Source organism: Streptomyces sp. NPDC087844, from assembly GCF_044742785.1.
GTDB lineage: Bacteria > Actinomycetota > Actinomycetes > Streptomycetales > Streptomycetaceae > Streptomyces.
In genome coordinates, this window is record NZ_JBIUVD010000029.1 from 54219 (window position 1) to 107734 (window position 53516).

Here is a 53516-nt window from a genome sequence, read left to right on the forward strand (position 1 = left end):
TTCTGATCGTCCACGGCGACCGGGACGGCTATTTCCCCGTGGACCATCCGCGGATGCTGGCCGCCGCGTCCGGCGACCACGCGGACCTGTGGCTTGAGCACGGCATGGGCCACGCAGAGAACGCGGCGGACGACGCACTCCTGTCCCGCATCGGGGAATGGGCCGCCGCGCACGCGGGCTAGTTGTTCTGTCCACGGAGGCAGGAACTAGCCTGACGGGGTCCGTCACCCGTTTTCCTTCACTGTTGACCGAAGATCGAGGAACCAGATGGCACAGGGCACAGTGCGTTACTGGGCCGCCGCCAAGGCCGCGGCAGGCGTCGCCGAGGAGCCGTACGAGGCGGAGACCCTCGCGCAGGCGCTGGACGCGGTACGCGAGCGACACTCCGGCGAACTCGCCCGCGTCCTGCTGCGATGCTCGTTCCTCATCGACGGCGATCCCGTGGGTACCCGCGGACATGAGACGGTACGGCTGGCCGAGGGCGGCACGGTCGAGGTGCTCCCGCCGTTCGCAGGAGGGTGACGGGACGATGAGAGATCAGCCGTACGAGGGGCCCTACGAGGGCCCGTACCAGGGGCAGGGTCAAGGCCAGGGCCAGGGGCAGGGCCAGGTCCCGTACGAGGGATACGACCCGTACCAGCAGCAGGCACCGCAGGCCGGGTGGCCCGGTCAGCAGCAGTACGACGAGGCCGCCGCGCAGCAGCAGTACACCCAGCAGTGGGAGGGCCGGACCTGGGAGACCCAGGTCCAGCCACCGGTCAGGCCGGCGGCGGACACGGCGTATCTGCCGCAGCAGGGTCCGGCGGAGGCGTCGTACGGGGCCCAGCAGCAGCCGTACGGGGCTCACACCGGGGCTCACACCGGGGCTCAGTACGGGGTGGTCGGGCAGCCGATGCCGAGTCAGCAGGATCCGGTCGGCGGGAACCCCGCGCCCGCCGAAGGCGAGGCCGGCTACGGTCCGCCCACCGTCACCGGCAACACCCGGGTCACCGACGCCCAGCGCGCCCGTGCCGAGGGACGTTCGCCGATCATCGAGCCCGGCGGACAGCCGGCCGTGCTGACGGGGGTCCTCGGACTGCTGCTCGCCGGCGCGGCGGCGGTCGGGCAGTACGCGCTGGTCGTGCCGCTGGTGATCCTCCAGGCGGTGACCGCGGCGGGCTGGTTCCGGCTCAACGGGATGTGGCCCGCACGGCAGGGCATCGCGCTCGCCTTCGCGGGTGCGCTCACCGCGGACGTGGCCCTCCTCGCGGCCGGGCGCGAGAACGCCCCCGCCGCGATCCTCGGCACGCTCGGCGTCTGGGTCCTGCTGACCCTGGTCCTCCAGCTGCGCAGCCACGCCGGGGCCGACGAGCGGATGCTCGGTCTGATGGCCACGGTCGTCTCGGCGGCGCTGGCGATCATCGCTACGGGGTACCTGGCGGCGGAACCGGACGCGGTGACCGTGGGCGGGGCGGCGGTCGCCGCGGCGCTGCTGGCGCGGGCGCTGCCGTTGCCGACGGCCGTGTCGGTGGTGGTGGCGTTGCTCGCGGCGGCGGGGGCGGGGGTTGCCGTGGGCGGGCTGACGGATCTGGGCTCGGGTGGGGCGGTTCTCGGGGCGGGGGCCGGTGTCTGCGCCCTTGTCGGGCACCGCGTCGCCAGTTACGACTATCCGTCGAAGTTCGTGCACTTCACGGCGGGGGTTGCGCTGCCGCTCGCTGCGGCGGCCCCAGCGGTGTACCTGCTCGGCCGCGCGCTGATCTGACTCGGGGGCGCCGCCCCCGAACCCCCGGTCCTCAAACGCCGGACGGGCTGAAACGCTTTCAGCCCGTCCGGCGTTTGAGGACGAGCGCGAAGCGCGATAGGGGGGCGAGCAAACGCCTCAGCGCCGCCCAACCCCTGTCACAGGTGATCGACAACAAATCGGTCCCCCCGGCCGCAGGCCACCCCACGGGGTTACCCTCGCGCACAGAAGACCGCCAAGGTGGGGGAACACGGAGACCATGCGAGCACTGCGAATACTTCTGATCGTGACCATCGTCCTGGGCGGCCTCTTCGTCATCGCCGACCGCGTAGCCGTCGGCTTCGCCGAGGACGAGGCGGCGGACCGCCTGAAGACCAACGAGGGCCTGTCCAGCACCCCGGACGTCTCGATCAAGGGCTTCCCCTTCCTCACCCAGGTGGTCGGCGGCGAACTGGACGAGGTGCAGGTCGGCATCAAGGACTACGAGGCCGACACGAGCGGCGCGACGAACGGCACGGACGCCGACATACCCGCCAAGATCCGCATCGACAACCTCACCGCCCAGATGCGGGGCGTCGCGTTCTCCGGCGACTACAGCTCCGCGAAGGCGGCCACCGCCACCGGCACGGCCACGATCTCGTACGCCGAACTCCTCAAGGCGGCCAAGGCCGAGCCCGTGGACGTGGCGACCGGGGTCACCGCCCAGGTGGTCGGCCTCTCCGACGGCGGCAACGGCAAGATCAAGGTCGAGGTGGAGGCCACCGTGCTCGGCACGAAGCTGCCCAAGCCGGTCTCCGTGCTCAGCTCGGTCAGCGTCAAGGGCGACAACGTCGTGGTGAACGCGGACTCCCTCCCCAACCTGGGCGTGCAGCTCGCCGAGGACAAGGTCCGCCTGATCACCGACTTCCAGCAGAAGATCGACGGTCTGCCGGGCGGCATCAAGCTCGACAAGGTCGAGGCCGCCGCCAAGGGCGTCGACATCGACGTCAAGGGTTCGGACGTCAGCCTCGTCGGGTAGTAGGCAGGTCGGCCGCCGTACCGATGGCGTACGGGGCACGGCCGACCGTCCGAAAGGCGAGACGGACCCGTCCGCACAGTAGATCCGCGGGCGGCGGGACACGGTTCCCGTGGGCCGTCAAGGCCCGGAGGGCGTGCGGGGGCAGACCGCGCGCCCCGGCATCCCACATCGCGGACGATCGCGTCTCAGCATGCGACACGCCGGTGACATGTCCGGCTTTCCGTCCCTACGATCGACGGCATGACGCAACAGGCGGACCTCACGAAGCGGCGGGCAGTGGACCTGTGCCGCGTCGCCGCCATGCTCTGTCGCACCTTCTGAGCGGAAGCTCCGTCCTTCCGCGAGCCGGGCCCTCCGACCTTTTCTGTCGGGGCCGCCCCCGCGCCGCGTACGCCCGCCCGAGCGGCCATGACCGCCGGGGCGCGTACCGCGGTCGCACCCCTCACCGACGCACAGCCCCGCCGTAACTGCCCCGGAGGAGAACGAGCATGAGCCGCAGTGACGTCCTGGTAGACGCCGACTGGGTCCAGGAGCACCTGGACGACCCGAACGTGGCCGTCGTCGAGGTCGACGAGGACACGTCCGCGTACGAGAAGAACCACATCAGGAACGCCATCCGGATCGACTGGACCAAGGACCTCCAGGACCCGGTCCGCCGTGACTTCATCGACCAGGAGGGCTTCGAGAAGCTCCTCTCAGGCAAGGGCATCGCGAACGACACCCTGGTCGTCCTCTACGGCGGCAACAACAACTGGTTCGCGTCCTACGCCTACTGGTACTTCAAGCTCTACGGCCACGACAACGTGAAGCTCCTCGACGGCGGCCGCAAGAAGTGGGAGCTCGACTCCCGCGACCTGGTCGACGGCTCGCAGGTCCCCGAGCGCGCCACGACCGAGTACAAGGCCAAGCCGCAGAACAAGGCGATCCGCGCCTTCCGTGACGACGTCGTCGCCGCGATCGGCTCACAGAACATCGTCGACGTCCGCTCGCCCGACGAGTTCTCCGGCAAGCTGCTCGCCCCCGCGCACCTGCCGCAGGAGCAGTCGCAGCGCCCCGGCCACGTGCCGTCCTCGCGCAACATCCCGTGGTCGAAGAACGCCAACGACGACGGCACCTTCAAGTCGGACGACGAGCTCAAGGCCCTCTACGAGGACGAGCAGGTCGACCTGTCGAAGGACACCATCGCCCTGTGCCGCATCGGTGAGCGTTCCGCGCTCACCTGGTTCGTGCTGCACGAGCTGCTCGGCGTCGAGAACGTCAAGAACTACGACGGCTCGTGGACCGAGTACGGCTCCCTCGTCGGTGTGCCGATCGAGCTCGGCGCCAACAAGTAACCCTCACGGCCACTCACGGTTACAAGGACTCAAGGACGGAAACGAAACATGTGTGGAGCGAAGGCCGGCGGCCCCGACGCCTCGACGATCAAGCCCGGTGAGACCACCATCCAGGGTCACGTGACCAAGGACGGCGAGCCGGTGGTGGGCTATGTCCGCCTGCTGGACTCGACGGGCGAGTTCACCGCCGAGGTCCCGACCTCGGCGACCGGACAGTTCCGGTTCTACGCGGCCGAGGGCACCTGGACCGTTCGCGCCCTCGTTCCGGGCGGCACGGCCGACCGTACGGTCGTCGCCCGGACGGGCGGCCTGGCCGAAGTGGCCATCGCCGTCTGAACCACCTGAACCGTCCGACGGTTCGCACCGTATGAACGGCCGAAGGGCCGCACCCCCGGGGGTTGGACGCTTTCCGGTACGGGGTGCGGCCCTTCGGCTTGTCCCGCTTGCCCGGAACCGGCTTACCCTGGACCTATGTATGCGCGAAGGCGGCACGTCTACTTCGCCATGATGGGGACGTGCGTCGGGCTGTTCGTACTGGCCTGGGGAGTCGTGCGGCTCTGGTCGGTCCCCGTGGCCGTCGGCATGTGCGTCGTGGCGATGGTGATCCCGCCGCTCGCGGCGATGACGGCCAACCGGCGGGGCCCCGACGACCGCTGGTGGGACGACCCCTCGGGCGACGACAAGTCCGACGAGTGGTGGGACGAGCTGGACGGCAGAAAGCGTCGGCGGTAGCGACTCCGGGAGTCCGTGGTTCTCGGTTTCAGTAGACGAGCGCCTGGGTGTCGTCCGCCAGGGCCTCCTGCACGAAGACCTGCGCGCCCGCGATCCGTACGCCGTCGACGACGTCCTTCTCGGAGATGTCCCGGCGGGCCGCGCACTGCGTGCAGAGCGTGAGACGGCCGCCGGCCAGGATCGAGTCGAGCAGGTCGGGCAGCGGGGCCGCGTGCGGGAGCTCGAACTCGGCGGCGCGGCCGGGCAGCGCGAACCACGCGGACTCCCCGGTGAGCCAGAGCGATACGTCCACCCCGCTGGCCACGGCGACCGCCGCCACCGTGAAGGCCTGCGAGCAGCGTTCGGGGGCGTCGGCCCCTGCCGTCACCTTGATCACGAGCTTCTTCGCCATGACCGAATCGTAATCAACTCCTCTGCAACCCAGAGCATTGGCCATGGGTCTCCTGTGCGCGCGGATACGGAATCCGCCTTTCGCGTTCTGTGGGGGACGACGTCTTGGAAGTACCCGAAGTACCCGAAGTACCCGAAGTACCCGTGGCAGCTGACATACCTGAAGCAGCTGACGCATCTGAAGCAGCTGACGCATCTGAAGCAGCTGACGCATCTGAAGCACCTGACGTATCTGAAGCACCTGACGTATCTGAAGTGACGGAGCCGGTTCCTGTGGCGGCCCGTGTGCGCCGGCGCGGACGTACGACGCTCCTGATCGCCACGGCCGCCGTGCTCGGGACGGTCGCCGGCACCTGTGTCGGATACCTGGTCCAGGCCGACCGCGAGCCCACCAGGCTGCCGTCGCTCTCGCAGCCGGTCCTCGCGCAGGCGAAGGGCAAGGGCCCCGAGCCGCTGTCGGCCGCGCAGGACCGCAGGGTGAAGGCCGAGGGAGACCTGCGCAAGCTGCTGGTCGAGCGGCCGAAGGGGGCCGGGGACGGCGCCTACGCGACCGACGACGACGGCGCATGGATGACGCTCGCCGAGTACGCGGACCGGTACACCGAGCCCGACACCGTCTTCCGCGAGCTCGTCAGCGACGAGTTCCGGCGGGCGGCCGTCGCCAACTGGAGCGAGAGCGGCACACGCGACGTCGAGGTCCGGTTGCTGCAGTACCGCCAGGAGGAGAAGCCCGCCGCGGCCGGTTACGCCGAGAGCCAGCGCTACTGGGCCGAGGAGCTGGGCGCCAACCACAGCTGGTCCATTCCCGGTACGGGGGACGGCATGGCGTACGTCCATGACGAGCCGCAGCAGAAGGCGGGCTACCAGCCGGTGTACTCGGCTCAGGCACACGCCTGGCGCGGCGACATCGCCATGGAGATCTGGATCTACGACACGAAGCCGGTCCCCAAGAAGACGATCATGGATCTGGCCGAGCAGCAGATGGAGCGGCTGTGAACGAGAACCCCGACAGACCCGACGACGCCGTGACGCCCGACCCAGCGCCCGAGCCTGGGCCCGACCCAGCGCCCGCGCCTGGGCCTGCGCATGAGGCCGAGCGTGCGACTGCAGCCGAGGTCACCCTTGAGGCCGCGTCCGAGCCTTCGCGGCCCGAGCCCGAGCCCGAGCCCGAGCTCGCGGAGAAGCCCGTGCGGCGGCGTGTCCGGCGTGGGCGTGTCGTCGCCGGCGTCGCCTGCGGGGCGCTCCTCGTCGCCGTCGTCGGCGGCACCGGCTTCACCGTGGTGGCCGTCGACGGCGCCGACCGTGACGCGGGCGCCCCGGTGTGGCGATTTCCGAAGCAGTCGGCGGACGACGAGAAGCCGAAGGAGGAGGTGGACGGCAAGAAGACCGGCCTCGCGAGCTTGCTGGTGCCCTACGGGACCGACCCGGACGCCGACGGCTTCAGCAGGGGTCCCGACATCGACGAGTTCGGCTCCGACTCCCAGTTCAGCGGCCGTCAGGCCACCGACCTGCGCAAACAGTCGATCCGCGACCTGCCCCGCTCCCAGCGGCTGCGCCTGGAGAAGCAGATCGACAAGCAGCACATCCAGGGCATGGCGATGCGCAGCTACGTCAGCCCGTCCGACAGCCTCGACTACGGCGGCGACGGCAAGGTCTTCACGGTCGACGTCGTGCTGTCCCGGATGGACAAGAAGACCGTGCGTGACCTCGCCACGTTCCAGAGCGAGTTCCTCAACGCCCTGGAGATCTTCCGCAAGGGCCCGAAGATCGAGGGCCACAAGAACGCCCAGTGCTTCCTGCCGCCGAAGGACGCCGTCGACAAGCTCGACCTGATGGTCTGCTCCGCCTACAGGGGCGACGTGATGGTCAGCGCCACCGCGTACGGGGTCAAGCCACTGAACACCAAGGGGGTCGCGGTGTTCCTGCGCGAGCAGCTCGACCGCATCGCCGAGCCGGGGGAGGCGGTATGACCGAGCAGATCGAACACCAGGTGCCCTCGCGGCCCGCGCCGGAAGCGCCGCCCGCGCCCGAGGCGCCGCCCGCGCCCGAGGTGCCACCCTTGCCCGAGGTGCCACCCTTGCCTGAAGCGCCGCCTGCCCCCGAGGCACCGCCCACTCCCCCTCCCCTCCCCCTTCAGCCGCCTCCCTCGCCTCCGCCCGAGGCCAAGGCGAAGAAGGACCGTCGCGTGCTGCGCGCGGCCCTGCGCTGGACCGCCGCCGTCGTGGTCTTCGCGGCGGTCGGGACGGCATCCGCGTACGGCGTCACGCAGCTGGACCGCACCGACGTACCCGGCCTGGCGACCGCGTCGGACGGGCGCTGGGACTACCCGGAGATCAGCAGGCCGCCGCTGCCCGCCGGCAGCCCGGGCCCCACCGACGAGTCGAACAGGGCCGGCGCCCACTACGCCGACCTGCGCGAACTCGTACTCCCCGCCCCGAAGGGCGCGAAGGCCGACGCGGCGCTGCGCGGCGAGGACGGCTGGCTCCCGACGAAGACCTTCCTGGCGGAGTACGTCAAGGACGACCGGGAGCCCTTCGGACAGCTGCTCACCGACAACGGCCTGCGGCACATCGCGGCACGCGGCTGGACCACGCCGGACGGCACACGCACCCGGATCTACCTGCTGCGGTTCTCCACGGCCGTCGTCGTGGACGAACTGTTCGTCGGCAAGCTCACCTCGTACGACACCCTGCGGTACGAGCTGCGCGGGAGCCCGGAGATGTCCGACGGCGACGACGGGTTCCCGATGGCTTCCGAGGTCGACGGCGTCGAACGGGTCATCGGTGACGAGGCGAAGCCCTACGGCACCGAGCACGTACGGCAGGCGTACCTCGGGGCGAACGACACCGTCGCCGTGATCGTGCAGTCCCGGAAGGGCACCGCGAAGAAGGTCCCGTTCCAGCAGACCGTGGTCCTGCAGAGCCAGCTTCTGGGCTGACCGGCGGACCTCGGAGAGAGAGCCGGTCCCCGCCCGTCTAGAGTGGGGACCGGCTCTGTACTGCCCACCACCGCGTCACCCGAGGAGCACCCCGTGCTTGAGTACTTCTTCGAAGCTCTGCTGATCCTGGTCTGTGTCGGCGTTCTCGCCTTCACCGGGCTCGCCGTGAAGAAGCTGTACCAGGGCCAGCGCTGACCCCCATCAAGGAACTGCCGACCTCATGATCGAGATCCCGTCCGACCTGCACAAGGACCTCGTCCCCCTCGTCTTCCTGCTCGGTGAGTGGACCGGCGCGGGCGTACACGACTTCCCAGGCGCCGAGAAGTGCAACTTCGGCCAGGAGGTCAGCTTCACCCACGACGGCCGGGACTTCCTCGAATACCACTCGCACACCTGGGTCCTCGACTCCGAGGGCAACAAGGTGCGCCCGCTGGAGTCCGAGTCCGGCTTCTGGCGCATCGACAAGGACCGCAAGGTCGAGGTCGTGATGGTCCGCGACGACGGTGTGGTGGAGATCTGGTACGGCGACCTGGCCGCCAAGAAGCCGCAGATCGACCTGGTCACGGACGCGGTGGCGCGGACGGCCGCCTCCGGCCCGTACAACGGCGGCAAGCGTCTGTACGGCTACGTGAAGAGCGACCTCATGTGGGTCGGCGAGAAGCAGACCCCCGAGGTCCCGCTCCGCCCGTACATGTCGGCGCAGCTCAAGAAGGTCGTCAGCCCCGACGACGTGGAGCGCTGGGCGAAGGCCCTCCCGGACGACATGCCGGACGACGGCATCGCTTTCTTCAAGTAGTCCTAGACTTCCGGTGTGGTGAGCACTGGAAGCAGCACCGAAGGCACAGGCACAGGTACAGGCGCGGACACGACAGGCACCGGCGCCGACTGGAAGAGCGATCTGCGGCAGCGTGGCTATCGGCTCACGCCTCAGCGGCAGCTCGTGCTCGAAGCGGTGGACACCCTGGAGCACGCGACTCCCGACGACATCCTCGTGGAAGTGCGGAAGACGGCGTCGGGGGTCAACATCTCCACGGTGTACCGGACCCTGGAGCTCCTGGAGGAGCTCAAGCTGGTCTCGCACGCGCATCTGGGGCACGGCGCGCCCACGTACCACCTCGCGGACCGGCACCATCACATCCACCTGGTCTGCCGCGACTGCACGAACGTCATCGAGGCGGACATCGAGGTCGCCGCCGACTTCACGGCCAAGCTGCGCGAGACCTTCGGCTTCGTCACCGACATGAAGCACTTCGCGATCTTCGGCCGCTGCGAGGAGTGCGCGGCGAAGCCCGGCACGGACTCCGGCTCCGGCTCCGGCTCCGGCACGGGCTCCGGCACCGCCGGGAAATAAAATCGGCCGCCACTCGGTCGTAGGCTGTGTGGATATGAAGAGCCCTCTGCTGTCCCTGCCCGGTGCCGTTCCCGCCGAGGGAGTGGACGAAGGCGTAGCCGCCCATTACGGTGACCTGTTCCGCGAGCAGCGTGCCCTCGCCGACGGCACCGGTTTCGTGGATCTCTCGCACCGCGGGGTGGTCGCCGTCACCGGGTCGGACCGCCTCAGCTGGCTGCACCTGCTGCTCACCCAGCACGTCAGCGATCTGCCGGCCGGCCAGGCCACCGAGGCGCTGATCCTCACCGCCAACGGCCATGTCGAGCACGCGCTGTATCTCGTCGACGACGGGACGACGACCTGGGCGCACGTCGAGCCCGGCACACAGGAGGCGCTGATCGCGTACCTGGAGTCGATGAAGTTCTTCTACCGGGTCGAAGTCGCCGACCGCACCGGCGATCTCGCGGTCGTGCACCTGCCCGCCGGTTCCATCGCCGAGGTCCCCGAGGGTGGCGTCGTCCGCGAGACGTCGTACGGGCGGGATGTCTTCCTCCCGCGCGCGAATCTGGAGTCGTTCGCCGAGGACGCGGGCGAGGACGGCGTCAAGCACGGGCCCGCCGTCGGGCTGCTCGCCTACGAGGCCCTGCGCGTCGAGCAGCACCGGCCGCGGCTCGGCTTCGAGACCGACCACCGCACCATCCCGCACGAACTGGGCTGGATCGGCAGCGCGGTGCATCTGCAGAAGGGCTGCTACCGCGGCCAGGAGACCGTCGCGCGCGTCCAGAACCTGGGCAAGCCGCCGCGCAGGCTCGTCTTCCTGCACCTGGACGGCAGCGAGGTCCATCTGCCGCCGCACGGCACGGAACTGCGTCTCGCGGACGAGGGCGCGGAGGGCCGCAAGATCGGTTCCATCACGACGTCCGTACGCCATCACGAGCTGGGCCCGATCGCCCTGGCCCTCGTCAAGCGGAACGTGCCCCTGGACGCCCGGCTGACGGCCGACGGGACGGCCGCCGCCCAGGAGGTCGTGGTCGAGCCGTAAGCCCCGTGGCAGTCTCTTCACTTGCCCTGGACGAGCCCTGGACGAGCCCTGGACAGTACTTGTACGAGCTCTCGGGGCCCGGGGCCCGGGGCCCGGGGCCCGGGGCTCACATGTCGATCAGTACCGTGAACGGGCCGTCGTTCGTCAGGGAGACGCGCATCTTCGCGCCGAACCTGCCCGTGGCCACCGTCGCGCCCAGCGACCGGAGTTGAGCCACGACCTCGTCCACGAGGGGCTCGGCCGCATCGCCGGGGGCCGCCGCGTTCCAGGTGGGGCGCCGGCCCTTGCGGGCGTCCCCGTAGAGGGTGAACTGGCTGATGACGAGCAGCGGTGCGTCGATGTCGGAGCACGACTTCTCGTCGGCCAGCATCCGTACGGACCAGAGTTTGCGGGCCAGTTGGGCCGCTTTCTCCTTCGTGTCCTCGTGGGTCACCCCGACGAGGACGCACAGTCCCTCGCCGTCGATCTCCCCGACCGTCTCGCCGTCCACGACGACGCTCGCGCCGTCCACCCTCTGCACCACCGCACGCATGTGGTCCATCATGCCGTGCGCCCGGTCGACGTCGGCACGCGCACCGAACGGCCCCCGACGGCAGCGCCACGACCTCCGTACGGGGTGTTTCTTATTGATCCTTAACCGGCCATCTGGGGCTGATCGGGGGCACTCGGTCACATAGCGGCCACTTGGGGTGGCACGATGCTCACACGCGCCGGTCGAGGGGACGGTTGAGGCACATGAGCACACCTAGTACGGGGCAGTCACCCAGGTTGGTTTCGTTGATCCGGGGGGAGTCGCCGTCGTCGATCCCGGCGGTGCGTCCGCCCACCCAGCGAACGGACAGTCCGATGCCGGAGCCCGCGCCCGAACTGGGCGTCCTGCTCCTGCCCGAACTGCGCGGCCTGCGCAGGGACGCGCAGCGGGACGAGGCCGATCTGAGTTACGTACGGCGACTGCTGCAGGGGCGGATCGACATCCTGCGGGCCGAGGTGGAACGGCGTACGGAACTCCCCCGGGAGGGCCGGGGCGACGGCCGCGGGGCTCCTGCCGTCGGGGAGGCGTCGGTCGTCGCACGGCTGTCGGAGATCCTGACGGACGGGCCCGCCAGACACCGCTCGTCGGCACGGCACGTGACCGTGGGGACGCCGTACAGCGAGGAGTACCGGCTGCTGGCCGCCGAGATGCTCTCCGAGGTCGAGCTGTCCGACCTGGAGGCCCGTACGGATCTGGAGCTGAACACCGCGATGGGGCGGCTCGTGCGCTACGAGCAGCAGGTCTCGCGGCGGCGGCAGCAGTTGCAGCGGACGGCCGACGACTGCAGCGCGGAGATCGCCCGCAGATACCGCGAGGGCGAGGCCCAGGTCGACGACCTGCTCATGTAGCCGGTTCCGGTCGGCCTCGCGTGCGGCCTCGCGTGCGGCGTGGGCGTGCGGCGTGGGCGTGTGTACGGGAGCCGGCCGCACCCGGCTCCTGAGCCCAGGAGCGGCTCGTGGCGCTGGACCGGGGCCGGGAAGAACGAGCGGGCGCCGCCCTGGTGGCCGACGCCCCGCTGCGTACGTCCAGGCGACCGTGGTGCCCGGACATCTTCTGATTGCTTCCCTGTTCTCCCTTCCTTTCCGGCTTCCGGCTCTCTGGCCTCTGGCCTCTGGCCTCTGTTCCGTTCGTTCTGCTCATCCGTAGCAATTCAGTTGTTCTGCCGTGCTTCCGCGGACGGCGTACGTGTCCGCGGTGGTGCGGGCCGACCGGGCTCCCGGCTCCCCTCCGGAAGGGAACCCGGTCGGCCGGACCGGCCGGGCGGTGAGGCCCGGTCAGCCGGACTGGGCGAGCAGCATCACGAGGATCACGGCCCCGATGCCGCCGATCATTGAGTTCTTGGCCTTGATACCGATGGCGAGGGCGACGAAGGCGACGACGCCCATCCCTCCGTACTTCACCTGGAGCAACTGCTCCAGGCCGATGGCGAGGGCGGCGACGACGATGGCGATGAGTGGCATACGGTCCCTCCTTCGGGACGGGGAGACGGACCCCCGCTGGGACCGATCCGCCCTGGTCGTCTGGTGCGACTCTGGCGGCCAACCCCCTGGAAGCCTGACCATGTTGCTCAAGTTGGTGACCAACTTCAATGAAGTTATCTCCACTTGGATGCGTCTCATAACCACCTTCTCGGTAACTGCCCAAAGATGGCGCGAAGTTGTAGTGTTTGGCCGTGGACCCGGAACACGTCGCCGTCAATGGGCGGAAGAGGGCACAACGGCCACAGATGTCACACCGAGAGGTGGCCGACGAGCTGCGCAGCCGGATCTTGTCGGGTGAGCTGCGAGCGGGCGCACGCATGCCCACCCAGGCCAGGCTGGCGGACGAGTTCGCAGTCGAGCGCGGGACCGTACGGCAGGCGCTGCGCATCCTGCAGTCGGAGAGCCTGCTGTCCAACGTGTCCAAGGGGAGTCCCGCGACCGTCGCCGAGAGCGTGGAGAAGGCTCTGACCGGGCCGGCGGCTCCACCGCGGACCACCATGGTGGCGCTGGCCTCACGGATCACGGCCGCCTTCTCGGCGCCCCACGTGGAGATAGACGCCCTGTGCCTGACGGCTGTCTCCCTGACGCTCGCGATGGGCGAACCACTGCGTCTCATCCACGAGGGCCGATTAGAACCGGCCAGGATCGACGTCCGCGTACTCCTGCCGTCCCGCGACATCGATCTCGCCTTCCCGGCGGCGGTGGACGCGACGGAGGACGGCGAGCGGGTGCAGCGGCGGTGGCTGGCCCAGCGCAACGCCCAGGGCCAGGTCCTGAAGCACAACCTGCTGGCGTTGCGGGCGACGCACGGCATCGACGTACACATCACGTTCAGGGCCCTGCCGTTCACTCCGCCGGTGAAGTTGTACCTGCTCAACGAGGCGGAGGCGCTCTTCGCGTACTACACGCTGTCGCGGCGGGGGGCGGAGATCGACAGTGAGTACCTGGAGACGTACGACGCCGAGGGGACCCAGTCGATGCTGTTCGCCTTCGAGCAGGGGGAGGGGCTGCGGGCCACGACGTTCGTGGAGCAGTCGCATCTGTGGTTCAACGCGCTGTGGGAGACCATCAGCTCGGAGCTGGTGCTCACGCGCTGAGATCTCCCAGTGGTGCGGGTCGTGCGGGCCGTGCGGGCAGTGCGTGCGCGCGGATTTCCCAGGTCACAGAGCCGGGCCCGAGAACAGCAGCGCAAGGACGACGGCTCCGATCGAGCTGCAGGCGGGGCTCTTCACCTTGAGGCCCACGGTGAGCAGCAGCAGTCCGACGGCGCCGCTGGGACCGTACTGCCACTCGACGAACTGCTCGAATCCGACGACGAGGAGGGCGGAGAAAAGGGCTATGGCGGGCATGGTGGATCCTCCTTCGGGCCTTGCGGGGGCGGGCGAGAGGCGTGCGATGGTGCTGTGGTGCGATGGAGGGCGGTGGTGCGAGAGTCGTGCTCCGGTATCGGGGAGGCGCGGGGCCTTCCCATCTGCCAACTACTTGCGAGAGGAAGGAGAACTTCCGCCATCTTCATCAAGTTGGCAACCAACTATGCTTAACTTATCCCCAGTTGGTACCTACTTACAAACAAGTTTCAAACAACTCACCGAAGATGGGCCAAAGTTGTAGCGTTTGGTCGTGACCCAGGAGAACGTGGCAGTGAACGGCAGCAGAAGGCTCTCGCCGCAGGAGATCGCCAACACCCTGCGGGACCGCATCCGCGCGGGCGATCTGCGCGCCGGCGACCGCCTGCCCACCCAGGCCGAGCTCGCCGAGGAGTTCGGCGTGGAGCGCGGCACGGTCCGCCAGGCCCTGCGCGCGCTCCAGGACGACGGCCTGCTCAGCAATGTCAGCAAGGGCAGCCCGCCCCGGATCGCCGAGGTCACCCACACCCGGGACGAACCGCAGCCGACGATGGTGGGTCTCGCACCGCGGCTGGTGGAGGCGTTCGCCGCGCAGCACGTGCGGATAGACGTCGTCTGCCACACGGCGGAGACCCTGATGCTGGCCATCGGCGACCCGGTCCGCCGGATCCACGAGGGCACCCTGCGTCCCGAGTCGATCGACGTCCGCATCCTGGTGCCGTCCCGGGAGATCACCCTCGCCTTCCCCGTCTCCGTCGACAGCGACGCCGACGACGACCCGGTCCACCAGCGCTGGCTGGACATGCGCAACGCCCAGGGGCATGTCCTGCGGCACAACCTCCGCTCCCTGCGCTCCTCGCACGGCATCGACGTGCGGGTCACGTTCCGCGCGCTGCCGTTCACCCCGCCGGTGAAGCTCTACCTGCTCAACGGGCAGGAGGCGCTGATCGGTTACTACGTCCTTTCCCGACGGGAAGGGAGGTACGAAAGTCAGACCCTGGAGATGTACGACGCGCTCGGCTCCGAGACTCTCCTCTTCTCCTTCCGGACGCCGTCGGGGCAGCGCGACGCCGCGTTCGTCGAGGAGTCCCAGAAGTGGTTCGACGGCCTGTGGGACACCATCGCCACTGATCTCACGCTCTTCTGAGAGCCCGAAAGCGGTGAACGCCCCCTGGGAAACGATCGTCGCGAAGCCGACACTCTCTGAGTGACATTCGAAATTGAGCAGTTCGAGCTGGTGGCGGGCGAGGCCGAGAAGTTCCATGAGCTGGTGGGACGGGCCAGGTGTGTCCTCTTCGACTTCGACGGGCCGATCTGCCGGCTGTTCGCGGGCCACTCCGCGAAGTCCATCGCCACCGACCAGGAGGAATGGCTGGCCGCGCGCGGGCTGGCCGGGGTGCTGACCGAGGGGGAGCGCAGCAGTCGTGACCCGCACTGGGTGCTCAGCGAGGTCGCCGGGCGCCACCGCGGCAGTGATCTGGTGGTCGAACTGGAGGAGTGGCTCACCCAGCAGGAGCTGAAGGCGGTGGCACGGGCGATGCCGACGGCGTACGCCGATCCGCTCATCCGCACCTGGCGTTCCGTGGGAGCGCGGCTCGCCATCGTGACCAACAACTCGGACCGCGCAGTACGGGCCTATCTGGAGAGCCGTCACCTGGTGGGGTACTTCGTGCCCAACATCTACGGCCGCACCCGGGACCTGAGCCTGCTCAAGCCCCACCCGTACACGCTGAACCGTGCGCTGTGCGCGCTCAGGGCCGCGCCGGACACCACCCTGATGATCGGCGACACCCCGTCGGACCACGCCGCGGCCCTCAGCGCCGGCGTGCACTTCCTCGGCTACGCGCGCAATGAGGAGAAGGCACAGATGCTGCTGGACGCGGGCGTGGCGCGCTGGGGCATCGTGCGGTCGCTGGAGACGGTTCTGCGGGCTGTGCGGGGTGGTGCCGTGCGAGGCACGTCGTAAGTCCACCGTCCATCTCCTTGCCCTCGTCGGCTTCCGCCGCCGAACCGACCGGCCCACCAATTGGGCTGGTCGAAGTTGAATTGGTTGTCCCCGGCCTGGCTGATCGCTAATCACCAGGCCAATAGGAGTGCCTTATTGGTGAGAAGTGGTGTGTTGTCGGCGGCCGGGCGGTAGGTTCGATGCGTGGATACCTCACGAACGGCGGGCGGCGAGGGCTCGGAGTCCACGCAGGCGCGCGTGGAGAGAGTGCTCCGGGAGCAGTTGGAGAACGGGACCTATCCGCTGCACGCCACGGTGCCCCCGCAGCGCAAGCTCGCCGAGTACTTCGGGGTGAGCCGGCACACCGTCCAGCGGGCGGTGGACCAGTTGATCGAGGAGGGGCTGATCGAAACCCGGCAGGGCAGCGGCACCCGGGTGATCAGGGTGCCCAACTCCGTGCCCGTACCGCCGCAGTCGCAGCGGCCCGGGGCGGCATCGCTCAAGCCCTTGATCGAGCAGGCCTTCCGGCAGGCCGAAGTGACGCTGGACATAGCCACTCTCACCGCCGAGACGCTGCTGCGGCACCTCAGGAACCAGCACGAACTGATCGCCTTCGAGGGCGCGAGCGCACCGGAGAAGCTACGGATCCGCATGCTCCTGCCCTGGACGACGGAACCGCTCGCCTACCCTCGCGCCGAGAAGCCAGCGGACGCCCGGGTCTGGGTGCGGTGGCGACGCATGGTCCGCGAAAGCGGCGATGAGCTGCAGGAGTTGCAGGCCGACTTCACCAACCTGGGGGTGCAGACCAGTATCGAGGTCCGGCACATCCCGATGACGCCCCAGTTCAAGCTGTACGTGATCAATGACGAGCACATGCTCTTCGGTCCGTATTCGCTGACTCCGCGACAGATCAGGGTACCCCGCGAGGGACGCCCGGAGGAGGACGAGGCCGTCGACTCGCTGGATGTGCTGGGCCTGGGCTCGACTCTCTCGTACCACCGTATGGAGGCGGACGAAGGGACACACGACTCCGTCTTCTTCGGCAGCATGAGGGAGTGGTACCGGTCGGCCTGGGAGCATCTGAGTGTCGTACTGCCCCCTACCCTGCGCGTCTCTCCTCCGGTGGAATCCAGCGAGGATCCGTGATGACGGGGTGTTTGGGCTTTACGTATTGCAGCTTCTCCCAAAGGTTCCTGTGCCATTCCATGTGATGCTCCGCGACCTCTCGGGTCGTTCGGGAATCGGATCGCATGTCCCAGCCGATGATGCGAGCTTTGCCGTGCCGGAGTCCAAAGCCGGTAGTGTCGAGAATTCTGTGTGTGTTTTCACGCCAGAAAATGCGCGCCTCGATTATGCCGTACGGTTGGTGAAATATTTTTTCCTGATTCAGGATGTAGAACTTGCGCTCCGGTATCTGCGGCGATTCGCGCACCTCGCACGAGATGGTCATGTTGGGATTTCTTTCGTGCACTCGGTCCAGTAGATCCTTGAGTTCGTTCCAGTTGGGCTTGGTGAAGTGCTCCCGCATACGTTCACGGTTTTCCATGGAGTCTGCAAAATAGACCGTTCCGGCGGGTAGTCCAGCACTGTCCGGGAATGGTTCGAGTTTTCCTGGAAGACTCATGGGTAAATTGAGATGAGCGATGATGATGCACAGGGTGAGCTCTTGTGTGTTCACTTTCTCGTAGCTCATCCTGTCGAGGGATGCCCTGAGCAGTTTGAGTAGTGTCTCCATGCTGAACCCTGAGAAGTCGATGCGGATATGTCGAGCCTCGAAAGCATCCTTCATCTCTGGAAGAAGGTCGTCCAGGTCGGCGAGTACGTAGACGCCCGAGACTTCATGCGGTTCCGACTCGCTCAGGGCGTCGAACAGTATGAGGGCGATGAAGGCGGCAAGTGAACCGCCGAGGAAGCTCTGTCCCTCGAACCAGTCTCCAAGTGGCTCGATGATTTCTGCAGCGATCCCCAGCACGATGACAAACGCAAGGAGCCACTTCATAATGCGGGGCTTCCACACACTCAGTGCATGGCCTATTTGCTGAAGTCTCGACGGGGCACTGCCTCTGCCCCCAGGACTGCGAGAAGACATCCACTACCCCCTGTGCCACCGCGGGCGCGAGGCGCCGACGATGTCTGTAGGTCTTCCGAGTAGCACCATGATGCCCCGGTCGACCCAGCTGAGCCAGAAGGTCAGTTGACCGCAGACAGCTGCCTGGCGGCGCCGATGAGGGGCTCGTGCGAGGGCACCACCCAGTCGGCGCCGTGCTTCCTCATCTCCGCCGTGCGCTCCACCGACCGGGTATATCCGATGAAGCGTGTTCCCGCCGCCTGTGCTGCCTTCAAGTCGGAGAGCTGATCCCCAACCAACAGGCACGCGGACGCCGGCAGCTTCAGGTGGTTCACCGCGCGATTCACGGAATCCGGATCAGGCTTCATGTGGCGCAACTCGTGCGGGTCGCGCCCCAGGACGGCATCGAACTTGGACTGCAGGCCCAGGCGCTTGAGGTATTCCCAGATCGGACCGTCGGAGTTGTTGCTCACGATCATCAGGCGCATGCCCAGGTCCAGCAGTACGTCCAAGAGTTCGCCGAGGTCGGGCGTCGGCGTGGCACTTCTGACAGCCACGTGTTCGTAGCGGGTCACAATGGCTTCCGCCTGCTCAAGCGCCGCACGGTCGCGGGGAAAAAGGGCCGGCCGTTCGAACATGTCCCTGACGCGTCGGAGGACATGGTGCGAGTCCTCGCAATTCTCTACGTCCGGATCCAGGGTTCCCCAGGCACCGCGTACAGCATCCTTGATCTCGTGGGCGACGGGAGCGGTCGGAGTGTTGCCGAACAGGGCGGTGACGGGTCCGTCGAAGTCCAGCAGCACTGCGCGTGAGCGGACAAGCAGTTGCCGCAATGCTTCCTGCTCATCAGGCGTCTCGCTCATGGGCTTCCTTCCCGTCATCCGGACAGTGTGGACCACGGCGGGCTTTACTGTCAGCATCGCAGAGCGGTGGGCAGTGCGGTCATTACTGTGCAACTCTCCGTGTGCATACGCTCCCGTTCTTGAGCGACCGGATTCCGCTTCGGCGCATGGATCAAATTTGCACGATGCTCGGAGCCGGAGGAGTAGCGTGCTTCCACTTCTCCGTGTGTGCAAGGGTTCGAGGCAAGAAAGGGCGGCGATGTCACCCGAAGCTGATTCCCGTGCTCGACAGCGGGCGGTCGAGATGGCCAATGGTGTAAATGTGATTGAAGGGCCACTCCGTGGATACCATCACGAAACCTACTTATTTCCGTTGCCTGGAGCGGTGAGGGCGGAGCGGCCAGTGCGCTGGAAATTCCGTGAGCCGTACCGCAATCTTCTGTGGTTCGATCGGCGGTGCTTCAGCTCGGAGGAGCAGCTGCTAGTGGCCCTCGAAGGTCGGATATCCAGTATCCCAGATGTTTTTCTGGTCAGTGGTACCGGATTGCAGCGATTTATCGAGGGGGAGACCCTCGGTACCTTGCACAAGTCTGCGTCGAGTATTTCCGATGACCTGTTCATGCAGATCATGGATCTGTTTGGCCAGCTGGTTGAAGTGACCGAAGAAACCCTCCCTATCGATCGTGTGTGCGGGTCCGAGGATCGCCCCTCGGACGGAGATACGGATAGATTTCTCGAACGGCTCATCGAATTTTCCGAACAGCGTGTCTATGTTCAGAACCTGGCGAGATTCGAACGGCTCTTTGCGGAGCTGGGGGTGGAAGGTGACTCCTTCAAAAAGCTCCGGAAACATGTGTCCGGTCTGCGGCCCCGACCCTTCTGTCTCCTGCACGCCGACTTGCACCGCGAGAATTTCATCGTCGACCCCGACCGACGGCTCTGGGCTATCGACTGGGAACTGGCGATGATCGGCGATCCGCTCTACGACCTGGCCACCCATCTGTACCTGATGCAGTACCCGCCGTGGCAGGAACGGCGGACGGTCCAAGAGTGGTGCACAACGGTGGAGCGGATCCGTCCGGGCAGTTCGAGCGGCCTGGAGGTCGATTTGCCGAGACTCATCGACTACAAAAGGGCACAGTCCGTCTTCACCGACGTCATCCGGGAGGCTCTGTCCCTGGACGGTGAGCCCGACCGTCATCGACGAGAGCTCGCCCGCCCTGCCGAGAAACTGTGCAGGATCCTGACTGCTGCCATCCTGCCGTTGGGGCTGGATTTTGTGCCGAGTCCCAGTCGTATCGCGGCGGCGCTCGACCGATGGCACCGGGAACAGGCGGGCTAGCGGGCTAGCGTATCGCGCTGACTCGTTGTGCGGGACAACAGGAGTGAGCTCCGGGGCCCGGCCGTACAGCCTGCGTCTCTGGTACGGCTCTCGGCGGGCTGTGCATCAGTCCAATCGGCCGCGCAATGGTTGTCTCTTCGATACCGTGGACCGCTGCATGGAGCCTGTCCGAGACGCTGGATGGCGGAGCTGGGTGCTGCGCCAGGCGCGGGAATCACCGGTCCTGACTGGCGGAATGACGGACCTGCAGGACGTCGATGCGGCATGGTGCGCGTGGCGGACCGGGGCCACCGGCACCGTACGAAGCGCACAAGGTGAAGCGACCATGCGGACGTGCCTGGTGGGTCGGATTCGCCAGTACAGCGGTGACGCGAATGGAGCGAGCGGTATGGCTGCCGACATCGACGAGGTCCGGGATGTCAGGGGTGCCCGGAGAGTGCTCGCGAACGCGCGCTGTGTGCTCTTCGACTTCGACGGGCCGATCTGCCGGCTGTTCCCCGAGAACCGGTCGAGGCCGGTCGCCGACGAACTCCGCCGGAAGACGGACGAGTTCGGCGCCGGAGACGTACTGACGGCGAATGAGCGCGCCGTCAAGGACCCGCATGTCGTGCTGAGGGCGGTGCAGCGGGCGGGGCGGAACAGGGCCGTGCCGGGCCTCCTGGAAACGCTCGAAGAGCTGGTGGTGGCAGGTGAGGTGAAGGCCGCGCGGACGGCATGGCCGACTCCGGACGCCGACACCCTGATCGGCCTCCTGTCGCGGCGGCGCACGCGGATGGCCGTGGTCACCAACAACTCGCCCCTGGCCGCCGAGACCTACCTCGGTCGGAAGAACCTGCTCCACCACTTCGCCGTCATCGAAGGCCGCAGCTCCGACCCCAGCCGGATGAAGCCCGACCCCGATGTCGTGTTCCGCGCCCTGCGGGGTCTGGGACTCCGCACCGAGGACGCGGTGATGATCGGCGACACCGGCGCGGATGTCGAGGCGGCCGGTCGGGCGGGAGTGAGCTTCATCGGCTACGGCCGCAACCCCGAAAAAAGTGGGCGATTGCGCGAGGCCGGGGCAACGGTCGTACTCGGTTCGTACGCTCCGTTGCTCCAGCAGGAGGGGCAGGAGAGACAGGAGAGACAGGAGGGACTGGTGGAGCTGATGGGGCAGTCAGGGCAGGAGGGGAAGCCGCAGCGGGAGCGGGAGGCGGTCGGTCGTGGGGCCGGTGCGGTCCTCGGCCCCAAGACCGGTTCCGCTCAAGGGGAGGGCGGGCGTCCGGAAGGTGCGTAGGCTCGGGGCATGGGCGAGACGGGTGCGTGGGGCGCGGCTGATGTGAGCGGTGTGTCCGGTGTGAGAGGCACGGTGGGCGCCGCAGGCGCTATGGGATTGCGTGAGCGCAAGAAGCTGCGGATGTACCAGGACGTCTCCGACATCGCCATCGCGCTCTTCCTGGAGAAGGGGTTCGAGCGGGTCTCCGTCGCGGAGGTCGCCGCCGCGGCCGAGATCTCCAAACCGACCCTCTTCCGGTACTTCTCCTCCAAGGAGGACCTTGTCCTGCATCGGCTCGCCGATCATCAGGCCGAGGCCGCGCGGGTGGTCGGGGAGCGGGGGCCCGGGCAGTCCGCCACAGACGCCCTGCGGCTGCACTTCCTGGCCGGTATCGAGCGGAGCGACCCCGTGACCGGGGTCAACGGCGATCCGCACGTTCTCGCCTTCCACCGGCTGCTGTACGGGACCCCGTCCCTGGTGGCCCGGCTGTACGAGTACCTGGAGCGTTCCGAGGCCGCGCTGGCCGCCGCGCTCGGCGGGGACCTGGAGGCGCGGCTCGCCGCCGGGCAGATCGTCGCCGTCCAGCGCATTCTCGCGATGGACAACTGGCGGCGGATCGCGAGGGGCGAGGACGTCACGAAGGTGCGGCGGGAGGCCGTCGTCGCGGCCGAGGCCGCTTTCGCGAGGCTGGCGGCGGGGCTCCCGGCTTACGAGATAGAGTAAGAAATATAACTCAGTTACGCTTTTCGGGTACCTTTGCCCGAATGACGTCAGCCGACCCGGATCGCACCCTCGCCGCCTCCCTCCGCAGGGAGCGCGGCTACCACGACCTCTGCCGTGCCGCCCTCGCCGCGATGGTCGACGGCGCACAGGAACACGTCGTCACCGGAGAGGACGTGTCCGCGTCCGGCGCGGATGCCGAGGTGCTCGGGTACGCCCTCCGGAGCCGGGCGAAGGAGATGCGTGAACTGCCCGAGGGGCCGCTGTTCTTCGGCCGGTTGGACTTCCGTACGGAACCGGCGGTCGGTGAGCGTGCGGAACCGGCGGTCGGTGACCACGCCGGGCAGAGCTATCACATCGGGCGGCGCCGGATCAGCGAGCATCCCGCGGCCCCGCCCCTCGTCGTCGACTGGCGTGCCCCCGTCTCCCGCGCCTTCTACCAGGCGAGTACCCGCCGTCCACAGGGTGTGGGCGTGCGGCGGCGGTTCGGCTGGGCGCCGGGCAGCCGGGGGGAGTCGGCCGACCTCACGGGACTGGAGGACGAGCACCTCGGGGACGCGGGACCGCGGACCCCTCGGGCGGAGAGCCGCATCCTCGCGAGCGAGATCGAGGGTCCCCGGGTCGGCCCGATGCGAGACATCGCGGCGACCATCCAGCCGGACCAGGACGACCTCGTACGGGCCGATCTCGCCGTGTCCGTCTGCGTGCAGGGCGCGCCCGGCACCGGCAAGACGGCCGTCGGGCTGCACCGGGCCGCGTACCTGCTCTACACCCATCCGCAGCGCATCCGGCGTGGCGGACTGCTGATCCTTGGGCCGAACCCCACCTTCCTCTCCCACATCTCGGAGGTGCTGCCCGCGCTCGGCGAGACCGGTGTGCGGCAGTCGACGGTCGGGGACGAGATCGGCCGGCATCCGGTCGGGGGCGAGGACGACGAGAGCGCAGCCGTCGTCAAGCACGACGCCCGCATGGCGCAGGTGCTGCGGCGGGCCCTGTACGCCCGGGTGAAACCGGCGGGGGCCGAGGGCCTTGGCGACCTCGCCGTGCCGGACGGTTCGTACCGCTGGCGGGTGTCCGCCGGCACGCTCGCGGGGATCGTGGCGGGCGTACGGGCCGAGGAGCCGCCGTACGCCGTCGGACGTGAGCGCGTACGGACACGGGTCGTGCGGAACGTACAGGCGCAGGCCGAACGGCGGGCCGGGCCCCGGACGAACACCTGGCTGCAGAAGATCGCGCGGGCGCGGCCCATCGGCGCGTACGTCGACTCGGTGTGGCCCAGGGTGAGGGCGGAGGAGGTCGTCGCGGAACTGCTCAGTGATCCGGACGCGCTGGCCGCCGCGGCGGACGGGGTGCTGGACGCGGACGAGCAGAAGGCGGTCCTGTGGGCCAGGCCGCCCCGGTCGTGGAAGTCCGCCCGCTGGTCCACGGCCGATCTGGTCCTGCTCGACGAGGTCGCGGGCCTGGTCGAACACCCCGATGGGTACAGCCACTTGGTCATCGACGAGGCCCAGGACCTGTCGCCGATGGAGTGCCGGGCGATCGGCCGCAGAGCCGCCTTCGGGTCGGTCACCGTCCTCGGCGATCTCGCCCAGGGGACCACGCCGTGGGCCGCCCGGGAGTGGGGCGAACTGCTCAAGCACCTGGGGAAGCCCGAGGCGTCGGTGGTGCCGTTGACCATCGGGTTCCGGGTGCCGGAGGCGGTCGTCGAACTGGCGAACCGCGTGCTGGCCCGGCTGGACGTGGAGGTGCCTCCGGGGCGGTCCCTGCGCAAGGACGGCGAGCTGCGGATCCGCCCGACGGACCCCTCGGACGTGCTGCGGGAGACGGCCGAGTGCGTCCGCCGCGCGCTCACGTACGAGGGGTCCGTCGGGGTCGTCACCGCCGACCCGGACGTCGTACGGGTTCGGGAGGCACTCGGCGCCGCCGGGATCGAGGCCGCCGGCGTGGACCAACTGTGCGCCCGCGTAACGGTGTTGGGAGCCGGTGTCGCGAAAGGGCTGGAATACGACCACGTCGTGGCAGTGGAGCCGGCCGCGATCGCGGAGGACCACGGGAGGGGGAGAGGGAGGGGGAGAGGAACAGGGACAGGAACAGGAACAGGGACGGGGGCAGGGGCGGGTGAAGGGCGGGGGCTGCGCCGGTTGTACGTAGTGTTGACGCGGGCCGTGTCCAGGCTCGACGTCGTGCACGCGCGGCCGTTGCCGTTCGAGTGATGCGCGTGCGGTGCGGCACGCGGTGGGCTAGGTCCTGTCGTCAAATTCCCGTCGTCCGCCCGGCCGGCAGACGGGAATTTGACGACAGGGCCTAGTGCGCCGGCCCTGCCGCCCCGGCCGGCGCGTCCAGTATGGGGATCAACTGCTGCTCCTCGTACGTCAGATGTGCCTCCAGTGCCGCGGTAAGGCGCTCGACCTCCTTGCGTACGTGCTGGGGGTCCACCGGGTCTGCCGGGTCTGCCGGGTCTGCCGGGCCTGCCGTGCCCTCCGGGTTCGCGCTGATGACCTGTTTCAACTCCGCCGTGAGTTCGGCGATCCGCTCGTGTTCCTCGCGCAGGCGGTCGAGGACCGGGGCGAGGGCCGGGTGGCTGTCGGCCAGGAACGGGAACATGGCGATGTCCTCGCCGGTGTGGTGGTTGTGCAGCCCCTGGCAGAACGTCAGGCAGTTGATACGGAGCTGGGCGCCGAGCGTGGGGCCCGCGTTGCCGATCTCCGCGCGGATCAGGGCGAGTTCGCGGCGGAAGGCGTCGTGGATCAGCTGCATGTACTGGCCCATCGAGGAGGCGCTGACGTTCGGCGGACCGTCGCTCGGGATCTGGTGGAGGACGACCACCGGGATCACCCGGCTGGTCCTGGCCTGGTAGTCGGCCCAGCCGGGGTCGGCCTCGACCGCGCGGGCGAACGCGTCGTCACGTGCGGTGCCTGCCAGAACCTCAGCCGTGGCCTCGTACGTGAACGCCCCGCTCTCGACGGTGACCCGCGGATGCGCGACCAGGTTGTGGAACCAGTCCGGATGCTTCGGAGCGCCGGCGGCCGAGGCGATGACCAGCACGTCTCCGTCCCCGTCGGCGTAGTAGGCGACCGGTGTGGTGTGCCGCTCCCCGGAACGGGCTCCCGTGGTGGTCAGGAGGATCAGCCGGGCGCCCTCGAAGGGGCCGCCGACCTCCCCGGCGTTGGCGCGGAATTCCTCGATGATCTGCTGGTTGAAGTCGTTGGGCATTCTTTTCTTTCTGCTGGGTTCATTCCGTAAAAGGGCATGGGGAAGCGCCGCGGGGCGAATTGCACACCGTGCACGGTGGAACCCGCGGTGAATTTCGCGCAGCGCAGCGCAGCGCGACGGAACTCGGGTGCGGTGAGGATGGTGACGGCACGGTGGGACGCGCAGGTAAGCGCGCGAAGGCCCGCCCGGCGGCATCATGGTGCGGCGCTAGGTACGAGCACGCGTTGTGGGGCGGCCCTCTGGCCCGCCCGGGCCTCACTCGGAGGCCGGGAACCCTACTGTTTTATGGCCAATGGCCGACCCGGCAGTCACGGCGAAAATGTTAAGGGAATCCGAGCGTTCAGGCAATGGTGTTCAGCCAATGACGTGCAAACAATGGGCGTTCAAGCGATGGGTGTTCAGGCAAGGGGCGTTCAGGCGATGGGCGTCCGGGCGACGGGGTGTTGCGGAGGCTCTTTTGTCGAGCCGTGACCGGTGCACGGTGGACCGCCGGCACCCCTCCGTGGTCGACTCCTTGCCATGAGCCTGTCGGTCGATGTGTACGTGGCCCGCGCGGAGGGCGGCATCGAGGTGCTGGACGTTCCGCCCGGCTGCTCCGACGCGGCGGGCCGGGAACACTGGCGCACCGAGGTGTGGGGGTCGGAGCCGGTCCGTTCGCTGGGCGCGCGGTTCCTTCCGCGGCTCGCGACCGAGGACCTCACCGTGGCACCGGACGAGATGCCCGCCTTCCTCGCCGAGTGCGCTCTCGTCCGTACGCATCTGGCACGGCTCACCGAACGCACCGAACGCACCGAACGCACCGAGCGCACCGGCCACGTGAGCCGTGCCGACGAGGTGAACCGCGCCGACGACGTCAGTCGCGCCGACGAGGTGAGCCGCAGCCTCGACAACATCGTGGACGCGGCCCGGCGGGCGTCGGACATCGGCGGCGGGATCATCATCTGGTAGGCGGCAGCCGGAGCCTTGGCGATGTCACGTCCCGGGCGAGGTCGAGCCGGAGATGATCAGGCAGTTCGGCGCGGTCCCCGAGCCCTTCGAAGTGACCGCGCACAACCCCGAGGTCGCCCGGAACTCCTCGGAGACGGAGACGGGGGCCAAGGTGAACGAGTGGGGCATGGCCGACGAGGGTCTCAAGACGTTCACACACATGGCGGTCGCGGCGCTGGTCGGCTGCGGTCGGTGCCTGGACATCAACTACTTCCAGGCGCTGCACAAGGACCTGGACCGCGTACGAAGTCGTAGGCCGACCAGTTGGTGAGCAGGCGGTAGCCGAGGCGCTGGTAGAGCGCGTTGCTGGTGGGGTTCGCCAGGTCCGTGAAGAGGACGACTTCTTTCGCGCCCGCGGCCAGGGCGGCCCGGCTCACCTCCGCCGTCACCGCGCCCGCGTAGCCGTGACCGCGCAGGTGGGCCGGGGTGTGGACGACGTCAACCTGGACCTGGCCGCCGATCACCGGGTTCATGCCCGCGACGGAGACGGGGGTGCCGTCCGGGGTCTCCCAGAGCGTGTAGGTCTTGTCGGCGTAGCGGGTGCCGACCCAGGAGTCGGCGTCGATGGAGACGTCCTCTCCGGTGGCCCTGGCGAACTCACCGCACCAGTGCATGACCTGTTCGAGGTCCCGCTCGCCCAGCAGACGGCTCCGGCCCGCCGGGTGCGGATCGGGCGGGGTGAGGGTGCCGAGGCGGTACAGCCCCAGCCGTGTGTCGCGGAGTCTCGTCGGCACACCGGTGTGCCGCTGCCAGGCCTCGGCGAACAGGGTGGCGGTGCCGTCGTCCGCGCTGACGGCGGGAAGGGAGTGCCCGAGGGCGGCCAGGCGGGCGGCGAGGCCGTCGGCCTGCTCGGGGGTGAGCGGGGTGGGGACCAGGGCGCGGGACGCGAGACGGTAGAAGGCGGCGTGGACCGTGCCCGCCTGTTGCAGCAGGCCGAAGAGGGGTGGTTCGGCGCCGAAAGCCGCCGCCCCGCGGGCTCGCAGTCGCGCGGTCCAGGTCAGCGGCATGACGTGCAGGCCGGGCCGTGAGCGCAGGAAGCCACCGGCTCGGGCGAGGAAATCGTCGACGTCTTCGGTGAGGTGCCAGTCGTCCGGTCGCATACAGGGGCAGTCCTTGTGTGGGGTGTGGGGTGTGGGGTGTGGGGCGCTGAACGGGGTGCCGAGTGTGGGGTGTCGGGTGCTGAGTGTCGGGTGTCGGGTGTTGTGTCAGTCGTGTCAGTTCTTCAGCGAATTCCTGACCGCGCCGGCCGCCGCGGCGACGGCTCTGCTCACGGTCGCCGATGTGGCGTCCGTCCGCTACTACCGGTCGACCGGCGGGGCCTTGCTCGACCCGGTGGTGACGGCCGACGGCGACCGGCTGCGCCTTGGTCCTTCTCCGGCTGCTGCGGTGTGTACGCCCGGCTCGACGTGCTCGCGCCCGGCCTCGACGGCGAGGACGTCGGGCACGGCACCACGAACGTGGACGTCAACCTGCCGCTGCGGCGGGCGCTCGCCGCGATCGGCGGGCTCGACCCACTCCATCTGGCGGTCGGTGTCCGGTCTCGCTCAAGGTGGTGCAGGGTGAGGGCTTGACCTGCGATACCTCAGATTCAGCGAGACGATTCGGAGCCGTCTGTCTCGCTTGAGGTGAGGCATTGCCTGCTTGTTCCGCCAAGGTGACGGGTCCTGCATGCAGGGGCACCGACGGAACTCGCTGGCCAGGGCGTACATGGGTGCCGTCAGAGATCGTTTCCCACGCTGTGTAGCCGGTTTTCCCACGGCCCAGGCCAGAGGACTCGTCAGGGGCGGCGGATCCGCGATGCGCTTCCCGCGCCGCCAGAGCTTGCGCCCAGTCACCTATTACCGATTATGGGTGAATCATCCATATTTCGTTGATCAAGGCACGGGCCCATGGTCGAATCAGCCCCCAAAGGGCAGCACAGCCGCCCCCTGCCCCAAGCGCCGTATAGCCGAGCATAAGAAAACTCTTTGCCCATCTTCACCAGCGCCGCGGTCTGCTCGGCCGTGGCCACAGGCATGTTTCTGGTACCCGCGGTCGTCACACCCGCCTCAGCGCGTACGACGCCACCGAGCGGAAAGGACCTGCGGGTGATGTCCGAACGAGGGTTACGCGCAGGTCTTCGGCACGGCCCGCGCCGAAGTGGAGGGGCTGGTCGTGAATCCGCCCCAGGTGGGTCCGCCTTCGCCAAGTGCCGGCACTGGCCCGTCGGTCAGCCACTGGAGCGTGGTGAAGTTCGTCAGCAAGGACGGCGAGGGGAAGAACATCCCGACCCGGGAAGGCAACAGCAAGTTCGGCTGGCGGCACTTCTCAGGACCGCACAACATTCACGACCCCAAAGTGATCAAGATCGTGACCAGTGAACACCCGGAAGAGAAGGAAGGAGCACGTCGGGTCTACGGCGGCGTGCTGACCAACCGTCTCGGCGCGATCCTCGCCCGGATCAAAGTGATCGCCCAGTACAGCTACAAGACCCCGGACGGCGACTACGAGCTCGCCGACCACAGCCACAAGATCGGCACCATCACGGCGTACTGTGAGCGGGTTGCTCGCAACAAGTGCCCCGATGCGGTGAACGAGACATGACGACTCCACTCCCCGGCGGCAGTCAGGAGTCCGCGCCGATGCAGCGGTGGGAGAACGAAGGGCTGGCCCGGCTGCAAACCGCTCTCGTCCGGGGCATGCTCCGGTTCACGGCGGCACCCCTAGGTGATGGCCCTGTCGTCCGGGGCGTGCTTCCCGTCCCGACGAAACGAGGCGTGGGGAGAGTGGCCGTCTGGGACGGCCACGACATCGGGACCTCGGTGGCCTACGACCTGCCTCTGGTGGACCACCACGGCGACAACATCCCCGCCTCCGCACTGGCAGCGGCTCTGCGGCAGGCCGTACGGCAGGCGTCCGACGATCCACGGAACGCAGCGGGCCACGACCGTGAGGGGCACGGCATCCCCGTCGTGGCCGCGGAGAACGTGGGGCGGCTCTTGGAGGACGGTCCGGAGTTCGACCTCACGGACGCTCTCCACGCGGCAGCCGCAGGCATCACCCCGCCCCGGGGTCACGAGCGCGCCGGGAAGCTTTATCTGCTCGGCTTCCTCCTCCTCGACCAGCACAGCGCGCGTCTCTACGTGACCGGCGAGGGGCTGTCCGACACGGTCGGTCTCGACGTGTCACTTCGCGACGAAGAAGGAGCCGTGGCCGTGGGCATCACGGGCCTGGCCGCGGCCCTGCCCTCGCTCATCGCCGGCGACCAGTTGCAGTACAACCCCTCGGACGCCGTGGACGCCTACTGCTCGGAAGTATTCGACCTGACCCACTGGTAGCGCTCCGGCACGTCCTGCCCGGGCTCACAGGAAGGACCGTGCGGGCTGGAGCGAGTTACCAAAGATCACGTTCGACGAGGCATCCTCGGACCGGATGGACCGGACCGGGTGGGGCGCCGCAGAGGGCGTCATCCTCCTGGTATGCAGGGCGTCGAAAACCTTGGCCAGGAGCTGGCTGTTCTCCCGGGCCAGCAGGGAACCTGGTTCGCCGGTGCGGTATCCCAACTGGGCGGGTTTCTTGACGGTCTGGGTGTGGCGCCATTCGGACAGCAAACCAAGGGCGCGGAGCCGGTAGGCCAGGGCCGGCGCCCCGTCGGCCAGAACCATTGCGTTCATGGTGCCGCCCCATGGTGTTCCGCGACCGCGGCCCGAGCCGCGACGCCGTTGGAAACCGGCACCACGACGGTGGTCACCGGGCGCATGATGCCCAGACGGGCAGTAACCTCGACCGGCTCGCAGAGCTGGAGCACCAGTGCGTCCGCGGCCCGGCCCGGCACGCGGAAGCTCGCTTCAGAGGGCGCGGCCTCGGACGAGAGGGCGATCTCAACGCCGGTCACGGTCTCAAGCGGGATGTAGACGCCTTGGTGGGTGCCCCAGCGCAGGGCGATCCGTCCCGCGCTGACCGTGTGCGGGCGCACCCGTCCAGCGAGGGCGAAGGCGGCAGCCCCGTACTCCAGAAGGATGCCGCCGACGAGGGTGAGCGCGTTCGCTCCGACCCCGACCACCAGCGACACGCCTCCGGCTGCCAGCAGAACCGCCACGACGGCGGGCAGCACGCCGATGCCGACCCTCCCCAGCCGGGTCTCGCCCGGGCCGGCCTGGGTGCGGAACGTGGCGGCACGGGCGAGGATGCCCCACACGGACAGCTCATGGCGGACCATCTCGGCCATGGGCGGCGGGAGGAGGGAGAAGAACGCCTCGCCGAGGGCTGCGCGCCGTCCTCGTCCCGTCCTGCGCAGCTTGCGGTACTGGCTGACGAGCGCCGCGCCGAAGACCAGCCCCAGAAGGGCCAGGGTGCCCTCGGTCACCACGAGGATGCCCGCTGCGACACGCCAGTCCAACAGGCCGGTCGCCACCAGCAGGATCTCGACCACCAGCACAATGAGGCCGACCCACCGCAGCCGACGCAGCCAGGTGGGCACCAGGGCGGCAGACGTGGGCGTGGACGTCACCGGGGCCGGAGACTTCGGAGCCCCCTCGACCGTCTTGCCAGTCAGGGCGTCACGCACCACCTGCGAGGCGTCAGCGGGGTTCAGGGCGTGGAAGTGGATCTCCTCCACCGTTCCAACGGCCTTGCCTGCCTCGACACGGACGGGCTCGCGCAGTTTCAGCACCACGTTGCTGGTGGACATGACCGGAACTGACAGCACACAGTCCTTGATCGCAGCCGTCCGCTGCTGGTCGGAGAAGGTGCGCCGGGCGGTCACCTCGCGGATGAGGCCCAACGGGACACACACGTGGAAGGAGGCTCCATACGACACGGTGAGCGTGCCGTCGGAGACGCGGTGCGGAAAGACGCTCAGCGCAACCGCGAAACCGACCATTGAGTAGGCTGCGGCAAGTCCTACGGCCAGAGCAAGGAGCCGACTCCACGGAGCGGACAGCATCAGGTCGACCAGGACGATCTCCAGCACCGACAGGAAAAGGATCACGCCGACACCGACGGCACCCCTCTCCTGGCTGGGGATCTCCACGCCCTCCGTGCGCTTACGCAGCGCTTGCCACGGAGCCCGGAGAGCCGCGCCTAAGCTCACGCCCCCGCCACTGATCACGTTGCCCGTGATCACGTTCGCGTCGCCCATAGTGTTTCCTTCCGTCGGGGCCGTGTCACAGCCCGGCACGCCGTGGAGATCTCCACCAAGTCCCGCAAGGCCTCCTCGGGACCCTCCGACAGGAAGGCGCAGGGATTGAGCACGACTTCGTCGATACCTGCGGCTCAGTACTCGCTCACGGCCGCAGCTATGTCACTGCATGTACCAACCAGTACCACGCCGTGATCGACGAGCTCCTCGGCGATGTCCGTATCGTTTCCGTCGAGACGCACCCCCGCCTTGGACAGGGTCCGCCGGTAGTGGGGACCACTCAGGTGGTTGCGCGTCGCTCGCAGCACGGCGTCCCCCACATCACGGCCGGGGCGGCGCACGAGAACGTGGACGACGCCGACCACGCGAGAGCCGTAGGCGGCGTCAACGGCTACGCCAAGGACTCCCTCCACGAACGCCTCGAAGACGCCGGCACCCGCCGCATCGCTGCCCAAACCCTCCTGCTCGTATCCGGCGCCCGGCCGCACTGCGCAGCCTCCCGGTCAGCCGGGCGCCGGCCGGGATCTGAGGGATCTGCTCGGTGAACGACTTGCGAGGGCAGGGCGGCTCACGGCAGAACCAGCGCCGCTTGTGCCACAGGAACTCCAACTCGCGTTCGCCGTACGGGAGATCCCTGGGCCGGGTGGTCGCGGAGCCTTTCACCCGGGACGCGAAGACCCCGCAGGCCGGGCAGGCCCGGGCCGAGGCATCCGCCGTGGCCAGGGAGACCCGGCGCCCACCGTCCTCGCACCGTTCGACCCGTATGACGGACACCCCGTCGAGGTCGAGCAGCAACGTCGTATCGTTGACCGAGCCCGTGGCTCCCCAGTGATCCTTCTGCGTAGAGAACAGAAATGATCACCCAGGGCCACGGGCGTCCTGCATGCAGGGCCGACAACCACCCCACCCATCACCGACCGTGACGGACAGTCAGCGCACACCCGAAGCACCGCTCAAGTTCGAAGACCCCTCGGAGTCCTTCACCGTCGTGTGGGAGACCGTCAAAAACACCCACGTTCCGGAGCGGCTGCTCTCCCGGGTCGGCGCCCAAGACGAGTTCTGGTCCTTCGTGCCCATTCCCATCGGTCAGTTGTCCACGCCGATCCTCGCCGCGGTGTTCGGGACAGCGACGACCGCCGTCACCGGCGGGGTTGCTGCGGTGGCGATGCTGGTGCCATTGCTGGTGCCCTCGCTTCGGCGGATCGAGATCAAGTGACGGCGGCGTCCGGATGATCCCCCACACGCATGAAGCTCTGAGGCGCCATGCGCCGGATTGAGCGAGACGGTTCAGATTCGTCTGGCTCGGTCGGGGTGAGGCATTTGGCGACTGCCTCCACCAGGACGCCGAGTCCTTGGCGTAACCACGGGATCGTGATGCCGCGAGGGTGGCGTTCCAGGGGAAAGACCTGTGTGAACTCGGTCTGGGTTTCGCCGGTGATGTGTGCGATCCGGCGCTCAAGTTGTTCGAGCTGGTCCAGAAGAAGCTGAGCCTGCACGATTTCGGGAGCTTGTGACAGGTCAAGCTGCTGGGATTCGTTCACGTGTCCGTAGCTCAGCCAGCGCCGATGACGGATGCAGACGTTGTCGTGGAACCCTCGAATGTAGACCTGGATGGTCTGGCCGTTACTGCCGGAGGGCCAGGCACAGAGGTCGCAGGCGGCCCGGTGGTTGACGACGAAGATCTCGGGTGGCGGGACGATGTCGGGAGCGTGGCGCCGCAATTCCGGTAGTGCCCAGAGCAGGGTAGTGCGGGACTGGCCGCTGATGAGTTCCAGTCGTTCGAGCTCGTTGAGCGGGCACTGGAGCCGGCGTGAGGGATTGCGCATGGTGCGGAACTCGGTCTGGTTCGCGGCAGCGAGGCGCCGACGGTAGGAGTCGAGTGTCTCGTTCGCGAACGGAGTGACCGTATGTGGCAGCGGACGGAGAAGGACTGGAGTGAACGGCAGTGAGGTGACGGGAGCAGGACCTCGCTGTCGGCCGGTCATCAGGCTGTCCTGCCGCGTCGGGCTTCGCCCAGGAAGGCCCTCTCACTGGCGTGGTCGACGTGGATGGTGTCGAGCTGACGGCGGGTGATGCGTTCGCTGCCGTCGAGGATGGCGGAGATCGCGGCGGCCCGGACCAGGTGGGAGAGGCTTCCGATCATGCCTCCGGTGCGCTGGTGGAGGTAGGGGTGCAGCCCGGCGAGGGTGTCGGCCGTGTGGTGGTGGAGCTGGAGGGTGGCCTCCATCGTCGCCACCAGAGCCTCCCATTCGGAGTTGAGCGGGAAGGGGCCGGTGTGCAGGAGCGTGCAGCGGCCGGCGATCTGGTCGCCGCGGATGCCGGTGAACAGTCCGGAGTGCTCGACGTCGATGCCCGCATGGATGAAGGTCGCGGGCAGGTGTTCTGTGAAGTACTTGAGGTGGTCGGACAGTTCTTCGCCCGCGGTGGTGGCCAGGTTCATCAGGTGGATCTTGTCGACCAGGACCAGGTCGGTGCGGGCCTCGATGAGGACCTGGCAGACGGCGCTGGTGATGTCGACGGTGTTGTGCCGGGGCGAGATCGCCGGCAGTCCGAGGAACCGGGCGAACTCGATGGCGAGTTTGCGGGGAGATCCTTTGGGCGGGGCGGTGACGTAGACGACCGGGACCCGTCTGCTGTCCGGGTAGCGCTGCCGGGTTCGCAGTTCGTGCAGCCTGCCGAGCTGCCGCAGGGCGGTGGTCTTGCCTGTGGTCCGCTCGCCCGAGATGATCAGGCCCCGCCGGGCGCCGTGTTCCCGGCGGTGAGCAGGGTCAGCAGTCTGCCCTGGTGAGCGACTTCGTTGACCGTGGAAGTCCGCACGACTTGCAGTTCCGAGTGGTAGTCGATGCGCCGCTCGTTGTAGGAGTTGCGGACCTGGTCGCCCATCACCTCCCAGCTTCGGGCGGAGGCGAGTTGGAAGGTGGCCGAGTCCCTGTCGACGAAGTGCCGCCAGCCGGCCAGTGTCGTGGGTGGGTCGATGCGTTCCTCGTCGGTGGGTGTGATGTCGTCGGCGGAGGGGTTCACCACCATCGTTTCGCCTCCTCGCGGGCGTCGAAGATGCCCAGCGGCACGACCTCGGCCAACTCCTCGGTTTCCTCGGCCTGTTCGGAGGCGTGAGCCGTTTCGTCCGGCGGCTCCTCGGGGCCGGGCGGTTCGGGCCGGGGCCAGGCTGCGGCGCTGGTGGCCCGGGTGCGGGCGGCGGCCTTGCGGTCGCGCCGCTCTTCCGCTCGGTACCTCCCCTATTGCCGCCGGGCGGGGCGGTCGTCGGGTCCGTCGGTCGCCCGGTCCAGCAGTTCGGACGCGGCGCGGGCGACTGCTTCCTCGTCCGGTCTGCGTCCGCGTTCGGCCAGAACCTGGTGGGCCCGGTCGAAGATCAGCTCGCCCACGGGGACGGGGGAGGTGCGCAGATGGCGCCAGGTCGCGGTGATCCAGCCCGTTCCTCGGTGATCGCGTACCCAGACGCGGGAGATGTCGGAGGGGTCGTAATGGACCACCCAGAGCCTGCCGTCCGGCCTGGCCCCGGAGGGCTGGCGCCGGTAGGGGCCGAGGGCTCGGGCATCGTAGGTGCGGTTGTTGATCCGCACCCCGCCAGGTCCGATGACCCGCCGCTCGCGGGGCATGAGCTGGATGTACTCCTCCTGCGCCAGGGCGACCGGCACGTACCCTGCCGCCGAGACCAGCGCGGCGTACTTCTCGTTCGGGCTCAGCGGACGGTCCGGCATCAGCGGGTCCCGTAGACCGTCGTGCGGTCTCGTCCGCCAGACGGCGACGGCCCATTCCTGCGAGAGTTCCTGGAGTTCGTGGATGGACCAGGCCGCTTGCGCGGCAGGGTCCTTGCCGCGCATCTCGGCGCTGCGGCCGGTGTAACCGGCAACGTACTGGGCGAACATCGTCGAGACCGAGCCCAGCGTCCGCTCGATGTGTGGTTTGTCGGTCGGGGTGTCGGGGTGCGCGGGCTGGAACGAGATCCCCAAGTGCCGGCAGGCGTTGCGGAAGTTGTCCGAGATATACGCCTTCCCCCGGTCACTCACCACCATCTCGGGGACGATCACCGGCTTCGCGGCGGCCTTTGCCAGCCGCTCGTCCAGCGGCAGCAGCGAGGCGTAGGGCAGCACCGACCGGGACATGCGCAGCGCGTCCGACCAGCCGGGCCGGACCGGTTCCGGTGTCATCGCCCGTGCCAGCAGCAGCGCGGCGTCGACCGCCTTTGTCGACGGCCGCAGCACCACTGCCGCCAGCGTCCTGGTCGCCAGGTCCACCAGCCCGGTCAGTTCGCAGCGGTCCACCGTCCCGTCGTCGTGGACGACCAGCACGTCCAGCGGCGTGGAGTCGATCTCCATCACCTCGCCCGGCCGTGCTGCCGCGAGCTGTCCGAACATCCGCTTGGGCTGTTTGCCCAGCGAGCGGCGGGTGCGGGCCGAGCCCAGCAGATGCCGTCCCGTCGAGACAGCCTGAAGCAGCCGGTAGAACGCGGCCCGCGACGGCATCGCCACCGTTCCGGCGCCGTGCTCGTCCGCCAGCAGGCGTTCGACCTGGCGCCGCAGCACCTGCGCGGACACAGTCGCCTCATCAGTCCGGCCGTCCACGACCTTCTCGATCGCCGCCACCACCCGCGGATCGGCCCTGCCCGTCCCCGTGACGGGCCTGACCAGGCGTTGGTCCACCAGCCCCGCGACCCCCTCGCACTCGAAACGGGTGCGCAGCCTCTGCAAGGTGCTCAGGGCCACCTCCTCGCCGGCCTCCCGCAGCTCGGCGAGTTTGGCCAGCTCCCGCTGGCGCACCGAGCGCACTTCCGGGTCGTACTCGGCCTTCACCGGCTTGCCGGGATCAGCATCCGGCCGGCCGGTCATCAGCTCGGTCAAGTGCCGCTGCCACCACCGGACCCGCTCCACTTCCTCCTCGGGGAGTCCTTCCAGTACCCCTTCCTCCGGCAGCGGCGGACGGGACGGGCCCGTGCCGAGCACGGCAAATCCCTCGGAGGCCAGCAGGTGACCCAGCAGCACCACGCTCGCGGCCTGGGCATCGTCGACCAGCCGCACCGCCGTTCCGTGCAACGCGACGACGCTGTGCTCGCGCCCTTCGTAGCGGACCCGGTCACCCAGCGACAGAAGCCGCGGACGCGTCGGCATCGCTCCCCACCTCCCCCGTAGCCGCAGGCGCCAGTCGCACCACCGTCGCCGCCGACAACCGCTCGCCGACCAGATCCACGGCCAGCTCCCGGCACCACAGCAGATGGAAGAGCACCGGCAGTACGGCGATCGGATCTCCGACCGTCCGGGCCCCCGCGAGCAGGCCCTGATGCTGGGCAAACACTCCTCGCAGACGATCCGCCACCGGCCCACGCCGCACCCTCGGATGCCGGTAACCCGACAGCCAGCGCAAATTCGCCGCCAGTACCGGACCGAGCACCCCGACCCGCTCGTAATCCCAGCCGACCCGAGCGCAGGCCACCGCCGTGGCCGCGAACTTCGCCGCGTCCTCCGGCTCGACCAGCTCATCCGGACGCACATCCAGCACCACGACCCTGCCGTCCCGGCGGCGCACGAAGTAATCCGGCGTGTGGCTGACCCGCCGACTCCGGCCGTCACACCGCCACGACAACCGAAACGGCTGCGAGACCAACCCGCACACCTCCGGCTCGGCATCCAGCCGCATCAGGTGGCTCAGCTCCACCCACGACTCGTAACCCACCAAATCCGCGCTGGTCGCAGCCCAGCACCAGCCCGAGAAATTCGCTGCCCCCGGTACGACGGGAAAACACGCACCTGCCCAGCCGACTCGAACCGGACCGGCCACATCACCTCAAGCGGCCCACCACACAGTTCACCCCCGGCATCGACGTACTCCAGCCAGAAGGCCTCCGCCTCCACCAGCCACCCCCAACTCGGTGCGCTGAACGGCTCCAACAACCGTAGAGAGCGGAGGAGGCCACTGCCTCAGGTTGACCGAGACACCGCACCAGATGCCCGAGATTGAGCGAGACGTGCAACCAGATGCCTCACGACGACCGAGACTGCCTCAGCTGCACAGAGACAGGACAACGCGGCACGGGGCGGCGACCCGGAGGCGCTGGAGTGGCGTAGCGCACTTTTGCAAGCGTGTGCTTGCAATAGTTAGCGCGGGTGGTGCAGGGTAGGGGCATGGCATCGCTCAACGTCGGCAATCTTGGTGAGTATCTGCGGGACCAGCGGCGCAACGCGCAGCTGAGTCTGCGGCAGCTCGCTGAGGCCGCCGGGGTGTCCAATCCGTATCTGAGTCAGATCGAGCGCGGGCTGCGCAAGCCGAGCGCGGAGGTGTTGCAGCAGGTCGCCAAGGCCCTGCGGATCTCCGCCGAGACGTTGTACGTCCGTGCCGGGATCCTCGACGCCGAGCGCGACCGGGACGAGGTGGAGACGCGTGCGGTCCTCCTCGCCGACCCGACGCTCACCGAGCGGCAGAAGCAGGTGCTGCTCCAGATATACGAGTCCTTCCGCAAGGAGAACGGGTTCGAGATCAAGGCGGTCGAGGACGTCCTGGACGCGGAAGGCGCGCCGGACACGTCAGGCATGCCGAATGTGCCGGACCTGGCAGATGTGCCGGACCTGGCGAATGTGCCGGACGCGTCATCCGTCACGTGCGTAACGGATGGCGACGACCCCGTCGTCGACAGGGTCCGCACGGCCGACGGCAGCGATGACGCACAGCACGACCCGCGTCACCCGCACGACCAGCAAGACCCGCACGACCAGCAAGACCCGCACGACCAGCGGTCCTCCGCGAGCTGACCGGCCCGGCACCACGACCGGGTGCGGAATGTTCCGGCCCGATCCCGTTCGGACGGGCCGGCCTGCCACGGAGTACCGCCCGACAGACCACACCCTCACGCTCCACGCCTAGCGATTCCGGGAGGACCATCACCATGGCCATCACCGACGACCTGCGCAAGACCCTCAGCGACCCGACCCCCCTCTACTTCGCCGCCGGTACGGCCGATCTGGCCATGCAGCAGGCCAAGAAGGTGCCGGGGCTCGTCGAGCAGCTGCGTGCCGAGGCGCCGGCCCGTATCGACGCCGTACGGGGCATCGACCCGAACGCCGTCCAGGAGAAGGCCACCGCCCGCGCCAAGGAGGCGCAGGAGACCCTGCAGGCCAGGGTGAACGGCTTCATCAGCAACCTGGACACCGATCTGAAGAAGATCGGTGAAACGGCTCAGGACTTCGCCCTGCGCAGTGTCGGCGTCGCCGCCGAGTACGCCGTGAAGGCACGCGAGACGTACGAGAAGGTCGCCGAGCACGGCGAGCAGACCGTGAAGACCTGGCGGGGCGACGCGGCCGAGGAGATCGAGGAGCTGGCCATCGCCGTCGAGCCGCACCCCGAGCCCGCCGAGGGCACGATCGTGACGCCCGCCGAGGCCAAGACCGGTCCCGCCCCTGCCAAGAAGGCCCCGGTGAAGAAGGCCCCGGCCGCCCGCAGGACCACCGCCACGGCCAAGAAGTCGACGCCGCCCGCGAAGTAGGACGCGGACCGCGACCGTAACGAGAACGGGTCGGGCACTCCGGGCACTATCGGAGTTTCCGGCCCGTTCTGCGGGTACGGTGACCGCGTAGGGACGACGGACTCGACACGGGTGGTGGGCAAAGTGCTCTTGACGGCATTCGGTGGCCTCATGTGGCTGCTCTACACCGCCATGCTGGTGCTCGCGGCGGTGGCGCTGGTCATGGCCGGGCTCGCCCGCGACGACGCCTACCGCGCCGCGAACAAGCAGACCAAGATGTTCTGGCTGGTCCTGCTCGGTCTCGCGGTGGTCGTGAACCTGCTGGTGCCGATGCTCTTCCTGCAGATCGCGTTCCTTGTCGCCACGATCGTCTTCTTCGTGGACGTCCGACCTGCTCTCCAGCAGGTCTCGGGCGGTGGCAGGGGCGGCCGGGGCGGCAGCAGCAGCGACGGTCCGTACGGGCCGTACAACGGCGGCCGCTGAGCCGCCAACGGGACCGGCGTGTACTGCGGGTCCGGGTCCCGTGCGGGTCGGGTGGGGGTTGCTCGCGCGGTTCCCCGCGCCCCTCAAGGCGGGGCTGCGCCGCAGCTTTCTGTCTTTAGGAGCGCGTCTTTAGGGGCGCGGGAAACTGCGTTACCAGCCGCAGCGGACCCGCACGCTCCAAGCCCTCCCCCCGGCAGCCCCTGTAGCCCCTGTAGCTCCCGCGAGAGCCTCCGCAAGCCCTGAGGCTCCGAATTACGTCGGCCGCGAGAGCTCGCGAGAGCTTTTGAGCAGGAGCAGCTGCGGAGCTGAGCAAGTGCAGTTGCCGGGCCGGCCGGAAGCGGGAACGGCCTCTACGCCACGCGATCCAGCAGCAGGACCGCCACGTCGTCCGTCAGCTCTCCGCCGTTGAGGTCCCGTACCTCGTTCACGGCGGCCCGCAGCAGATCCTCGCCACGCAGGCCCTGTGCCAGCTGGCGGCGGACCATGTCCACCATCCCGTCCTGGCCGAGCCGCTCCCTGCCCTCGCCGGTGCGGCCCTCGATCAGGCCGTCCGTGTACAGCATCAGGCTCCACTCGCCGCCCAGCTCCACCTGCTGGCGCGGCCACCGGGCGTTCGGCAGCAGACCGAGCGCGGGGCCGCCGTTCTCGTACGGCAGCAACTCGGCGACGGGAGGTGCCTGGGCACCCTCGATCCCGTGCGTCCCGTGCATCCCGTGTGTCCCGTACGTGCTGTCGGTCCCGTCGATTCCGTCGGTGCCGACCAGGGCCCGGGAGCGGGCCGGGCGCGAGATCAGCGGCGCGGGATGGCCCGCCAGGCACAGACCCGCGCGGCGGCCGTCCGGCGCGATGTCCACCGTGCAGAGCGTCGCGAAGATCTCGTCGCTGTCGCGCTCGTGCTCCAGGACCTGCTGGAGCGTCGACAGCAGCCGGTCGCCGCACAGGCCCGCCAGGGTCAGCGCGCGCCAGGCGATCCGCAGCTCCACACCGAGCGCGGCCTCGTCGGGGCCATGGCCGCAGACGTCGCCGATCATGGCGTGGACGGTGCCGTCGGGGGTACGGACCGTGTCGTAGAAGTCTCCGCCGAGCAGTGCGCGCGAGCGGCCGGGCCGGTAGCGCGCGGCGAAGCGCAGCGAGGAGCCCTCCAGGAGCGGTGTGGGCAGCAGACCGCGCTCAAGCCGCGCGTTCTCCTGCGCGCGCAGCCTGGACTCGGTCAGCCGTCGCTCGGCCCGGTCGGAACGTTTGCGCTCCACCGCGTAGCGGACCGCGCGGCTCAGCAGCCGGCTGTCCAGCTCGTCGCGGAAGAGATAGTCCTGGGCACCGGCGCGTACGGCTTCCGCGCCGCGCTCGGTGTCCTCGGCCGGGGTGAGCGCGAGGACGGCGTGCTGGGGCGCGAGCCGCAGTACGTGCCTGAGCGTGGCCAGCTCGTCGTCCGGCTGCGGCTCCGGCCCCGCCGCCCCCTCGGACGTGGTGGCGGGGCCGGGCGTCCGCAGCGCGAGGTCGAGCAGGATGCACTGGACGTCGTCGGTGAGCAGCCGCTCGGCCTCGGTGAGGTTGCGGGCGGTACGGACCCGGATCTGCTTGCCGGCCGCGTCCCGCAGTTCGGGCACGGTCAGTGCGCCGGCCGGATCGTCCTCGATCACGAGCAGCGTCAGCGGGGCGGTGCCGTTGGCGGCGGTGCCGTGGTGGGTACTGCCGTGGTGGGCACTGCCGTGGTGGCCGCCGCCGGTGTGGGCTGTGCGGCCGGTGTCGTCGGTCTCGCTGTGGGAGGCGTCGCCTGAGGTGCCGTGCCTCGTCGAGGACGGCTCCTGGCCGGACAGGGCGCCGGGTGCGGGCGCGGCCTCTGCCGGTCCGCCGGATGGAGACGCGGCGTGAGCCTGTCCACCTTCCACGGCGGGGATCGCTCTCTGCCGCGGTACGGGTACGGGCATCGTCTTGGGTTCCTTCCCTCCCCCCGAGGGCACGGCGGGTCGAGGGATCTCGATCCACCGACGGGGACCATAGCGTCAGGCGCCGTCACATAGGAATGGCGGCAGCCCACGCGCATGGAAAACGGCCGCCGTCATATGCCGCATCCTGTACCGCAATTGGGCAGGATGCGCGCTTGTACGGGATGACGTACATCACGCCCCACCGGTTTACCGCCGGCCCTGAACGTGCCGCGTATCACGTGCGGCAGGTCACTGCGCATGCTCCCTGCGGCTGCTCCCTGCGGCAGGTCGCTGCGGCGATGGCAGCGCCGACGGGGGCGCCGACGGGGGCGCGGCGACGCCGGGCAGGGCTTGAGCGGCGTCGTCAGCGAGAGTCCGGCCCCTTCGGGAACGGGCGCCGCGCAGAAGCGGCAAACGTTGCCAGCGGCGCACGTTGCTCCACGGGACATCGGGCGTACCGAAGTGGCGTACGGCGTATCCGCGGTCGGGCGGCGCGCCAGGCGGGACGCGCGCCCCGGTCGGGCCTCACCGGTCGGGCCTCACCGGCCGGGGCGGACCACTCCGAGTATCGGCATCGAGCCCGCCCCCGCGATCGTCACCGTACGGCCGGGGCGCGGTGCGTGGACCATCGCGCCGTCGCCGATGTACATCGCGACATGGCTGGCGTCGGAGTTGTAGATGATGAGGTCGCCGGGGCGCATGGCCTCGACGGCGACGCGGTCGAGCTGCTTCCACTGCTCCTGCGAGGTGCGGGGGATGGCCTGTCCGGCGGCGGCCCACGCCTGTGAGGTGAGTCCGGAGCAGTCATACGTCTTCGGCCCCTCGGCGCCCCACTCGTACGGCTTGCCGATCTGTGCCGTCGCGTACCGCACGGCCTTCTTGCCCTGCGCGGAGGCCTTGCCGCTGATCTCGTCCAGGATGCCGGAGTCCAGCCAGGTCGTCTGCGCCTTGTACGCGGCCTGCTGCTCCAGCTTCGCCAGGCGCTCCTTCTCGTCCTTCTCCAGTTGCGACTCAAGCTTCTCGGCGGCGGCGATCTGCTTCTTGACCTTCTTCTTGGCCTTGGCCTTCGCCTCGCGGTTGGCTTCAAGCCTGGTCCACTGGGCCGCCGCGTCGCGCGCGTACTGCTCCAGGTCCTCCTGGGTGCGGCGCATTTCGGCGAGCAGGCCCTTGGTCGCCTGTGCGCCCTGACGGATCCGGCCCGCGCCGTCCAGGAAGGCCTGCGGATCGTCGCTGAGCATCAGATGGGCCTCGTCCGGCAGCCCGCCGACGCGATACTGGGCACGGGCGGCGGCGCCCACGCGCTTCTTCAGCTCGACCAGCCGGGCCTTGCCCTCGACGATCTCGCGGGCGAGCCCGACGATCTGCGTGGACTGCTTCTCGGTCCGCTCCTCGGCGAGGTTGTACGCGTCCGTGGCGACCGCCGCGTCGTGGTACAGCCCTTCCAGCTTCACGCGGACCGCTTCAAGGTCCGCGGTGCTCACGGGTGTTGAACTCGGGTCCGGGCTCGGGGCGGGCGTCCGGGTCGGTGCCGGACTGGGCGTCGGCGTCGGGGCCGCGTAGGCCACCCCCGGCGCGGCCAGTATGACTGCCGCGCAGGCCAGGGCCATGGCCGTAGTGGTCACGCTCCGCACACCGGTCCCCATGAACCGACCCCCAAACTGATTTACCGTCAGTAACTTAGGAACGCCCCGGGGATCGTGCCATGTCGGCGCGGAATATGACAGAGGCGGGCAAGAACTCCCGCTTCCCTTCAGCCCTTTCCCTACCCCTCCCCCTCACTGTCCACTCGGTGGTGATGCCCTTCGCGTTCCCCGCCAATGTGACGAACGACTCACCGAGATCGTTCCCGCCACGTCAGAAGGCTGTCGGGGGCTACGCGCCCGGTGCCAACGCCTCCCACCGCACGGTCACTTCGCCCTGCCGCCACCGCGCCACGCCGTCCACGACCGGCCAGTCGGCCGCCAGATCGCGGACCGCCCGGATCCAACGCTGCCGGGCGCCGTACGAGGCGTACGGGGCGGCCGAGGCCCACGCGCGGTCGAAGTCGCACAGAAAGGCGTGCACCGGCTCACCCGGGACATTGCGGTGGATGAGGGCCTTGGGGAGGCGTTCGGCCAGGTCGGACGGGCGGTCCAGGGAGCCGAGGCGGGTGGCGAACGTGACGGTCCGCGGACCCTCGGGGCCGAGCGCGATCCACACGTGGCGACGGCCGATCTCGTCACACGTGCCCTCGACAAGGAGCCCGCCCCGCGAGCCGGCGCCCGCCGGTGCCAGGCGTGCGCACAGCCGGGCCCACACCGCGGCGACCTCGGCCTCCTCGTACTGTCGCAGGACGTTCGCCGCGCGGATCAGCGCCGGCCGTACGGGCAGCGGGATCTCGAAGCCGCCGTGCCGGAACCGGAGGCCGTCGCGTTCGTACGGTCTCGCGGCGGCGACCCGGGCCGGGTCGATCTCGACGCCCACCACGCGCGTGCGTGGAGCGGCGGTACGGAGGCGCTGGAGCAGCTCGACCGCGGTCCAGGGGGCCGCGCCGTACCCGAGGTCGACCGCCACGGGGTCGTCGGCGCGGCGCAGTTCGGCGCCGTGGGTGGCCGCGATCCAGCGGTCCATGCGGCGGAGGCGGTTCGGGTTGGTGGTGCCGCGCGTCACCGTCCCCACGGGTTTCGCTGCGCGGGCTTTCATGGGGTCAAGGGTAAGTGGCGCCCTTCGGGGAACTCGGGGTCGGTGTGGACGTCCGGGGGCTGCCGCCCCCGGGCCCCCGCTGTCGGCCTGCGGCCTCGTCCTCAAACGCCGGACGGGCTGGAATGTGCGGCACACCGGACGGGCCGGAATCCGGGAACCGCTGGACGACCGATATGCGTGAGCCGTCCGGCGGGCTGCAGTGCGCGGCGCGCTGGGCGGGCTGGAACGTGCGGCACACCGGACGGCCGAAATATGCAGCCGCCGGACGGGCTGAAATCCGCGAGCCGCCCGGCTGGCTGGAACGCGCGGCCGGTGCCGACCCCGGCGTGCCGTGGTGCGCCTGCACGCAGAAGCGTCTCGAACGGTTGAGCGACTGACGGCAATGATTCGGTAAAGAGGAAATGGCGCGGAGTCTCCCGGCGTTCAGGACTTGAAGGGCGTTCCACGCCCCGCCGCAGGCATGCCCGCAGCACGTCCGTAGAAGGAGGAACGCCACGTGAGCCAGTACGTGAGCAGGCTCGGGCGCCGCTCGCCGGCGGCCTCGACGAGGCTTCGCCTGCACCGCAGGCCACGCCGCGTGGCGATGCTCTCCGTGCACACCTCACCACTGCACCAGCCGGGCACGGGCGACGCGGGCGGCATGAACGTCTACATCGTGGAGCTGGCCCAGCGCCTCGCCGCGATCAACATCGAAGTCGAGATCTTCACGCGCGCGACCACCGGCGCCCTGCCGCCCAAGGTGGAGCTGGCACCGGGCGTCCTGGTCCGGCACGTCGACGCCGGCCCCTACGAAGGCCTCGCCAAGGAGGACCTGCCCGCCCAGCTGTGCGCCTTCACGCACGGGGTGATGCAGGCCTGGGCCGGCCACCGCCCCGGGTACTACGACCTCGTCCACTCGCACTACTGGCTCTCCGGGCATGTCGGCTGGCTGGCCGCCGAGCGCTGGGGCGCCCCCCTCGTGCACGCGATGCACACCATGGCGAAGGTCAAGAACGCCGCCCTGGCCGACGACGACACCCCCGAGCCCGCCGCCCGCGTCATCGGCGAGACCCAGATCGTCCGTGCCGCCGACCGGCTCATCGCCAACACTGCGGAAGAGGCCGACGAGCTCGTACGGCACTACGAGGCCGAGCAGGGCAAGGTCGCGGTCGTCCACCCGGGCGTGAACCTCGACCGTTTCCGCCCGGCCGACGGACGCGCCGCCGCCCGCGCGCGGCTCGGGCTCCCGCAGGACGCCCTCATACCGCTCTTCGCGGGCCGCATCCAGCCCCTGAAGGCGCCCGACGTGCTGCTGCGCGCGGTCGCCGTCCTCCTGGAGGAGCGCCCCGACCTGCGCTCGAACATCGTCGTTCCGGTGGTGGGCGGCCCGAGCGGCAGCGGTCTCGCCAAGCCCGAGGGGCTGCAGAAACTCGCCGCCCGGCTGGGCATCGCCGACGTGGTGTGCTTCCGGCCGCCGGTCGGCCAGGAGCAGCTCGCCGACTGGTTCCGGGCCGCGTCCGTCCTGGTGATGCCCTCCTACAGCGAGTCGTTCGGGCTCGTCGCCATAGAGGCGCAGGCGGCCGGCACCCCGGTGCTCGCCGCCGCGGTGGGCGGTCTGCCGGTCGCGGTCCGCCACAAGGAGACGGGCTTCCTGGTGTCCGGGCACGATCCCGTCGACTACGCGCGCGTGCTGCGCGATTTCGCCGACAACCCGGCGCTCCCGGACCGGATGGGCGCGGCAGCCGCCTGGCACGCGCAGTCCTTCGGCTGGGACACGGCGGCGGCGGCCACGGCCGACGTCTACACGGCGGCGATGAACGAACACCGCCGTCACGTACGCTCCCACCATGGCTGACACCATGGCTGACCTGGAGCGGGCGGCGGCGACCATCGAGGAGTTTCTCCAGGGCGCCGAACTGGAGTGGGAGAGCCCGTCGAAGCCCGGCCACTTCGTGGTCACGCTCCCCGGCACCCGGAAGCTGTCGACAACCGTCTCGCTGATCGTCGGCAGACACTCCCTCTCGCTGAACGCCTTCGTCATCCGGCACCCGGACGAGAACGAGGGCGCGGTGCACCGCTGGCTCCTGGAGCGCAACCTCAAGCTCTACGGCGTGGGGTACGCCGTCGACCCGCTCGGTGACATCTATGTGGCGGGCAAGCTGCCGCTGGCCGCGGTCACCGCCGGCGAGGTCGACCGGCTGCTCGGTTCGGTCCTGGAGGCCGCCGACGGCAGTTTCAACACCCTCCTGGAGCTGGGTTTCGCGTCCGCGATCCGCAAGGAGTACGCCTGGCGGGTGTCGCGGGGCGAGTCCACGCGCAACCTGGACGCGTTCAGCCACCTGACTCAGCGTCCGACCGACTGAGCCGGTGGCCCGTACGACGACGTACCCGACGACGTACCCGACGTACCCGACTTCACCGGGCCGCTGCACTCCCGTCTGGAGCTGTACGGGACGACGGACGCGCTACCCCCCGGAACCTGTACGACCCTCAGCGCGACTCTGAGCGCGCGACCCTCAGCGCGTGACTTTCAGTACATGACTTTCAGTACGTGACCTTCAGTACGTGACCTTCAGTACGTGACCTTCAGCGCGAGCTGTCGCGGTAGCGGCCGGGTGCTACTCCGACGAGCCGTTTGAAGTGGCGGTTGAGATGCGACTGGTCGTAGAAGCCGGTCTCCGCGGCCACCTCGCCGGGTGCGCGACCCGCAAGCAGCAGCCGACGGGCGTGCTCCACCCGGCGTGACATCAGGTACTGGTGCGGAGGTATCCCGTAGGCGCCGCTGAACGCCCGCACCAGGTGGGCGGGGTGCGCGTGCACGAGACCGGCGGCCTCCTGGAGGGTGATGCCCTGGAGGAGGCGTTCGTCGAGCAGTTCGCGGAGCCGGTGCGCGAGCGGGTGGTCGGCGTCCCGGCCGTCCTTGACGAGCGCGGGCCGCAGATGGCCGCGCAGCCGCTCGCCGATCAGGGTCAGTCTGCTCTCCGCCTCCAGCTCGTCACCGGGGTGGGCGAGAGCCGTGTGCAGCTGCCCGACCCGCTGGCGCAGTACGGGGTCGAGAAAGTCGGGGGTGTCCACGGCCGGTCCGATGTACGTCTCGTCGAGGCGGCTGAGGTCCAGGTACAGGACACGCTTGCGGAAGCCGTCCGCGGTGATCGGCGAACCGTTGTGCGGCACGTGCGGCGGAAGCAGCGAGACCGTGCCGTCCGGGGTGCCGTGCTCGTGCCGGTCGAGGTCGTAGCGCACCGCGCCCGCGTCGACGAGCAGCAGCGTCCACGCGTCGTGCACGTGCATCGGATACGCGTACTCCGTGAAGTGGGCGTGGAAGACCTCCACGACACCCGGCACGCTGGGGCGCCAGGCGGAGACCTCACGCCGGACCACCATGCAAACAACGTACAAGACGGGAACGTACGCGGCTCGGCAGTCTCGGTGCATGAGCAGCACGAGCAACATGAGCAGCACGAGCAGCACGAGCAGCACGAGCAGCACGAGCGGCGAGACCTTTGAGAACGCCCCCGCCCTGGCCCCCGCCCTGGCCCCCGCCCTGGCCCCCGCCCCGGCCTCCGCCCCGGCCCCCGTCCGTTTCGACACCAAGATCGCTGTCCTGCTGCGCGAGGACCTGGAGCCGTGGCAGCGGCTGAACGTGACCGCGTTCCTGGTCAGCGGTCTGGGCCCGGCGGTCCCCGAGGTGGTCGGGGAGCCGTACGAGGACGCCGACGGTGTCGGTTACCTGCCGATGTTCCGCCAGCCGGTGCTGGTCTTCGAGGGTACGAAGGAGACGCTGAAGGCGGCCCACGGCAAGGCCCTGTCCCGCGCCCTGCCCCGCGCGCTGTTCACCGCGGACCTGTTCACCACGGGCAACGACCGCGACAACCGGGCGGCGGTACGGGCCGTACCGACCGCGGACCTCGACCTGGTCGGCCTCGCGGTGTACGGCCCTCGCAACGCGGTGGACAAGGTGGTGAAGGGGGCGCGGATGCACCACTGAGGTGAACGGGATGCCGCAGGCCGCTATGGAGTGCTGACCCCGGGCTTCTCGGTAGCGGACCGGGGCTGGGGCAGCGACTGGGGCAAGGGCTGGGGCAGGGGCTGGGGGTCGGTCAGGGGCTTGGGCTTGGGCTGTTCGGCGGTGGGCTCGGCGGTGGGCTCCTCGTCCGGGAGCTTGCGCATGAGCAGCCCGTACCCCAGTCCGGCCACCGTGCCGACGGCCGCGCACACGCCCCACAGCCACGTCGCCCCGAAGCGGTCGATGACGACACCGGCCATCAGGGGCGCGACGAGGGCGGCGACGGACCAGGACATCGTGTACATGCCCTGGTACCGGCCGCGGCCCTGGGCGGGGGAGAGGCGGACGACGAGGCCGGTCTGGGTGGGCGCGTTGACGATCTCGGCGAGGGTCCAGACGCAGACCGTGAGCGCGAAGACGCCGACCGAGCCCGCGAAGGCGGTGAGCCCGAACCCGTACCCGGCGAGGAGCGACGACACGACGAGGAGTCGCTTCGGGTCCCGGTGCTGGATGAAACGGGTGACCGGGAGCTGCAGTACGACGATGAGGACGCCGTTGACCGCGATCACCAGGCCGTAGTCGGCGGGCGTGAACCCGGCCGCGCCCATCGCCACCGGCAGGCCCACGAACCCCTGCTGGAAGATGAGCGCGACGAGGAAGGACAGCCCGACGACGCTCATGAAACGCCCGTCGCGCAGAACCGTCCCAAGACCGATCTCGGGCTCGCCGGCTGTTCTGGCGGTCGGTGCGGGCCGCGACTCGGGCAGCTTCACGAAGACGACGACCGCGCAGGCCATCGTCATCCCGGCCTCGATGAGGAAGCCGGCGCGGTAACTGACCTCCGCGATGAACCCGGCCGCCGTGGACGAGACGGCGAAGCCCAGGTTGATCGCCCAGTAGTTGAGCGAGAAGGCCCGCACCCGGTCCTCGGGCCTGACGATGTCGCCGAGCATCGCCTGCACGGCGGGCCGGGAGGCGTTGCTGGCCATGCCGACGAGGAAGGCGACGGCCGCGATGGACACCGGATCGTGCACGAAGCCGAGCAGCGCGACGGAGACGGCGGTGGACGACTGGGCGATGAGGAGCGTGGGCCGCCGCCCGAGCCGGTCCGTCATCACGCCCGCGCCGAGCGAGGAGATCACCCCGCCGAGCCCGTGGAGCGAGGCGACGAGTCCGGCGTACGAGGCGGAGTAGCCGCGGTCGAGCGTGAGGTACAGGGCCATGAAGGTGGCGACGAAGGCGCCGAGCCGGTTGACGAGCGTGCTGATCCACAGCCACCAGAACTCACGGGGGAGCCCGGAGAGGGTCTCGCGGGCGGCACGTCTCACGCTCAGGGAGGCGAACGGCATCAGGGACCCCCAGGTCTGATGAGCGCTTCTGACGAGCGCGGCACATGTAAGTGGTGCATATAGCGAGCACAAGTTACGAGGCCGGGTCGGGCGGAGGCCACTCAATTAACAGAAGTCGTCAAGTGTCGGGGGAGCGGGCGGGGGAGGCGGCCGACGGGTGTCCGGGTTCCGGGCGGGCGAGCGGCCGATCGGGGGCTTCGATTACGCTCGGGGCCATGGCCGACGCACCGTACAAGCTGATCCTCCTCCGCCACGGCGAGAGCGAATGGAACGCGAAGAACCTGTTCACCGGCTGGGTGGACGTCAACCTGACGGAGAAGGGCGAGAAGGAGGCAGTCCGCGGCGGTGAGCTGCTGAAGGACGCCGGCCTGCTCCCCGACGTGCTGCACACCTCGCTCCAGAGGCGAGCCATCCGCACGGCCCAGCTCTCCCTGGAGTCCGCGGACCGCCACTGGATCCCGGTCCACCGCAGCTGGCGCCTGAACGAACGCCACTACGGCGCGCTGCAGGGCAAGGACAAGGCGCAGACCCTCGCGGAGTTCGGCGAGGAGCAGTTCATGCTGTGGCGCCGCTCGTACGACACGCCGCCGCCCCCGCTTGAGGACGGCACGGAGTTCTCGCAGTCGGACGACCCGCGCTACGCGACGATCCCGCCGGAGCTGCGCCCGCGCACGGAGTGCCTCAAGGACGTCGTCGTCCGCATGCTCCCGTACTGGTACGACGGCATCGTCCCGGACCTCCTGGCCGGCCGCACGGTCCTGGTCGCCGCCCACGGCAACTCCCTCCGAGCCCTCGTCAAGCACCTCGACGGCGTCTCGGACGAGGACATCGCGGGCCTGAACATCCCGACGGGCATCCCGCTCGCGTACGAACTGGACGCATCCTTCAAGCCGGTGAACCCGGGCGGCACCTACCTGGACCCGGCTGCCGCGGCGGCGGCGATCGAGGCTGTGAAGAACCAGGGCAAGAAGAAGTAGCCTTCGTGATCATGCCTCCCACCTGCGCATACGGCGCGGATGGGAGGCATTTTCATGCTGCGGACCCTCTCCGGACCCTCTCCGGACCCTCTCCGGACCCTCTCCGGACCCTCTCCGGACCCTCTCCGGACCCTCTCCGGACCCTCTCTGGGCCCCAGCGCCTCGCCCCGGATCTCGCGTCCGGAGTCTGCGGCCGTCTGCCCTCGCCAGAGAGAGCGACAGCGACCGGGCGTCCCTCGTCGCTTTCAGCCGTGGCTGTCAGGGGTTGCGGAGCCTCCATAGCCGGGACTGCGCTCGGGCTTGTGACGGCGGCATCTTGCACACCAGGTGGTAGAGGTTCTCGAAGTACTCTTGCCAGCGGTTCGGGTCCGGAAGAGCGTTTTGCGCCCGCTTGGCACGCTCAACCCGCACCAGCGGCTCCATGCGTTCCCACACCGAGATCACTGATCCACCCAGGTAGCCCGAGACGGGTTCGATATCGACCACACCGTGTGTGACCAGAGCGCCCAAGTTGTCGTAGAACCATGCCAGTTCACGTATCAGGTTCCGCTCCGCCTCCGGCAGTCCCTCCATTCCGGTGGACAGATCCCATTCGGGCAGTTGCTCGAACACGACCTCCCGGGCCCGGGCCAGGCGCATGCTGCGATGCTCACGGAAGAGATCCACCAGAACCGGCAGCGTGTTCGTGTGTTCCGCCAGCCGCAACTGCCGCACCGACACGAGGCCGGACACGCCCAGCGCCATCACCGACACCATCAATGCCGCGATCTCCACGATGCCCCCGATCCCCATCGTTTGCCGTTCCGTTCCCCGACCGCGAGGGGAGCAACCTCGCTCCCTGGTCGAGCGAAAGGAATGCTCGGTGATCGTCCGCGAAGTCGAAGTCGAAGTCGAAGTCGAAGTCGAAGCTGAACTCGCGCTCGATGCGCGTGGACTCGGCGCCCGTCAGCCCCGGCTCGAACTCGTCCCCTGACCGGGCACGACATCGACGTCCCGGCACTGGCGGCGGGGCGAGGCATCGGCCGTACCGAGACCACGGATGACTGGCGGGACTGGTTAGCCGTCCTCAGGGACAGCGCAGGAGGCACGGGCGGTCAGCGGCGTCTGCGGTCCCTGTACCGCCGGGCCGCCCAGCCTCCGATGATCATGGCCCCGGCCAGGACCGCACTCCGGAGCCAGCTGTACGGCGGGTCCCGCAGCTGTCCGGCGAGCCACACGCACACCATGAAGACCGCCCAGTGGCTGATCCACAGCAAGCCTTCGAGCCACACGGGCGGTTCGTCGCTCGCGATGAGGGGAGGGGGCCACCGGAAACCCCCGTTGCGCTCGTAGTGCGCCTGGCGCCGGCGCTCGAAGCGGCACGCGAGCCAGGTGAGCAGCCCGGCCACCAGCCCCAGGACCACTGCCTGCAGCATGCGACGCGGATCGTCGAAGCCGGACAGGACAAAGGTGAACAGCAGTCCTTGCAGGACGCCGTGCACCACTCCCGAACCCACCGGATGCCGCGCGATGAACACCTGCACCCGCGGCGGTGGTTCGGCCCCGCCGGTGCGCCGGTCGAAACGCAGGAACGCCTGCCGGAGTCTCTCCACCGACCGTTCCACCACCTGTTCGCCTCTCTCGCACACACCCTGACGGGCATGCCTCTTTACGGAAAGCTGACAGCTTCCGCGATCTGCCCGGCGGCCTCCGCAGGTGTGAGGTGTGTCGTGTCGACGACCTCCGCCTCCGCGTGCAGCCACGTGCGGGCCGCCTCCGCGTAGGGCTCAAGGTATCGGAGGCGGAACGGGGAGTCGGGGCCGAGAACGGTGTCGCCCGCGATGCGCCCGCGCAGGGTGTCCTGGTCGGCGTGGAGCACGAAGTGCCGTACGGGAATGGCATGTTGGGCGAGGCCCGTGCTGATCTCGCGCCAGTACTGCTCCACCAGAACGGTCATCGGCATCACCAGAGTGCCGCCGGCGTAGTCCAGCACGCGGCGCGCGGTCTCGACCACGAGCGGTCGCCACGGCGGCCAGTGCTGGAAGTTGTCCGCCCCGGGCCCGGGCAGCCCAGGCGTGATGTCCATGAGCGTCTCGCCGACCTTCTCGGCGTCGAACACCCGCGCATCCGGGATCAGTCGCTGCACGAGTGCGCCGGTCGTCGTCTTGCCCGCGCCATGGGTGCCGTTGAGCCATACGATCATGACCTCAACGCTAGTGCCCGGCGGGCCGGTCACGCCTTCGGTGCGGCGGTACGGCCGTACGCGGCACGGCGGTACTGAGCCAGTCCGTGAGCACCGCGAAATCGTCGTCCACCAGGCCCCTGCCCGGGTCGACGCGGTGAAGCAACGACGGCTCCCGGTGCCGCGCGTCGACCCAGAGACGGTCCATGGCGCCGATCTCGTCGTCGACCCAGATGAACGGGCGGCGGCCGGCCCACTCGACGAGGCGTCGGGTCTTCCAGTGCAGACCGCGCGGACCCTCGTCGGCGGCCATGGACGAGGACGCGTCGGCGGACGCATCCGGCCACCTCACCACAGGCAGTACCGGCAGCCCGATCCGTGGAGCGACCACCTCATTCGCGTCGTCCAGCCAGGTCGAAGCCCACACCAGCTCGCACCCCAGCGCCAGCAGACGCGGTCCGATGCCGGGGTCGAGCCGCCCGAGCAGCGGGTTCCCCGGGACGGTGGAAGCAGGTGCATCAGGAGGCCCTCGAAGCCCACCGGTCGACGGGCCGAACGGGATGAGTGGTCCGTCGACGTCGAGGAAGAGGACGGGACGCCCAACCTCGTAACAGTCGTTCAAAACTGTTCCTTTCTGATCATGTATGCCGCTACAGTGACCCAGCTGTCGTGGAGAACGTGCAATGTCCGTTCCACGTCGGGGAGGCGAACGGCAGCCCTTTCAGCACTCCTTCAGGCACTCCTTTCAGCACTGCTCGAAACACTCCCGTCAGTACTCCTGCCAGCGCTTTTGGCAACGCAATCTTTCAGCATTCTTGTGGGGGCACATGAAGATTCACAGACGCCGCGTGCTCGCGGCACTGGGCACCGTCGTCGCCGTGGCCGCGGGCATGGCGACCGCCACGCCCGGCGCGGTCGCGGCGGAACCCGTCACCTGGCAGGCCGCCGACGGCAAGCTGACGTTCGTCAACGGCGCCCGTAACGTCATGCAGACGCAGGAACCCGGCAGCACCACCTACACCGACTTCCTCGCCGGCGCCCGCCAGCCGGCCTGGTCGCCCGACGGCAGCCGGGTCGCGTATGTGAAGAGCAACCGGGTCGAGACCCGCCGCTACACCGGCTCCAC

64 protein-coding genes and 1 pseudogene (2 of these 65 cut by a window edge) are annotated in these 53516 nt (G+C 69.1%); 39 read left to right on the plus strand and 26 right to left on the minus strand.

The window, feature by feature from the left end; genetic code table 11:
• The 8 genes from ACIOKD_RS37485 to ACIOKD_RS37520 all read left to right on the plus strand — a co-directional run.
• On the plus strand, window positions 1-182 hold the 3' portion of the coding sequence (locus tag ACIOKD_RS37485; protein ID WP_402092594.1) for an alpha/beta hydrolase family protein. 766 nt of this gene lie to the left of the window's left edge; only the last 182 of its 948 coding nucleotides appear in the window; its start codon lies beyond the left edge, outside the window; its stop codon occupies window positions 180-182.
• Window positions 183-267: 85 nt separating this feature from the next.
• Window positions 268-522, plus strand: a complete 255-nt coding sequence (locus ACIOKD_RS37490) for a MoaD/ThiS family protein (RefSeq protein ID WP_402092595.1) — start codon at window positions 268-270, stop codon at window positions 520-522.
• Window positions 523-529: 7 nt separating this feature from the next.
• Window positions 530-1741: a hypothetical protein gene (locus ACIOKD_RS37495; protein ID WP_402092597.1), complete on the plus strand. Its 1212-nt coding sequence runs from the start codon at window positions 530-532 to the stop codon at window positions 1739-1741.
• Window positions 1742-1979: 238 nt separating this feature from the next.
• Window positions 1980-2738, plus strand: a complete 759-nt coding sequence (locus ACIOKD_RS37500) for a DUF2993 domain-containing protein (protein WP_402092598.1) — start codon at window positions 1980-1982, stop codon at window positions 2736-2738.
• A gap of 240 nt (window positions 2739-2978) precedes the next feature.
• The gene (locus ACIOKD_RS37505; RefSeq protein ID WP_356537092.1) at window positions 2979-3059 is read left to right on the plus strand and encodes an Ms5788A family Cys-rich leader peptide; all 81 of its coding nucleotides are present in this window, start codon (window positions 2979-2981) and stop codon (window positions 3057-3059) included.
• A 167-nt stretch (window positions 3060-3226) separates the two neighbouring features.
• The gene (locus tag ACIOKD_RS37510; RefSeq protein WP_402092600.1) at window positions 3227-4072 is read left to right on the plus strand and encodes a sulfurtransferase; all 846 of its coding nucleotides are present in this window, start codon (window positions 3227-3229) and stop codon (window positions 4070-4072) included.
• A 48-nt stretch (window positions 4073-4120) separates the two neighbouring features.
• On the plus strand, window positions 4121-4408 hold the full coding sequence (locus ACIOKD_RS37515; protein WP_402092602.1) for a DUF1416 domain-containing protein: 288 nt from the start codon (window positions 4121-4123) through the stop codon (window positions 4406-4408).
• A gap of 135 nt (window positions 4409-4543) precedes the next feature.
• On the plus strand, window positions 4544-4804 hold the full coding sequence (locus ACIOKD_RS37520; RefSeq protein ID WP_402092604.1) for a DUF3099 domain-containing protein: 261 nt from the start codon (window positions 4544-4546) through the stop codon (window positions 4802-4804).
• 28 nt (window positions 4805-4832) lie between these two features.
• Here ACIOKD_RS37520 and ACIOKD_RS37525 read toward each other — a convergent pair whose 3' ends face one another.
• Window positions 4833-5195 carry a DsrE family protein gene (locus ACIOKD_RS37525; protein ID WP_402092607.1) on the minus strand — a complete coding sequence of 121 codons (363 nt, stop codon included), beginning with the start codon at window positions 5193-5195 and terminating at the stop codon, window positions 4833-4835.
• Between the two features lie 54 nt (window positions 5196-5249).
• On the opposite strand from ACIOKD_RS37525, the gene ACIOKD_RS37530 reads away from it, so the two are divergent.
• From ACIOKD_RS37530 to ACIOKD_RS37560, 7 genes are all read left to right on the plus strand, one after another.
• Window positions 5250-5453 carry a hypothetical protein gene (locus ACIOKD_RS37530; RefSeq protein ID WP_402092609.1) on the plus strand — a complete coding sequence of 68 codons (204 nt, stop codon included), beginning with the start codon at window positions 5250-5252 and terminating at the stop codon, window positions 5451-5453.
• Window positions 5450-6190: a hypothetical protein gene (locus ACIOKD_RS37535; protein ID WP_402092611.1), complete on the plus strand. Its 741-nt coding sequence runs from the start codon at window positions 5450-5452 to the stop codon at window positions 6188-6190. Before ACIOKD_RS37530 ends, ACIOKD_RS37535 begins: the two co-directional genes overlap by 4 nt.
• A complete protein-coding gene (locus ACIOKD_RS37540; protein ID WP_402092612.1) occupies window positions 6187-7164 on the plus strand; it encodes a hypothetical protein in 978 nt (325 codons plus the stop codon). Before ACIOKD_RS37535 ends, ACIOKD_RS37540 begins: the two co-directional genes overlap by 4 nt.
• A complete protein-coding gene (locus tag ACIOKD_RS37545) occupies window positions 7161-8132 on the plus strand; it encodes a hypothetical protein (protein WP_402092614.1) in 972 nt (323 codons plus the stop codon). The genes ACIOKD_RS37540 and ACIOKD_RS37545 overlap by 4 nt, the downstream gene beginning before the upstream one ends.
• 220 nt (window positions 8133-8352) lie before the next feature.
• A complete protein-coding gene (locus tag ACIOKD_RS37550) occupies window positions 8353-8928 on the plus strand; it encodes an FABP family protein (protein ID WP_107015264.1) in 576 nt (191 codons plus the stop codon).
• A 102-nt stretch (window positions 8929-9030) separates the two neighbouring features.
• Window positions 9031-9483: a Fur family transcriptional regulator gene (locus ACIOKD_RS37555; protein ID WP_402092692.1), complete on the plus strand. Its 453-nt coding sequence runs from the start codon at window positions 9031-9033 to the stop codon at window positions 9481-9483.
• Between the two features lie 34 nt (window positions 9484-9517).
• Window positions 9518-10504 (plus strand): YgfZ/GcvT domain-containing protein, encoded by a 987-nt coding sequence (locus tag ACIOKD_RS37560; RefSeq protein ID WP_402092615.1) that lies wholly within the window; start codon window positions 9518-9520, stop codon window positions 10502-10504.
• A gap of 106 nt (window positions 10505-10610) precedes the next feature.
• Here ACIOKD_RS37560 and dtd read toward each other — a convergent pair whose 3' ends face one another.
• Window positions 10611-11036: a D-aminoacyl-tRNA deacylase gene (gene dtd, locus ACIOKD_RS37565; protein ID WP_402092616.1), complete on the minus strand. Its 426-nt coding sequence runs from the start codon at window positions 11034-11036 to the stop codon at window positions 10611-10613.
• A 203-nt stretch (window positions 11037-11239) separates the two neighbouring features.
• Between dtd and ACIOKD_RS37570 the strand changes: the two genes are divergently transcribed.
• Window positions 11240-11884 carry an aerial mycelium formation protein gene (locus tag ACIOKD_RS37570; protein ID WP_402092617.1) on the plus strand — a complete coding sequence of 215 codons (645 nt, stop codon included), beginning with the start codon at window positions 11240-11242 and terminating at the stop codon, window positions 11882-11884.
• Between the two features lie 426 nt (window positions 11885-12310).
• Here ACIOKD_RS37570 and ACIOKD_RS37575 read toward each other — a convergent pair whose 3' ends face one another.
• Window positions 12311-12496: a hypothetical protein gene (locus ACIOKD_RS37575; protein WP_398289638.1), complete on the minus strand. Its 186-nt coding sequence runs from the start codon at window positions 12494-12496 to the stop codon at window positions 12311-12313.
• A gap of 266 nt (window positions 12497-12762) precedes the next feature.
• Here ACIOKD_RS37575 and ACIOKD_RS37580 point away from each other — a divergent pair, with 266 nt between their 5' ends.
• A complete protein-coding gene (locus tag ACIOKD_RS37580; protein ID WP_402092618.1) occupies window positions 12763-13614 on the plus strand; it encodes a winged helix-turn-helix domain-containing protein in 852 nt (283 codons plus the stop codon).
• Between the two features lie 63 nt (window positions 13615-13677).
• On the opposite strand, the gene ACIOKD_RS37585 is transcribed toward ACIOKD_RS37580, so the two are convergent.
• Window positions 13678-13866, minus strand: a complete 189-nt coding sequence (locus ACIOKD_RS37585; protein ID WP_402092621.1) for a hypothetical protein — start codon at window positions 13864-13866, stop codon at window positions 13678-13680.
• Window positions 13867-14131: 265 nt separating this feature from the next.
• Between ACIOKD_RS37585 and ACIOKD_RS37590 the strand changes: the two genes are divergently transcribed.
• The 3 genes from ACIOKD_RS37590 (at window position 14132) to ACIOKD_RS37600 (ending at window position 16954) form a co-directional block, all read left to right on the plus strand.
• A complete protein-coding gene (locus ACIOKD_RS37590) occupies window positions 14132-15010 on the plus strand; it encodes a GntR family transcriptional regulator (RefSeq protein ID WP_402092623.1) in 879 nt (292 codons plus the stop codon).
• A gap of 60 nt (window positions 15011-15070) precedes the next feature.
• On the plus strand, window positions 15071-15829 hold the full coding sequence (locus ACIOKD_RS37595; RefSeq protein WP_402092625.1) for an HAD family hydrolase: 759 nt from the start codon (window positions 15071-15073) through the stop codon (window positions 15827-15829).
• A gap of 183 nt (window positions 15830-16012) precedes the next feature.
• Window positions 16013-16954, plus strand: coding sequence for a GntR family transcriptional regulator (locus ACIOKD_RS37600; protein ID WP_402092627.1), 942 nt, complete (start codon window positions 16013-16015; stop codon window positions 16952-16954).
• Here ACIOKD_RS37600 and ACIOKD_RS37605 read toward each other — a convergent pair.
• Window positions 16908-17807 (minus strand): hypothetical protein, encoded by a 900-nt coding sequence (locus tag ACIOKD_RS37605; RefSeq protein ID WP_402092629.1) that lies wholly within the window; start codon window positions 17805-17807, stop codon window positions 16908-16910. The two genes, ACIOKD_RS37600 and ACIOKD_RS37605, sit on opposite strands and share 47 nt — an antisense overlap.
• 191 nt (window positions 17808-17998) lie before the next feature.
• On the minus strand, window positions 17999-18739 hold the full coding sequence (locus ACIOKD_RS37610) for an HAD family hydrolase (protein ID WP_402092632.1): 741 nt from the start codon (window positions 18737-18739) through the stop codon (window positions 17999-18001).
• A gap of 238 nt (window positions 18740-18977) precedes the next feature.
• On the opposite strand from ACIOKD_RS37610, the gene ACIOKD_RS37615 reads away from it, so the two are divergent.
• The 4 genes from ACIOKD_RS37615 (at window position 18978) to ACIOKD_RS37630 (ending at window position 24248) form a co-directional block, all read left to right on the plus strand.
• Window positions 18978-20060, plus strand: coding sequence for a phosphotransferase (locus tag ACIOKD_RS37615; RefSeq protein WP_402092634.1), 1083 nt, complete (start codon window positions 18978-18980; stop codon window positions 20058-20060).
• Window positions 20061-20448: 388 nt separating this feature from the next.
• Complete coding sequence (locus ACIOKD_RS37620) at window positions 20449-21336, plus strand: HAD family hydrolase (protein WP_402092636.1); 888 nt, start codon at window positions 20449-20451, stop codon at window positions 21334-21336.
• Between the two features lie 90 nt (window positions 21337-21426).
• Complete coding sequence (locus tag ACIOKD_RS37625; RefSeq protein WP_402092695.1) at window positions 21427-22038, plus strand: TetR/AcrR family transcriptional regulator; 612 nt, start codon at window positions 21427-21429, stop codon at window positions 22036-22038.
• A 41-nt stretch (window positions 22039-22079) separates the two neighbouring features.
• On the plus strand, window positions 22080-24248 hold the full coding sequence (locus ACIOKD_RS37630) for a HelD family protein (protein WP_402092637.1): 2169 nt from the start codon (window positions 22080-22082) through the stop codon (window positions 24246-24248).
• Window positions 24249-24339: 91 nt separating this feature from the next.
• Here the strand turns inward: ACIOKD_RS37630 and ACIOKD_RS37635 are convergent, their stop codons facing one another.
• Window positions 24340-25248: a nitroreductase/quinone reductase family protein gene (locus ACIOKD_RS37635; protein WP_402092639.1), complete on the minus strand. Its 909-nt coding sequence runs from the start codon at window positions 25246-25248 to the stop codon at window positions 24340-24342.
• A 519-nt stretch (window positions 25249-25767) separates the two neighbouring features.
• Here ACIOKD_RS37635 and ACIOKD_RS37640 point away from each other — a divergent pair.
• Together ACIOKD_RS37640 and ACIOKD_RS37645 are read left to right on the plus strand one after the other, a co-directional pair.
• Window positions 25768-26196 carry a hypothetical protein gene (locus ACIOKD_RS37640; protein WP_402092641.1) on the plus strand — a complete coding sequence of 143 codons (429 nt, stop codon included), beginning with the start codon at window positions 25768-25770 and terminating at the stop codon, window positions 26194-26196.
• Between the two features lie 52 nt (window positions 26197-26248).
• Window positions 26249-26506, plus strand: a complete 258-nt coding sequence (locus ACIOKD_RS37645) for a hypothetical protein (protein WP_402092642.1) — start codon at window positions 26249-26251, stop codon at window positions 26504-26506.
• Here the strand turns inward: ACIOKD_RS37645 and ACIOKD_RS37650 are convergent.
• On the minus strand, window positions 26439-27335 hold the full coding sequence (locus ACIOKD_RS37650; RefSeq protein ID WP_402092643.1) for a GNAT family N-acetyltransferase: 897 nt from the start codon (window positions 27333-27335) through the stop codon (window positions 26439-26441). The two genes, ACIOKD_RS37645 and ACIOKD_RS37650, sit on opposite strands and share 68 nt — an antisense overlap.
• 55 nt (window positions 27336-27390) lie before the next feature.
• Here ACIOKD_RS37650 and ACIOKD_RS37655 point away from each other — a divergent pair.
• The 3 genes and pseudogenes from ACIOKD_RS37655 to ACIOKD_RS37665 all read left to right on the plus strand — a co-directional run.
• Window positions 27391-27767 (plus strand): annotated as a pseudogene (locus ACIOKD_RS37655) (hypothetical protein); the annotation flags it as partial.
• Between the two features lie 691 nt (window positions 27768-28458).
• Window positions 28459-28818 carry a hypothetical protein gene (locus ACIOKD_RS37660; protein WP_402092645.1) on the plus strand — a complete coding sequence of 120 codons (360 nt, stop codon included), beginning with the start codon at window positions 28459-28461 and terminating at the stop codon, window positions 28816-28818.
• Window positions 28815-29552: a hypothetical protein gene (locus tag ACIOKD_RS37665; RefSeq protein WP_402092647.1), complete on the plus strand. Its 738-nt coding sequence runs from the start codon at window positions 28815-28817 to the stop codon at window positions 29550-29552. Before ACIOKD_RS37660 ends, ACIOKD_RS37665 begins: the two co-directional genes overlap by 4 nt.
• 24 nt (window positions 29553-29576) lie before the next feature.
• On the opposite strand, the gene ACIOKD_RS37670 is transcribed toward ACIOKD_RS37665, so the two are convergent.
• From ACIOKD_RS37670 to ACIOKD_RS37685, 4 genes are all read right to left on the minus strand, one after another.
• The gene (locus ACIOKD_RS37670) at window positions 29577-29879 is read right to left on the minus strand and encodes a hypothetical protein (RefSeq protein WP_402092648.1); all 303 of its coding nucleotides are present in this window, start codon (window positions 29877-29879) and stop codon (window positions 29577-29579) included.
• 5 nt (window positions 29880-29884) lie between these two features.
• Window positions 29885-31354 carry a hypothetical protein gene (locus ACIOKD_RS37675; RefSeq protein ID WP_402092650.1) on the minus strand — a complete coding sequence of 490 codons (1470 nt, stop codon included), beginning with the start codon at window positions 31352-31354 and terminating at the stop codon, window positions 29885-29887.
• A gap of 134 nt (window positions 31355-31488) precedes the next feature.
• Window positions 31489-31809, minus strand: coding sequence for a hypothetical protein (locus tag ACIOKD_RS37680; RefSeq protein WP_402092651.1), 321 nt, complete (start codon window positions 31807-31809; stop codon window positions 31489-31491).
• A complete protein-coding gene (locus ACIOKD_RS37685; RefSeq protein ID WP_402092696.1) occupies window positions 31739-32017 on the minus strand; it encodes a transposase family protein in 279 nt (92 codons plus the stop codon). Before ACIOKD_RS37685 ends, ACIOKD_RS37680 begins: the two co-directional genes overlap by 71 nt.
• Before the next feature lie 256 nt (window positions 32018-32273).
• On the opposite strand from ACIOKD_RS37685, the gene ACIOKD_RS37690 reads away from it, so the two are divergent.
• Window positions 32274-32570: a hypothetical protein gene (locus ACIOKD_RS37690; RefSeq protein WP_402092653.1), complete on the plus strand. Its 297-nt coding sequence runs from the start codon at window positions 32274-32276 to the stop codon at window positions 32568-32570.
• Here the strand turns inward: ACIOKD_RS37690 and ACIOKD_RS37695 are convergent.
• The 5 genes from ACIOKD_RS37695 to ACIOKD_RS37715 all read right to left on the minus strand — a co-directional run bounded on the left by ACIOKD_RS37695 (window position 32563) and on the right by ACIOKD_RS37715 (window position 37147).
• Entirely contained in the window at window positions 32563-33339 is a 777-nt protein-coding gene (locus ACIOKD_RS37695; RefSeq protein ID WP_402092654.1) for a hypothetical protein, read from the minus strand. The two genes, ACIOKD_RS37690 and ACIOKD_RS37695, sit on opposite strands and share 8 nt — an antisense overlap.
• A complete protein-coding gene (locus tag ACIOKD_RS37700) occupies window positions 33339-34085 on the minus strand; it encodes an AAA family ATPase (protein WP_402092697.1) in 747 nt (248 codons plus the stop codon). The genes ACIOKD_RS37695 and ACIOKD_RS37700 overlap by 1 nt, the downstream gene beginning before the upstream one ends.
• Window positions 34082-34381, minus strand: a complete 300-nt coding sequence (locus tag ACIOKD_RS37705; RefSeq protein ID WP_402092655.1) for a hypothetical protein — start codon at window positions 34379-34381, stop codon at window positions 34082-34084. Before ACIOKD_RS37705 ends, ACIOKD_RS37700 begins: the two co-directional genes overlap by 4 nt.
• Before the next feature lie 209 nt (window positions 34382-34590).
• A complete protein-coding gene (locus ACIOKD_RS37710) occupies window positions 34591-36480 on the minus strand; it encodes a Mu transposase C-terminal domain-containing protein (RefSeq protein WP_402092656.1) in 1890 nt (629 codons plus the stop codon).
• Window positions 36446-37147, minus strand: coding sequence for a TnsA-like heteromeric transposase endonuclease subunit (locus ACIOKD_RS37715; RefSeq protein WP_402092657.1), 702 nt, complete (start codon window positions 37145-37147; stop codon window positions 36446-36448). Before ACIOKD_RS37715 ends, ACIOKD_RS37710 begins: the two co-directional genes overlap by 35 nt.
• 344 nt (window positions 37148-37491) lie before the next feature.
• On the opposite strand from ACIOKD_RS37715, the gene ACIOKD_RS37720 reads away from it, so the two are divergent.
• The 3 genes from ACIOKD_RS37720 to ACIOKD_RS37730 all read left to right on the plus strand — a co-directional run bounded on the left by ACIOKD_RS37720 (window position 37492) and on the right by ACIOKD_RS37730 (window position 39308).
• A complete protein-coding gene (locus tag ACIOKD_RS37720; protein ID WP_402092659.1) occupies window positions 37492-38115 on the plus strand; it encodes a helix-turn-helix domain-containing protein in 624 nt (207 codons plus the stop codon).
• A 134-nt stretch (window positions 38116-38249) separates the two neighbouring features.
• Window positions 38250-38846, plus strand: coding sequence for a hypothetical protein (locus ACIOKD_RS37725; protein ID WP_402092660.1), 597 nt, complete (start codon window positions 38250-38252; stop codon window positions 38844-38846).
• Between the two features lie 123 nt (window positions 38847-38969).
• Window positions 38970-39308, plus strand: coding sequence for a DUF2516 family protein (locus ACIOKD_RS37730; protein ID WP_402092662.1), 339 nt, complete (start codon window positions 38970-38972; stop codon window positions 39306-39308).
• A 350-nt stretch (window positions 39309-39658) separates the two neighbouring features.
• Here ACIOKD_RS37730 and ACIOKD_RS37735 read toward each other — a convergent pair whose 3' ends face one another.
• The 3 genes from ACIOKD_RS37735 to ACIOKD_RS37745 form a co-directional block, all read right to left on the minus strand.
• A complete protein-coding gene (locus ACIOKD_RS37735) occupies window positions 39659-41236 on the minus strand; it encodes a PP2C family protein-serine/threonine phosphatase (protein WP_402092663.1) in 1578 nt (525 codons plus the stop codon).
• Between the two features lie 539 nt (window positions 41237-41775).
• Entirely contained in the window at window positions 41776-42879 is a 1104-nt protein-coding gene (locus tag ACIOKD_RS37740) for an NlpC/P60 family protein (protein WP_402092665.1), read from the minus strand.
• Between the two features lie 229 nt (window positions 42880-43108).
• Window positions 43109-43918 carry a class I SAM-dependent methyltransferase gene (locus ACIOKD_RS37745; RefSeq protein WP_402092667.1) on the minus strand — a complete coding sequence of 270 codons (810 nt, stop codon included), beginning with the start codon at window positions 43916-43918 and terminating at the stop codon, window positions 43109-43111.
• Window positions 43919-44091: 173 nt separating this feature from the next.
• Here ACIOKD_RS37745 and ACIOKD_RS37750 point away from each other — a divergent pair, with 173 nt between their 5' ends.
• The 3 genes from ACIOKD_RS37750 to ACIOKD_RS37760 all read left to right on the plus strand — a co-directional run bounded on the left by ACIOKD_RS37750 (window position 44092) and on the right by ACIOKD_RS37760 (window position 46260).
• Complete coding sequence (locus tag ACIOKD_RS37750) at window positions 44092-44295, plus strand: hypothetical protein (protein WP_402092668.1); 204 nt, start codon at window positions 44092-44094, stop codon at window positions 44293-44295.
• A gap of 119 nt (window positions 44296-44414) precedes the next feature.
• Window positions 44415-45752, plus strand: coding sequence for a D-inositol-3-phosphate glycosyltransferase (gene mshA, locus ACIOKD_RS37755; protein WP_402092669.1), 1338 nt, complete (start codon window positions 44415-44417; stop codon window positions 45750-45752).
• The gene (locus ACIOKD_RS37760) at window positions 45745-46260 is read left to right on the plus strand and encodes a YbjN domain-containing protein (protein WP_402092671.1); all 516 of its coding nucleotides are present in this window, start codon (window positions 45745-45747) and stop codon (window positions 46258-46260) included. The genes mshA and ACIOKD_RS37760 overlap by 8 nt, the downstream gene beginning before the upstream one ends.
• Window positions 46261-46483: 223 nt before the next feature.
• On the opposite strand, the gene ACIOKD_RS37765 is transcribed toward ACIOKD_RS37760, so the two are convergent.
• Entirely contained in the window at window positions 46484-47281 is a 798-nt protein-coding gene (locus ACIOKD_RS37765; protein WP_402092673.1) for an AraC family transcriptional regulator, read from the minus strand.
• A 49-nt stretch (window positions 47282-47330) separates the two neighbouring features.
• Here ACIOKD_RS37765 and ACIOKD_RS37770 point away from each other — a divergent pair, with 49 nt between their 5' ends.
• Window positions 47331-47885: a DUF2000 family protein gene (locus ACIOKD_RS37770; protein ID WP_402092674.1), complete on the plus strand. Its 555-nt coding sequence runs from the start codon at window positions 47331-47333 to the stop codon at window positions 47883-47885.
• Between the two features lie 23 nt (window positions 47886-47908).
• Here the strand turns inward: ACIOKD_RS37770 and ACIOKD_RS37775 are convergent, their stop codons facing one another.
• Window positions 47909-49252, minus strand: a complete 1344-nt coding sequence (locus ACIOKD_RS37775; RefSeq protein ID WP_402092676.1) for an MDR family MFS transporter — start codon at window positions 49250-49252, stop codon at window positions 47909-47911.
• A gap of 215 nt (window positions 49253-49467) precedes the next feature.
• Here ACIOKD_RS37775 and ACIOKD_RS37780 point away from each other — a divergent pair, with 215 nt between their 5' ends.
• Window positions 49468-50229 carry a phosphoglyceromutase gene (locus tag ACIOKD_RS37780; RefSeq protein ID WP_402092678.1) on the plus strand — a complete coding sequence of 254 codons (762 nt, stop codon included), beginning with the start codon at window positions 49468-49470 and terminating at the stop codon, window positions 50227-50229.
• Between the two features lie 258 nt (window positions 50230-50487).
• On the opposite strand, the gene ACIOKD_RS37785 is transcribed toward ACIOKD_RS37780, so the two are convergent.
• The 4 genes from ACIOKD_RS37785 to ACIOKD_RS37800 all read right to left on the minus strand — a co-directional run bounded on the left by ACIOKD_RS37785 (window position 50488) and on the right by ACIOKD_RS37800 (window position 53012).
• Window positions 50488-51003, minus strand: a complete 516-nt coding sequence (locus ACIOKD_RS37785; RefSeq protein WP_402092679.1) for a hypothetical protein — start codon at window positions 51001-51003, stop codon at window positions 50488-50490.
• Window positions 51004-51323: 320 nt separating this feature from the next.
• Window positions 51324-51821, minus strand: a complete 498-nt coding sequence (locus ACIOKD_RS37790) for a hypothetical protein (RefSeq protein ID WP_402092681.1) — start codon at window positions 51819-51821, stop codon at window positions 51324-51326.
• A 56-nt stretch (window positions 51822-51877) separates the two neighbouring features.
• Entirely contained in the window at window positions 51878-52411 is a 534-nt protein-coding gene (locus ACIOKD_RS37795) for an ATP-binding protein (RefSeq protein WP_402092682.1), read from the minus strand.
• Window positions 52412-52421: 10 nt separating this feature from the next.
• Window positions 52422-53012, minus strand: a complete 591-nt coding sequence (locus tag ACIOKD_RS37800) for an HAD domain-containing protein (RefSeq protein ID WP_402092683.1) — start codon at window positions 53010-53012, stop codon at window positions 52422-52424.
• 205 nt (window positions 53013-53217) lie between these two features.
• Here ACIOKD_RS37800 and ACIOKD_RS37805 point away from each other — a divergent pair, with 205 nt between their 5' ends.
• A protein-coding gene (locus ACIOKD_RS37805; RefSeq protein WP_402092684.1) for a cell wall-binding repeat-containing protein crosses the window boundary here: on the plus strand, window positions 53218-53516 show its 5' portion. It continues 1735 nt past the right edge of the window; 299 of the gene's 2034 nt are visible here — the first part of the coding sequence; its start codon is at window positions 53218-53220; its stop codon lies off the right edge, out of view.

Excerpts from the sequence above, each read along its gene's own strand:
- ACIOKD_RS37490 (WP_402092595.1), top strand. The coding sequence starts at position 268 with ATGGCACAGGGCACAGTGCGTTACTGGGCCGCCGCCAAGGCCGCGGCA.
- ACIOKD_RS37495 (WP_402092597.1), top strand. The coding sequence starts at position 530 with ATGAGAGATCAGCCGTACGAGGGGCCCTACGAGGGCCCGTACCAGGGG.
- ACIOKD_RS37500 (WP_402092598.1), top strand. The coding sequence starts at position 1,980 with ATGCGAGCACTGCGAATACTTCTGATCGTGACCATCGTCCTGGGCGGC.
- ACIOKD_RS37505 (WP_356537092.1), top strand. The coding sequence starts at position 2,979 with ATGACGCAACAGGCGGACCTCACGAAGCGGCGGGCAGTGGACCTGTGC.
- ACIOKD_RS37510 (WP_402092600.1), top strand. The coding sequence starts at position 3,227 with ATGAGCCGCAGTGACGTCCTGGTAGACGCCGACTGGGTCCAGGAGCAC.
- ACIOKD_RS37515 (WP_402092602.1), top strand. The coding sequence starts at position 4,121 with ATGTGTGGAGCGAAGGCCGGCGGCCCCGACGCCTCGACGATCAAGCCC.
- ACIOKD_RS37520 (WP_402092604.1), top strand. The coding sequence starts at position 4,544 with ATGTATGCGCGAAGGCGGCACGTCTACTTCGCCATGATGGGGACGTGC.
- ACIOKD_RS37525 (WP_402092607.1), bottom strand. The coding sequence starts at position 5,195 with ATGGCGAAGAAGCTCGTGATCAAGGTGACGGCAGGGGCCGACGCCCCC.
- ACIOKD_RS37545 (WP_402092614.1), top strand. The coding sequence starts at position 7,161 with ATGACCGAGCAGATCGAACACCAGGTGCCCTCGCGGCCCGCGCCGGAA.
- ACIOKD_RS37550 (WP_107015264.1), top strand. The coding sequence starts at position 8,353 with ATGATCGAGATCCCGTCCGACCTGCACAAGGACCTCGTCCCCCTCGTC.
- ACIOKD_RS37560 (WP_402092615.1), top strand. The coding sequence starts at position 9,518 with ATGAAGAGCCCTCTGCTGTCCCTGCCCGGTGCCGTTCCCGCCGAGGGA.
- dtd (WP_402092616.1), bottom strand. The coding sequence starts at position 11,036 with ATGCGTGCGGTGGTGCAGAGGGTGGACGGCGCGAGCGTCGTCGTGGAC.
- ACIOKD_RS37570 (WP_402092617.1), top strand. The coding sequence starts at position 11,240 with ATGAGCACACCTAGTACGGGGCAGTCACCCAGGTTGGTTTCGTTGATC.
- ACIOKD_RS37575 (WP_398289638.1), bottom strand. The coding sequence starts at position 12,496 with ATGCCACTCATCGCCATCGTCGTCGCCGCCCTCGCCATCGGCCTGGAG.
- ACIOKD_RS37580 (WP_402092618.1), top strand. The coding sequence starts at position 12,763 with ATGTCACACCGAGAGGTGGCCGACGAGCTGCGCAGCCGGATCTTGTCG.
- ACIOKD_RS37585 (WP_402092621.1), bottom strand. The coding sequence starts at position 13,866 with ATGCCCGCCATAGCCCTTTTCTCCGCCCTCCTCGTCGTCGGATTCGAG.
- ACIOKD_RS37605 (WP_402092629.1), bottom strand. The coding sequence starts at position 17,807 with ATGAAGTGGCTCCTTGCGTTTGTCATCGTGCTGGGGATCGCTGCAGAA.
- ACIOKD_RS37610 (WP_402092632.1), bottom strand. The coding sequence starts at position 18,739 with ATGAGCGAGACGCCTGATGAGCAGGAAGCATTGCGGCAACTGCTTGTC.
- ACIOKD_RS37615 (WP_402092634.1), top strand. The coding sequence starts at position 18,978 with ATGTCACCCGAAGCTGATTCCCGTGCTCGACAGCGGGCGGTCGAGATG.
- ACIOKD_RS37620 (WP_402092636.1), top strand. The coding sequence starts at position 20,449 with ATGGCTGCCGACATCGACGAGGTCCGGGATGTCAGGGGTGCCCGGAGA.
- ACIOKD_RS37625 (WP_402092695.1), top strand. The coding sequence starts at position 21,427 with ATGGGATTGCGTGAGCGCAAGAAGCTGCGGATGTACCAGGACGTCTCC.
- ACIOKD_RS37630 (WP_402092637.1), top strand. The coding sequence starts at position 22,080 with ATGACGTCAGCCGACCCGGATCGCACCCTCGCCGCCTCCCTCCGCAGG.
- ACIOKD_RS37635 (WP_402092639.1), bottom strand. The coding sequence starts at position 25,248 with ATGCCCAACGACTTCAACCAGCAGATCATCGAGGAATTCCGCGCCAAC.
- ACIOKD_RS37640 (WP_402092641.1), top strand. The coding sequence starts at position 25,768 with ATGAGCCTGTCGGTCGATGTGTACGTGGCCCGCGCGGAGGGCGGCATC.
- ACIOKD_RS37645 (WP_402092642.1), top strand. The coding sequence starts at position 26,249 with ATGATCAGGCAGTTCGGCGCGGTCCCCGAGCCCTTCGAAGTGACCGCG.
- ACIOKD_RS37650 (WP_402092643.1), bottom strand. The coding sequence starts at position 27,335 with ATGCGACCGGACGACTGGCACCTCACCGAAGACGTCGACGATTTCCTC.
- ACIOKD_RS37665 (WP_402092647.1), top strand. The coding sequence starts at position 28,815 with ATGACGACTCCACTCCCCGGCGGCAGTCAGGAGTCCGCGCCGATGCAG.
- ACIOKD_RS37670 (WP_402092648.1), bottom strand. The coding sequence starts at position 29,879 with ATGGTTCTGGCCGACGGGGCGCCGGCCCTGGCCTACCGGCTCCGCGCC.
- ACIOKD_RS37675 (WP_402092650.1), bottom strand. The coding sequence starts at position 31,354 with ATGGGCGACGCGAACGTGATCACGGGCAACGTGATCAGTGGCGGGGGC.
- ACIOKD_RS37695 (WP_402092654.1), bottom strand. The coding sequence starts at position 33,339 with ATGACCGGCCGACAGCGAGGTCCTGCTCCCGTCACCTCACTGCCGTTC.
- ACIOKD_RS37705 (WP_402092655.1), bottom strand. The coding sequence starts at position 34,381 with ATGGTGGTGAACCCCTCCGCCGACGACATCACACCCACCGACGAGGAA.
- ACIOKD_RS37710 (WP_402092656.1), bottom strand. The coding sequence starts at position 36,480 with ATGCCGACGCGTCCGCGGCTTCTGTCGCTGGGTGACCGGGTCCGCTAC.
- ACIOKD_RS37720 (WP_402092659.1), top strand. The coding sequence starts at position 37,492 with ATGGCATCGCTCAACGTCGGCAATCTTGGTGAGTATCTGCGGGACCAG.
- ACIOKD_RS37725 (WP_402092660.1), top strand. The coding sequence starts at position 38,250 with ATGGCCATCACCGACGACCTGCGCAAGACCCTCAGCGACCCGACCCCC.
- ACIOKD_RS37735 (WP_402092663.1), bottom strand. The coding sequence starts at position 41,236 with ATGCCCGTACCCGTACCGCGGCAGAGAGCGATCCCCGCCGTGGAAGGT.
- ACIOKD_RS37740 (WP_402092665.1), bottom strand. The coding sequence starts at position 42,879 with ATGGGGACCGGTGTGCGGAGCGTGACCACTACGGCCATGGCCCTGGCC.
- ACIOKD_RS37745 (WP_402092667.1), bottom strand. The coding sequence starts at position 43,918 with ATGAAAGCCCGCGCAGCGAAACCCGTGGGGACGGTGACGCGCGGCACC.
- ACIOKD_RS37750 (WP_402092668.1), top strand. The coding sequence starts at position 44,092 with ATGCGTGAGCCGTCCGGCGGGCTGCAGTGCGCGGCGCGCTGGGCGGGC.
- ACIOKD_RS37760 (WP_402092671.1), top strand. The coding sequence starts at position 45,745 with ATGGCTGACACCATGGCTGACCTGGAGCGGGCGGCGGCGACCATCGAG.
- ACIOKD_RS37765 (WP_402092673.1), bottom strand. The coding sequence starts at position 47,281 with ATGGTGGTCCGGCGTGAGGTCTCCGCCTGGCGCCCCAGCGTGCCGGGT.
- ACIOKD_RS37770 (WP_402092674.1), top strand. The coding sequence starts at position 47,331 with ATGAGCAGCACGAGCAACATGAGCAGCACGAGCAGCACGAGCAGCACG.
- ACIOKD_RS37775 (WP_402092676.1), bottom strand. The coding sequence starts at position 49,252 with ATGCCGTTCGCCTCCCTGAGCGTGAGACGTGCCGCCCGCGAGACCCTC.
- ACIOKD_RS37780 (WP_402092678.1), top strand. The coding sequence starts at position 49,468 with ATGGCCGACGCACCGTACAAGCTGATCCTCCTCCGCCACGGCGAGAGC.
- ACIOKD_RS37795 (WP_402092682.1), bottom strand. The coding sequence starts at position 52,411 with ATGATCGTATGGCTCAACGGCACCCATGGCGCGGGCAAGACGACGACC.